Origin of the sequence: Psychrobacter jeotgali (assembly GCF_904846315.1) — a bacterium.
In the GTDB taxonomy this organism is placed as follows: domain Bacteria; phylum Pseudomonadota; class Gammaproteobacteria; order Pseudomonadales; family Moraxellaceae; genus Psychrobacter; species Psychrobacter jeotgali.
The window spans coordinates 692,057-749,727 of the sequence record NZ_CAJHAF010000001.1; the positions used below are offsets into that span (position 1 = coordinate 692,057).

The 57,671-nt window shown below is 42.8% G+C and carries 49 protein-coding genes (2 of these 49 running past the window's edge); 14 read left to right on the plus strand and 35 right to left on the minus strand.

Translation table 11 applies throughout. The features are described from left to right. Positions 1–491, plus strand: partial view of a D-Ala-D-Ala carboxypeptidase family metallohydrolase gene (locus JMX18_RS02825; protein WP_201583676.1) — the 3' portion only. The gene continues 442 nt to the left of window position 1, outside the view; only the last 491 of its 933 coding nucleotides appear in the window; its start codon lies beyond the left edge, outside the window; the stop codon is at positions 489–491. A gap of 203 nt (positions 492–694) precedes the next feature. Then, complete coding sequence (locus JMX18_RS02830) at positions 695–1,255, plus strand: hypothetical protein (protein WP_201583679.1); 561 nt, start codon at positions 695–697, stop codon at positions 1,253–1,255. A 19-nt stretch (positions 1,256–1,274) separates the two neighbouring features. Here the strand turns inward: JMX18_RS02830 and JMX18_RS02835 are convergent, their stop codons facing one another. From JMX18_RS02835 to JMX18_RS02850, 4 genes are all read right to left on the minus strand, one after another. Next, positions 1,275–2,858, minus strand: coding sequence for a M16 family metallopeptidase (locus JMX18_RS02835; protein ID WP_201583682.1), 1,584 nt, complete (start codon positions 2,856–2,858; stop codon positions 1,275–1,277). Positions 2,859–2,968: 110 nt separating this feature from the next. Next, positions 2,969–4,453: a M16 family metallopeptidase gene (locus tag JMX18_RS02840; protein ID WP_201583685.1), complete on the minus strand. Its 1,485-nt coding sequence runs from the start codon at positions 4,451–4,453 to the stop codon at positions 2,969–2,971. 65 nt (positions 4,454–4,518) lie between these two features. Next, positions 4,519–4,704, minus strand: a complete 186-nt coding sequence (locus tag JMX18_RS02845) for a hypothetical protein (RefSeq protein ID WP_201583698.1) — start codon at positions 4,702–4,704, stop codon at positions 4,519–4,521. A 136-nt stretch (positions 4,705–4,840) separates the two neighbouring features. After that, the gene (locus JMX18_RS02850) at positions 4,841–5,092 is read right to left on the minus strand and encodes a hypothetical protein (protein ID WP_201583701.1); all 252 of its coding nucleotides are present in this window, start codon (positions 5,090–5,092) and stop codon (positions 4,841–4,843) included. Positions 5,093–5,417: 325 nt separating this feature from the next. Between JMX18_RS02850 and ftsY the strand changes: the two genes are divergently transcribed. Both ftsY and JMX18_RS02860 read left to right on the plus strand, forming a co-directional pair. Then, positions 5,418–6,743, plus strand: coding sequence for a signal recognition particle-docking protein FtsY (gene ftsY, locus JMX18_RS02855; protein WP_320158318.1), 1,326 nt, complete (start codon positions 5,418–5,420; stop codon positions 6,741–6,743). A gap of 56 nt (positions 6,744–6,799) precedes the next feature. Next, the gene (locus JMX18_RS02860; protein WP_201583704.1) at positions 6,800–7,363 is read left to right on the plus strand and encodes a methylated-DNA--[protein]-cysteine S-methyltransferase; all 564 of its coding nucleotides are present in this window, start codon (positions 6,800–6,802) and stop codon (positions 7,361–7,363) included. 215 nt (positions 7,364–7,578) lie between these two features. Here the strand turns inward: JMX18_RS02860 and feoB are convergent, their stop codons facing one another. The 3 genes from feoB to JMX18_RS02875 all read right to left on the minus strand — a co-directional run bounded on the left by feoB (position 7,579) and on the right by JMX18_RS02875 (position 10,888). Then, positions 7,579–9,450, minus strand: a complete 1,872-nt coding sequence (gene feoB / locus JMX18_RS02865) for a ferrous iron transport protein B (protein WP_201588193.1) — start codon at positions 9,448–9,450, stop codon at positions 7,579–7,581. Between the two features lie 126 nt (positions 9,451–9,576). Then, positions 9,577–9,900 carry a ferrous iron transport protein A gene (locus tag JMX18_RS02870; protein ID WP_201583707.1) on the minus strand — a complete coding sequence of 108 codons (324 nt, stop codon included), beginning with the start codon at positions 9,898–9,900 and terminating at the stop codon, positions 9,577–9,579. Positions 9,901–10,138: 238 nt separating this feature from the next. Continuing rightward, entirely contained in the window at positions 10,139–10,888 is a 750-nt protein-coding gene (locus JMX18_RS02875; RefSeq protein WP_201583710.1) for a YebC/PmpR family DNA-binding transcriptional regulator, read from the minus strand. A 293-nt stretch (positions 10,889–11,181) separates the two neighbouring features. Between JMX18_RS02875 and JMX18_RS02880 the strand changes: the two genes are divergently transcribed. Then, positions 11,182–12,012 carry an ion transporter gene (locus JMX18_RS02880; RefSeq protein ID WP_201583712.1) on the plus strand — a complete coding sequence of 277 codons (831 nt, stop codon included), beginning with the start codon at positions 11,182–11,184 and terminating at the stop codon, positions 12,010–12,012. A 23-nt stretch (positions 12,013–12,035) separates the two neighbouring features. On the opposite strand, the gene JMX18_RS02885 is transcribed toward JMX18_RS02880, so the two are convergent. Together JMX18_RS02885 and aroQ are read right to left on the minus strand one after the other, a co-directional pair. Then, positions 12,036–13,343, minus strand: a complete 1,308-nt coding sequence (locus tag JMX18_RS02885; protein WP_201583714.1) for an ABC1 kinase family protein — start codon at positions 13,341–13,343, stop codon at positions 12,036–12,038. Between the two features lie 210 nt (positions 13,344–13,553). Further along, positions 13,554–14,087, minus strand: a complete 534-nt coding sequence (gene aroQ / locus JMX18_RS02890; RefSeq protein ID WP_201583716.1) for a type II 3-dehydroquinate dehydratase — start codon at positions 14,085–14,087, stop codon at positions 13,554–13,556. Between the two features lie 437 nt (positions 14,088–14,524). Here aroQ and JMX18_RS02895 point away from each other — a divergent pair, with 437 nt between their 5' ends. Both JMX18_RS02895 and JMX18_RS02900 read left to right on the plus strand, forming a co-directional pair. After that, positions 14,525–14,740 (plus strand): cold-shock protein, encoded by a 216-nt coding sequence (locus JMX18_RS02895; RefSeq protein WP_201583718.1) that lies wholly within the window; start codon positions 14,525–14,527, stop codon positions 14,738–14,740. A 200-nt stretch (positions 14,741–14,940) separates the two neighbouring features. Further along, on the plus strand, positions 14,941–16,095 hold the full coding sequence (locus JMX18_RS02900; protein WP_201583730.1) for a DEAD/DEAH box helicase: 1,155 nt from the start codon (positions 14,941–14,943) through the stop codon (positions 16,093–16,095). A gap of 79 nt (positions 16,096–16,174) precedes the next feature. On the opposite strand, the gene JMX18_RS02905 is transcribed toward JMX18_RS02900, so the two are convergent. The 7 genes from JMX18_RS02905 to ilvA all read right to left on the minus strand — a co-directional run bounded on the left by JMX18_RS02905 (position 16,175) and on the right by ilvA (position 22,511). Continuing rightward, positions 16,175–16,948 (minus strand): sulfite exporter TauE/SafE family protein, encoded by a 774-nt coding sequence (locus tag JMX18_RS02905; protein ID WP_201583739.1) that lies wholly within the window; start codon positions 16,946–16,948, stop codon positions 16,175–16,177. A gap of 68 nt (positions 16,949–17,016) precedes the next feature. Beyond that, the gene (ccoS, locus tag JMX18_RS13185) at positions 17,017–17,346 is read right to left on the minus strand and encodes a cbb3-type cytochrome oxidase assembly protein CcoS (RefSeq protein WP_227674539.1); all 330 of its coding nucleotides are present in this window, start codon (positions 17,344–17,346) and stop codon (positions 17,017–17,019) included. Between the two features lie 70 nt (positions 17,347–17,416). After that, the gene (locus JMX18_RS02915) at positions 17,417–18,169 is read right to left on the minus strand and encodes a YdcF family protein (protein ID WP_227674540.1); all 753 of its coding nucleotides are present in this window, start codon (positions 18,167–18,169) and stop codon (positions 17,417–17,419) included. Next, entirely contained in the window at positions 18,159–19,301 is a 1,143-nt protein-coding gene (murB, locus tag JMX18_RS02920; protein WP_201583747.1) for a UDP-N-acetylmuramate dehydrogenase, read from the minus strand. The genes JMX18_RS02915 and murB overlap by 11 nt, the downstream gene beginning before the upstream one ends. A 455-nt stretch (positions 19,302–19,756) precedes the next feature. Further along, positions 19,757–20,260 (minus strand): low molecular weight protein-tyrosine-phosphatase, encoded by a 504-nt coding sequence (locus JMX18_RS02925; RefSeq protein WP_201583748.1) that lies wholly within the window; start codon positions 20,258–20,260, stop codon positions 19,757–19,759. Between the two features lie 185 nt (positions 20,261–20,445). Next, positions 20,446–20,883, minus strand: coding sequence for an RNA-binding S4 domain-containing protein (locus JMX18_RS02930; protein WP_201583749.1), 438 nt, complete (start codon positions 20,881–20,883; stop codon positions 20,446–20,448). A 74-nt stretch (positions 20,884–20,957) separates the two neighbouring features. Continuing rightward, on the minus strand, positions 20,958–22,511 hold the full coding sequence (gene ilvA / locus JMX18_RS02935; protein WP_201583751.1) for a threonine ammonia-lyase, biosynthetic: 1,554 nt from the start codon (positions 22,509–22,511) through the stop codon (positions 20,958–20,960). Between the two features lie 241 nt (positions 22,512–22,752). Between ilvA and rpiA the strand changes: the two genes are divergently transcribed. Continuing rightward, a complete protein-coding gene (gene rpiA, locus JMX18_RS02940; RefSeq protein ID WP_201583753.1) occupies positions 22,753–23,412 on the plus strand; it encodes a ribose-5-phosphate isomerase RpiA in 660 nt (219 codons plus the stop codon). Positions 23,413–23,555: 143 nt separating this feature from the next. Here the strand turns inward: rpiA and argF are convergent, their stop codons facing one another. The 3 genes from argF to dnaB all read right to left on the minus strand — a co-directional run bounded on the left by argF (position 23,556) and on the right by dnaB (position 27,264). After that, on the minus strand, positions 23,556–24,479 hold the full coding sequence (gene argF, locus JMX18_RS02945; protein WP_201583756.1) for an ornithine carbamoyltransferase: 924 nt from the start codon (positions 24,477–24,479) through the stop codon (positions 23,556–23,558). 178 nt (positions 24,480–24,657) lie between these two features. After that, complete coding sequence (gene alr, locus JMX18_RS02950; RefSeq protein ID WP_201583757.1) at positions 24,658–25,770, minus strand: alanine racemase; 1,113 nt, start codon at positions 25,768–25,770, stop codon at positions 24,658–24,660. Positions 25,771–25,863: 93 nt separating this feature from the next. Beyond that, positions 25,864–27,264 (minus strand): replicative DNA helicase, encoded by a 1,401-nt coding sequence (gene dnaB, locus JMX18_RS02955; RefSeq protein WP_201583760.1) that lies wholly within the window; start codon positions 27,262–27,264, stop codon positions 25,864–25,866. Between the two features lie 330 nt (positions 27,265–27,594). Here dnaB and pdxA point away from each other — a divergent pair, with 330 nt between their 5' ends. The 3 genes from pdxA to JMX18_RS02970 all read left to right on the plus strand — a co-directional run bounded on the left by pdxA (position 27,595) and on the right by JMX18_RS02970 (position 30,581). Next, positions 27,595–28,725 carry a 4-hydroxythreonine-4-phosphate dehydrogenase PdxA gene (gene pdxA, locus JMX18_RS02960; protein ID WP_201583763.1) on the plus strand — a complete coding sequence of 377 codons (1,131 nt, stop codon included), beginning with the start codon at positions 27,595–27,597 and terminating at the stop codon, positions 28,723–28,725. A gap of 109 nt (positions 28,726–28,834) precedes the next feature. Next, entirely contained in the window at positions 28,835–29,701 is an 867-nt protein-coding gene (rsmA, locus tag JMX18_RS02965; protein ID WP_201583766.1) for a 16S rRNA (adenine(1518)-N(6)/adenine(1519)-N(6))-dimethyltransferase RsmA, read from the plus strand. 43 nt (positions 29,702–29,744) lie between these two features. Next, the gene (locus JMX18_RS02970) at positions 29,745–30,581 is read left to right on the plus strand and encodes a symmetrical bis(5'-nucleosyl)-tetraphosphatase (protein ID WP_201583769.1); all 837 of its coding nucleotides are present in this window, start codon (positions 29,745–29,747) and stop codon (positions 30,579–30,581) included. Between the two features lie 56 nt (positions 30,582–30,637). On the opposite strand, the gene JMX18_RS02975 is transcribed toward JMX18_RS02970, so the two are convergent. From JMX18_RS02975 to JMX18_RS03020, 10 genes are all read right to left on the minus strand, one after another. Then, positions 30,638–33,121 carry a site-specific recombinase gene (locus JMX18_RS02975; RefSeq protein ID WP_201583770.1) on the minus strand — a complete coding sequence of 828 codons (2,484 nt, stop codon included), beginning with the start codon at positions 33,119–33,121 and terminating at the stop codon, positions 30,638–30,640. A gap of 217 nt (positions 33,122–33,338) precedes the next feature. Further along, positions 33,339–35,123, minus strand: coding sequence for an acyl-CoA dehydrogenase C-terminal domain-containing protein (locus tag JMX18_RS02980; protein ID WP_201583773.1), 1,785 nt, complete (start codon positions 35,121–35,123; stop codon positions 33,339–33,341). Between the two features lie 234 nt (positions 35,124–35,357). After that, positions 35,358–36,638: an extracellular catalytic domain type 1 short-chain-length polyhydroxyalkanoate depolymerase gene (locus tag JMX18_RS02985; RefSeq protein ID WP_201583776.1), complete on the minus strand. Its 1,281-nt coding sequence runs from the start codon at positions 36,636–36,638 to the stop codon at positions 35,358–35,360. Between the two features lie 93 nt (positions 36,639–36,731). Next, positions 36,732–37,154: a CopG family transcriptional regulator gene (locus JMX18_RS02990; RefSeq protein WP_201583779.1), complete on the minus strand. Its 423-nt coding sequence runs from the start codon at positions 37,152–37,154 to the stop codon at positions 36,732–36,734. Positions 37,155–37,429: 275 nt separating this feature from the next. Then, entirely contained in the window at positions 37,430–39,223 is a 1,794-nt protein-coding gene (locus JMX18_RS02995; RefSeq protein ID WP_201583782.1) for an acyl-CoA dehydrogenase C-terminal domain-containing protein, read from the minus strand. A 445-nt stretch (positions 39,224–39,668) separates the two neighbouring features. Beyond that, positions 39,669–41,348 (minus strand): sensor domain-containing protein, encoded by a 1,680-nt coding sequence (locus JMX18_RS03000; protein WP_201583784.1) that lies wholly within the window; start codon positions 41,346–41,348, stop codon positions 39,669–39,671. A 204-nt stretch (positions 41,349–41,552) separates the two neighbouring features. After that, positions 41,553–42,449, minus strand: coding sequence for a 16S rRNA (uracil(1498)-N(3))-methyltransferase (locus JMX18_RS03005; protein WP_201583789.1), 897 nt, complete (start codon positions 42,447–42,449; stop codon positions 41,553–41,555). A gap of 231 nt (positions 42,450–42,680) precedes the next feature. Beyond that, positions 42,681–43,538, minus strand: coding sequence for a methylenetetrahydrofolate reductase [NAD(P)H] (metF, locus tag JMX18_RS03010; protein ID WP_201583792.1), 858 nt, complete (start codon positions 43,536–43,538; stop codon positions 42,681–42,683). Positions 43,539–43,555: 17 nt separating this feature from the next. Beyond that, positions 43,556–44,980, minus strand: a complete 1,425-nt coding sequence (gene ahcY / locus JMX18_RS03015; RefSeq protein ID WP_201583795.1) for an adenosylhomocysteinase — start codon at positions 44,978–44,980, stop codon at positions 43,556–43,558. 377 nt (positions 44,981–45,357) lie between these two features. Next, positions 45,358–47,322: a TonB-dependent receptor plug domain-containing protein gene (locus JMX18_RS03020; RefSeq protein ID WP_201583798.1), complete on the minus strand. Its 1,965-nt coding sequence runs from the start codon at positions 47,320–47,322 to the stop codon at positions 45,358–45,360. A 384-nt stretch (positions 47,323–47,706) separates the two neighbouring features. Between JMX18_RS03020 and JMX18_RS03025 the strand changes: the two genes are divergently transcribed. Beyond that, the gene (locus JMX18_RS03025) at positions 47,707–49,635 is read left to right on the plus strand and encodes a mechanosensitive ion channel family protein (protein WP_201583801.1); all 1,929 of its coding nucleotides are present in this window, start codon (positions 47,707–47,709) and stop codon (positions 49,633–49,635) included. Between the two features lie 39 nt (positions 49,636–49,674). Here JMX18_RS03025 and JMX18_RS03030 read toward each other — a convergent pair whose 3' ends face one another. The 5 genes from JMX18_RS03030 to JMX18_RS03050 form a co-directional block, all read right to left on the minus strand. Beyond that, a complete protein-coding gene (locus JMX18_RS03030; protein ID WP_201583804.1) occupies positions 49,675–50,307 on the minus strand; it encodes a DNA-3-methyladenine glycosylase family protein in 633 nt (210 codons plus the stop codon). A 65-nt stretch (positions 50,308–50,372) separates the two neighbouring features. Next, the gene (locus JMX18_RS03035; RefSeq protein WP_201583821.1) at positions 50,373–51,110 is read right to left on the minus strand and encodes a Smr/MutS family protein; all 738 of its coding nucleotides are present in this window, start codon (positions 51,108–51,110) and stop codon (positions 50,373–50,375) included. Positions 51,111–51,209: 99 nt separating this feature from the next. After that, positions 51,210–52,091 carry an indole-3-glycerol phosphate synthase TrpC gene (gene trpC / locus JMX18_RS03040; protein WP_201583824.1) on the minus strand — a complete coding sequence of 294 codons (882 nt, stop codon included), beginning with the start codon at positions 52,089–52,091 and terminating at the stop codon, positions 51,210–51,212. Between the two features lie 57 nt (positions 52,092–52,148). Then, on the minus strand, positions 52,149–53,273 hold the full coding sequence (trpD, locus tag JMX18_RS03045) for an anthranilate phosphoribosyltransferase (protein WP_201583828.1): 1,125 nt from the start codon (positions 53,271–53,273) through the stop codon (positions 52,149–52,151). Between the two features lie 132 nt (positions 53,274–53,405). Continuing rightward, complete coding sequence (locus JMX18_RS03050) at positions 53,406–54,029, minus strand: anthranilate synthase component II (protein WP_201583831.1); 624 nt, start codon at positions 54,027–54,029, stop codon at positions 53,406–53,408. A gap of 437 nt (positions 54,030–54,466) precedes the next feature. On the opposite strand from JMX18_RS03050, the gene glnA reads away from it, so the two are divergent. Both glnA and JMX18_RS03060 read left to right on the plus strand, forming a co-directional pair. Beyond that, positions 54,467–55,876, plus strand: coding sequence for a type I glutamate--ammonia ligase (gene glnA / locus JMX18_RS03055; RefSeq protein WP_201583848.1), 1,410 nt, complete (start codon positions 54,467–54,469; stop codon positions 55,874–55,876). 308 nt (positions 55,877–56,184) lie between these two features. Next, positions 56,185–56,949, plus strand: a complete 765-nt coding sequence (locus JMX18_RS03060) for a DUF4124 domain-containing protein (protein WP_201583851.1) — start codon at positions 56,185–56,187, stop codon at positions 56,947–56,949. A gap of 81 nt (positions 56,950–57,030) precedes the next feature. Here JMX18_RS03060 and JMX18_RS03065 read toward each other — a convergent pair whose 3' ends face one another. Next, positions 57,031–57,671, minus strand: the 3' portion of a protein-coding gene (locus tag JMX18_RS03065; RefSeq protein ID WP_201588194.1) for an SIMPL domain-containing protein. The gene runs 82 nt beyond the window's last position; 641 of the gene's 723 nt are visible here — the last part of the coding sequence; the start codon falls outside the window, past its right edge; it ends in the stop codon at positions 57,031–57,033.

Below are 57,671 nucleotides of genomic sequence, written 5' to 3' on the forward strand. Positions count from 1 at the left end.
ATTTTCAGCGTTATCTAGGCTCACAGGTAGGGGCTCATAATGTTCCGCCAATGAACCAGTTGTTAACGACTGCTCGCAGTTGGGACAAGTGCGGATATGAACCTTATCAGTTGCCACCGCAGGAGCTATGGTCGAATATTGTGCCTACTATAAAGCTTTATAATGCGCTCAAAGGACAAGGCATCTTACCGTCTACTACAGAGATTCGTTCGGTATACCGTAGTCCAGGACTTAATAGCTGCGCGGGCGGAGCTAATAGTAGTAAACATATGACCGCAGGGGCTTTGGATATTTGGGTGCCTGAATATGAGGGTAACTCGTGGCGTACTAGTGAAATGCAGGATAATTTATGCCGTTTTTGGCAATATCAGGGTAGCCATTATGATTTTGGTTTGGGGATATATTCAACCGGCGCTGTCCATTTAGATACTCAAGGCTACCGCAAATGGGGCGCCCAGCATACCGCTAACTACTCTGCTTGTCGTTATTAGAGAGTTTTAAATTTATAAGTTTTTGGCTTTAATATACGTATCGGTCATCGAAAGGCAAATGCGATATAAAAAACTGTGCTTTAATAGGCACTGCTAATAATCATTGATAACAGTTTATTTTTGATGACAATTATCGAATATTAATGTTTTAGGCTTATTGTTAGCTTCATTGCCAAATTATAGAGATATGTAGAGCGATACTTATGGAAAGCTTGCAATTAGCGTTAGAAAAATTATGGCTGCTATATATAAAAGGATCTAAAGTATTTCGAGCGCCAATGGCTTACATAGGGTTCGCTTTTACCATACTATTATTACTATTGCCCAGCGCTTGCAGTTCAGAGCAGATGAGTAATGAATCAGCTATTAATGAGATTCACTCAGAACACAAAGCTCTAGAAGCGCAAGAGGTCGAAGATAATATTGTCAACTCTTATGCACGTTTAGCGGCAAAACGTGCTGATATCTGCCCTAAATTACTACAAAAACAGGTTGATAACCATATTATTAAGCGTAGCTCTGAGGTGATGGTTAATAATCACTGTGATTACTTTTTATATCCTAGAGTCGGTGAGCGTATCGCTGTTAGTTTAGATAACAACCAACTCGAGGCCCTTCTTATCGTACCTACTATTCATGATTTTGCTAATGGTGATTATGAAGTGGCGGCTTATGACAAACACGTGATTCGCTTGTCGTATAATGGCGCCACTTATAAACCAAAGCGCCTCAGTTACGATGTCTCTATTAAGGTTGTAGACTAAGTCTAAAATATTAGATAGTTTAAGGTTTAGCAGGAGTATTAGTAGGCATTGTGCTCCAAGGATCATCTTGACCTACGGTGACAATCAAAAATTTATCAGGACTGAGCGTCTCACGCATGGTTTTATTAACCTCTGATAGCTTCACGTTATCAATGCGAGTAGTGTAATCGGTCAAATAACTATCAGGTAAGTTATAAAAATTCATCATCCCCAATAAACCATTAATCCCAGCGTTACTGGCAAAACTCATCGGAAAGCTATTCTTTAAGTTGTCAGTAGTTAGGCGCATCTCATTGGCGCTAATGCCATTCTCTAAAGTGTTATCAATGACCGCTAAGCTGGCATCAATAGCAGCGCGAGCTTTATCAGTGCGAGTAGAAAAGCCAATCTGATAAGGACCCCGTGCCAGCATTGGATTCATTGAGCCTGAAATACCATAAGTATAGCCAAGGTTTTGACGTATCTCAGTCATCAGTCTGGCATTAAAATCCCCACCAGCCAAGACCTCATTACCAACCGCAAAGTTGGTTTGCTGCTGCTGGGCAACAGGATTGGTAGCGCGCTTATTACCCAATTGACCCATGAGTACCGTAGTTTGCGTACTAGGAAAAGGAATATGAATATGCTGGGCTTTGGTCAACGGTTTAGGTTCAGGTAAAGTAGCCGCTGCCTTACCAACTGGTAGTTTGGCAGTGATAGCTTCAGCGAGCTCTTTAGCCTGCTCTAAAGTTAGGTTGCCGGTCATAGCAAGAGAAGCATTGGCTGCGACTAAATAACGCTTTTGAAAATCAGTTAGATCATCTCGATCGATAGTTGGCACACTCTCAAGGGTACCGGACGTTGGCTGAGCATAAGGGTGCTCATCATACAAAGCTTTATGAAATGCCAAACTGGCAAGACTACCCGGATCTTGCTTTTGTTGTTGCAGGCCGACCAATAATCGAGCTTTATTACGAGCTAAAATCTGCTGATCAAAGCTAGCTTCAGTCAACATTTGGGTCATCAAGTCAATAGCAGGCAGCAGATGCTCGTCATCAGATAAGCTGCGTAGAGAGACAATAAACATATCTTTATAGGCGCTACTACCCAGATTGATACCCAAGGTTTCAACCGCGCGGGTAAAGTCATCTTCGTTTAGTTTATCAGTGCCTTGCGACAGCATGGTAGCAGTCATATTGGCAATACCAAAGCCATCTGGACGTAAACTGCTATCGCGTGCGCTACCGGCATTGAAGCGTAAATCAATATCAACGATCGGCAAGGTGGTGGCACGTACAAAAGCCACTGGAACGCCAGCCGTGGTTTTGAAATGCTGGATATCTGGCACGCTCATTTGTAGTGGTTTTACGTCATCCAAACTGCGCAGAGTAGCTAGGGCAGCAATCGGCGCATCGGGATTTAGCGTCGCACTGGATTGACTACGATCCTCTATATAATCATCAGCATAGACTGGAGTAATGAGTGCTGAGAGACTTAATAATAAAGCGGATTTTAAGTAAAAACGGCGCTTAGTCTTAGAGATATGAAGTCTTTTGTTTACAGCAGATTGAGCGTTTGGTTTTGCGTCTGAATCTTTAGTAGACACTAGGGTTTTATAAGGCATAATTTTCTTCTTATCAAAGCAGGGTTAATAGCTATTAATAGTTAGCAACTATTTTACTAACTATTAAGGGTTAGCGTATTTTGGATGATTGGCTGCGTTATTCATAACCGTTATTTAGCCGCATTGCCTTCTTTATTAGGCGGTACGATATACATAACGGTTAAGTTATTGTTTACCAAATACTTTTTGCTGGCGGCTTTTATGTCTGCAACCGTAACTTTATCCAGCTTGTTTGGTAGCTCTGCCAGCAACCTATCATCAAGACCAATAGTTTGTAATGAGCCAATCATTCGAGCCTGTCCTGCCATACTGTCTTGAGCATAAATCAGACCTGTCATGGTGTTGGTCTTAGCGCGGCTAATCTCCTCAGCCTTGATAGGGTCAGTAGCCAACTTGTCAATCTCAGCCATGATAGCTTTTTGCGCACGCTCCAAACTCACCCCTTCACGCGGCGTCGCTTGCACTAAGAATAATCCGTCGCCGCGATCAAGCAAGTCATAAGAGGTGCCGACAGTAGTCAGCAAACCCTGTTCACGTATCAATCGACTCTCAAGCCTAGCGGATAGCCCGCCGTCTAACACATCTTGTGCTAAAGATAACGCATAAGCTTGGTTCTCGTTATCCGTAGTCAATAAGCTCGGTACGTTATAACCCATTAATAGTACCGGCACCTCAACGGCTTGCTCGGAGCTGACTTGCTGATAACCACGGAAACCTTGCTGACGGACAGCGGGACGCTTAGGTAAATTACTGGGTGTTAATTCTCCAAAATAGCTTTTAACTTGTGCTAGTGCTTGTTGCGGCTCCACATCGCCCACAATAACTAAGGTAGCATTGTTAGGCGCATACCAGGTCTTATACCACTGTTTCAAGTCTGCAAGGGTGATAGATTCAAGCTCGTTCATAGGACCAATAACTGATTCGCCTTTGGGGCTATCAGGTAGCGCCAACAGACGAAACGACTCATACGCTTTGGCAAGTGGATTGTCATCGGTACGTTGACGGCGCTCTTCCATAACAACCTGATGCTCTTTAGCAAACGCTTGCTCATCAAAGATAACATTGGTCATGCGGTCCGCTTCTAGCTCTAACGCCAAGGGTAAGCGATTAGCTGGGAATAATTCGTAATAACCAGTATAGTCGTAACTGGTAAAAGCGTTATTGCTGCCACCAAATTTGGCAATCAGACGCTCAAAGTCAGCGCTTGAAACGTTGGTAGTACCTTTAAACATCATATGTTCAAGCAAATGAGAGATACCGCCTTTATCAACGGGCTCATCGGCTGAACCCACTCGATACCATATCTGGGTCATCACCACAGGCGCACGGTGATCTTCTTTGATAATAACTTTTAAGCCATTATCTAACTGATATTCATGCCGACCGGACATATCCATAGCCAAGGTTTGCGATTTATCAGCTGCTAATTCACTCTTAGGCGTATTATCAGTTGATGTCGCTGTATCGTTAGCCGTTGTCTGGCAGCCAGTAAGAGTCGTGGCTATAGCAAGGGCGCAAGCAATACCTAGCTTTGACTTTTTAGAATATTTGGATAAAGGGGATGGCAATGATGGAGCGAATAAAGACCAAGGCATAAGGTTTTCTACTTATAAGATTTATGAATAAAGAGAGCGAACAATCAACCGATAAATATGGGATATTATATGGATTTATGTCCCCCAACCATCACACTAGCGGTTGGTTTGAAGCCTTGCGTAGTATTACAGCCTACGGTTGATACTAGTAAAGTAGTCATAATCATAGCGACAATTATTTTGACAACCCTTTTAGAATGAGAAGCGGTGGGCGTTTTATTAGCATTATAAGTGCATATTATTGAGGACATAAATTTTCCTAAGTCTTAAAGTAAGATCAAAAGTAAGATCAGTTATCAAAAATAGATTTTCTTGCAAAGAGATTTTTATTAGCCGAATTTTCCCAACATGTTCATAAATAGCGCCATTCCTATAGCGATAAAATTATCATAAAATATCTTTCATATCGGAGATGAGCACAGCTGTGGGCTCAAGGGCATTCAGAGTGGCGCAGCCTACCGCTGAAAATGATAATCCCGCTATGGCTAGTATTAGAGCCATTGCTTTAGCTTTTTTTAATATGAAACGTCTATCAGTATTCCTCTCTAAGCGCTTCTTAAAAACAGGCTTGCTATCAGCGTCAGTAACGCTTGATAGAGATTTAGGGCTTGATAGCTGCGCTGTGGTTAGGAGTAACATATTTGTTCCTATCGTAAATGAATAACTATTTGGACAGCTCTCTTTTGAACCCATACTTAGAGCGGTTAACTATAAACCGACTGTAGCGGAGTTTGAGAGTACTAAAGTCAGTTTTTTGTGTCTAAACCTTAATCTAACTTTTCTTATCCCTTTTCTATAAGTTTATCATTCATTACTATAGCTCGGGTGTCGCTAAGTGGTTGTTGAATTATGCTAAACTAGCGTAAAACCAATACTCATTTTAATGATTTTTTATGCAAATAGAATTAGAGCTTATTTGATATTCAATTATGACTCTAACTTTGATAATTTTTAGGGCAAACTTATGAATAACCCCAATAATGCTAATCGCGTGGTCATCAACCTTGACGGTAGTCTTGATGATTTGGATGACGATGATATTACCTTACCCAGTCTGCCAGCGCAATCTGTCGATATCATTGATGAACCGATAGCCGATAAGCCTGAAACTGATGCTGCGTCAGAGACTAGCGATGATATTGCTTTAGGGACACCAATTGTGACGCCTGAGCCTCCAGAAGCTACTGAGGTCGCCATTAGTGATCACGATGTAAAAGCTAAGTCTGCTACGGTGCCGACTATGCCATTACAACCACAATTAGGTGAGAGTAGTAGCGCTAGTACGAGTAGTAATGTTAGTACAGAGATGCAGTCAGAGGTCGGTCAACAAGCGCAAGATCAAGATTCGCAAGGCCGCCAAAAAGGCAGTTGGTTCAATCGCATGAAGTCTGGGCTAAGTAAATCGCGTAAAAACTTAGCCGAAGGTATGGTTAATATTCTCATTGGTGGTAAAGAGATTGACGATGAGTTATTAGAAGAGGTTGAAGATCAGTTATTAGTAGCTGATATCGGTGTTGACGCTACCAATCGTATTATCAAGAGTTTGACTGAACAGACTGCCCGTGGCGACCTGATTTATGCGCATTCTTTGTATAAAGCGCTCCAAACAGAATTGGTTGATATTTTGACGCCAAAGGTAGCTCCTTTGGTTATCGATACCAGTAAAAAACCTTTCGTCATTTTAGTAGTTGGGGTGAATGGGGTGGGCAAAACCACCACTATTGGTAAGTTGGCTAAGCGTCTGCAAGGTGAAGGCAAGTCAGTCATGCTAGCCGCTGGCGATACTTTCCGTGCAGCGGCAACTGAACAGCTGCAGATTTGGGGTGAGCGTAATCATATACCGGTAATTGCTCAAGGTCATGGTTCCGATAGCGCATCCGTTATCTTTGATGCCATGCAATCTGCTAAAGCCAAAAACATCGATGTTCTCATTGCTGATACCGCAGGCCGCTTGCAAAATAAGACTCATCTAATGGCAGAGCTCGAAAAAGTGGTGCGGGTTATGCGTAAAGCGGATCCTACGGCACCGCACGAGGGTATGATTGTTCTTGATGCGGGCACCGGTCAAAATGCTATCAATCAAGTGGAGCTGTTTAATAAAGTCGTTCCTTTGACCGGTATTACCATTACCAAACTCGATGGTACCGCTAAGGGCGGAGTAGTCTTTAACATCGCTGAAACTACCGATGTGCCCATTCGCTATATTGGAGTAGGTGAGTCGATTGATGATTTGCGCGCCTTTAGTCCTAAGCAGTTCGTTGCAGCGTTGTTTGAGACTGAGGAAAGCTAAAATCTTGAGAAGCTAGCCTTTGGGTTTACACCTTATTAATGAAAAGAGCAGACGCTATGATAGTAACGACTACCGACTTAGAGCAATATAGCTTGATTTTAATTGCTAGTACGAATGAGCATCCAAGCCCTAAGCTGGTGGAAGTAAATTGGCTGCCAAAGGATGATATTTCATGGCGTGCTTCCAAGTCGTTTGCTCAGCTCAAAAAGCATTACCGGCTAAGCGCTGATGATTTTAGCTTTATAGATAGTAATAGCCTAAGTAGAAAAGACCCTTCCCAAGCTTTATTATTAACAGCGATTGATCAGCTGGACGAATATGCTGCTGGCAAGCGCAAGGTTTTTGATCTGCCACTGGATTTGTCATTGGGTACTGAATTTCAGCAAAAAGTATGGCGAGCACTCCAAGATATCAATTATGGTGAAACTATCAGTTATGCCACCCTTGCCCAAAATGTCAATAATCCTAAGGGTTACCGCGCAGTTGCCAATGCTAACGGTAAAAATCCATTTAGCATTATTGTTCCTTGCCACCGTGTGATTGCTAGCGATGGCAAACTTGGCGGCTATACTGGCGGACTCGATAAAAAGGAGTATCTGCTAGCGCTGGAAGGAGTCTAGTGTAAAATTAGTGAGTATTAAAACTGACTCCTAAGAGCATGTAAAAAGCCAAAAGCTATCTATAGTTTTTGGCTTTTTACTATTTAGAACACTTGCCGCAGCCTGAACAGTCTTTTGACTTTTTGAAGATTACTCTGCTCCAAACATAATAAACAGAGATAGCCACTATTATAAACACAAGAAGATATTCTATTGGTGTACTCATAACTCATTCCTTAAAAACCAAAAATTTGCCCTGTAACTCGATAAACTATCCACGCCATCAGGTAAGCCAATACAAACAAATATCCTGCGATAGCTAGTGTTTGCTTTAACGATTTAGTTTCGCGGCGAATAACGGCAAGGGTAGCAAGACACATAGGCGCATAAACATAAAATGCTAAAAATGAAAAAGCAGTTGCCAGTCCCCATTCAGCATTGATAATGGGGATAAGTGTTTGGCTAATAGCATCGTCACTAACACTGCTTACAGCATATACCGTACCTAAAGCGGCAACTACTACTTCTCTCGCTGCCAGTCCGGGAATCAAGGCTATACACATCTGCCAAGTAAAACCAATGGGTGCAAAAATAGGCTCAAGCAAATGCCCAAGCATACCTGCAAAGCTATAATTAATAGCAGGGCCGGCAGCGTTAGCAGGCGCTGCTGGAAAGCTCACCAATACCCATAATAAGACCGACAGAGCAAAAATAACCGTACCTGCTTTCATTAAAAAGGCACTTACCTTGTCCCAAAGCTCGCTAGCAATATGCTTGATATTAGGTAGGCGATAAGTAGGCAGCTCCATCAGGAGGGGAAAGGCAGACGTTTCTGATTTTGTATGATGAAAACGTTTAAATAGCCACGATACTAAGGCGGCCGAACCAATTCCAGCGATATATAAGATAAATAAAGTCATGCCCTGCAAATTAAATATACCCAGCACCTTATGGTTCGGAATAACTGCCGCGATTATCAGCGCATAAATAGGCAGGCGTGCCGAACAGGTAAGCATGGGCAATACTGCGATTGCGATAAAGCGCTCTCTGTGATTAGGAATGGTACGGGTCGACATGACGGCTGGTATCGCACAAGCAAACCCCGACAGTAAAGGAATAAACGAGCGTCCCGATAGCCCAACTTTAGATAATACATTATCCAATAAGAACGCCGCGCGCGGCAAATACCCTGAATCCTCAAGGATTAATAAGAATAAAAAAAGTAGCGCAATTTGTGGCACAAACACGACTACGCTACCCACACCAGCTATAATGCCATTTACGATTAAGCTCTGTAGCATACCATCTGGTAGCCATGTTGCTAATAATACGCCGAGGCTACCCACTAGCCATTCAAGCCCATCCATGAGCGGTGCTGCCCAAGCATAGACGGCTTGAAATATAACAAAAAGAATCATCAAAAGGATGACCATGCCTATGACGGGATGAAGCACCAACTGATCTATACGCTCATGCCATTTTGGTAAGCTTTGTGGTCTCGTCACCGCCTGATTTAGAATGTTATCTGCCATCTGGTACATAGACTGCGTATCAGTGTCGGTATTATAAAAACGCATGGCTGGCGCTTTATTGCTTAAGTGTTCAATGAACTCATCGGCCAAATCTAATAACTGTTTGCAGCCTTTGCGTTTGATAGCAACGGTTTTGACCACAGGTACGCCAAGCTCTGCTGATAGCACGGATTCATCGACTATCAACCCGCGGCTTGCTGCCACATCACTCAGATTGAGAGCTACTATAATAGGTAAGCCTAAATTCTTGAGCTCTAATAGCATACGCAGCGACATACGTAAGTTAGTAGCATCAGCCACGAAGATTATCCCATCAGGTACAGACTCGCCCGGCATTTGACCCATTAAAACCTTACGAGTGACTTCTTCATCAAGGCTGGTAGTTTTCAAGCTATAAGTACCTGGCAGATCTATAATATTTACCCCAGAATGCCCCAGTAGGGTAGCAGTACGCTTATCGACGGTTACTCCCGAATAGTTGGCGACTTTGGCTTTAGATCCTGTCAGAACATTAAAAGTAGCGGTCTTTCCGCAGTTCGGTGCGCCTACTAAGGCAAGCGTGATGGGGGTAGTTATTGCGACGGATGGTGTGATTGGCATCGAGTAGGACATGGCTTATTCATCGCTTCATGAGTGAATAGTATAGGAAAGCCCTTTTAGTGTGACTTTTGAGTAGTTTTCGAATGGTTATATTTATTACGACTAAGTCGTTAAAGGGTGACACCTGATTTTCATAAGCTCATCAGTACGTAAGCTAAACTGTGCTCCAGTGCCCAGCTGTACTACGTAAGGCGGTTTGCCAAATAAGCTTTTGGCAATCACCCGGATGGTCGTATTGGGCAAAAACCCCAAATCTTTTAGTCTTTGACTGATTGTGCTATCGATATCACCAAATCGATCATTGGCTATGACCTCATCAATGATGGCAATTTGCTGCTTACCTAAATCTAATAATGAAGATAGATGCAATGAGCTAGTTTCCAGATTAGTATTAGTATGATAAGACGAGAATAAAGTAGCCTTCATAAACCAACTCCAGTTATTGTTATCAAAAGATAATGGTATTGCAAATGATAATTATTACTATCTAAGTTGATTATATTCCTCGATTAGAAAAAATACAATACTCATAAAGGGGAATTGAAAGTTTCAATAAAAAAACCAAACAGCTTAATACTGTTTGGTTTCGGAAGTTAACTCTTTAGAAGAGTGAGAGGGTATAAAGTATTAAGCGAACTGGATAGTCCGATAGTATAACGATAGACTACTCTTCAAGCTGCGCCATCACTTCATCGGTGAAGCTGACATTGGTATAGACCTCTTGTACGTCATCCAAGTCCTCAAGCATATCTATCATTTTCATTACCTTTTCTGCATCGTCAAGGTTGTCAATTTCAGCATTGGTTGATGGCGACATAGTGACCTCAGCGTTATCTGAGATTAAGCCTGCGGCATTTAAAGCATCCTTAACTTGACCAAAAGTATCTACTTCAGTGATGACTAACAAGCTGTCACCGTCATTTTCGATATCTACTGCCCCTGCATCTAATGCCGTCAGCATGACATCCTCTTCTAAGCTAACGTCATTAAAGCTGATCTCACCGCGCTTATTAAATAGATAAGCAACCGAGCCTGAGGTTCCTAAATTACCATCATATTTAGTAAAGGCGTGACGTACTTCGCTGACGGTTCTATTGACATTATCCGTCATGGTTTCGACCAGTACCGCCACCCCGCCGACGCCGTAACCTTCATAACTGATTTCATCCATATTGTCATTGTCACCACCCCCTGCACCGCGCTCAACCGCACGATTGATAGTGTCTTTGGTCATATTGACTGACAAACCTTTTTCGATAGCCGCACGCAAGCGTGGGTTTTTATCAGGGTCGGGATCACCTTGTTTGGCTGCTGATACAATCTCGCGGATGACTCTAGTAAATACCTTACCTCTAACCGCATCTTGACGGGCTTTACGATGCTTAATATTTGACCATTTAGAATGACCTGCCATGTTATATCCTTAAATTACGCTATATCGTATTATGAGAAATAGAAAAATTAATAAAGTGAGTTATATTAAATTTTACAGCGGCTTTTATAACTATAAGATTAAGTATTTATTAATTATATGTCGTTAAAAGCTGTTTTTTGTTACACTGTGGCAACTTATAAGTCGTTATGATTGCTATAATTGGTCGATATTATAAACCACTTATAGGTATTTTGACCAACCTGCGACTCTCTTTATCACTATAAATCACTGGGCGTTGCCAAGTCCTTGATTTTACGAAGCTACTGAACTATATGAAGCAACCATCCGTTGAAGCTATTACTCATCTACGTAACCGCATTCATATTATTATCGAAGGCACGGATACCCGCTGGGGTAAGCTTTTTGATATTGTTTTACTGATTGCGATTTTAGCTAGCGTAGCTGTGGTGATGCTAGATAGTGTGCTGTACATGCGCTTGCAGTTTGGCACCTTTTTTTATTATGCAGAATGGTTCTTTACCATTTTATTTACTATTGAATATGCCCTGAGGTTATTTTCTGCACCCAACAGACTACGTTACGCTTTTAGCTTCTTTGGAGTAGTGGATTTATTGTCGGTTTTGCCAAGCTACTTAAGCTTATTCTTTGTCGGGGTACAATACCTGTTAGTGATACGTATTCTGCGTATTTTGCGGGTGTTTAGGGTTCTCAAGCTCAAAGCTTATATGCAACAAGCTGGGTTTTTGGCTTCAGCGCTTAGAACCAGTCAGCAGAAAATTATCGTATTTTTCCTATCTTTAGTGCTGTTAGTAACAATTTTCGGCGCCATTATTTATGTGGTCGAAGGACCAGAGAATGGTTTTACCAGTATTCCTCTGTCCATTTATTGGGCAGTTGTAACGGTAACCACCACTGGCTACGGTGATATGTCACCAAAAACGCCAATTGGACAAGCTATTGCAACCATGGTTATGATCGCCGGTTACGCCATTATTGCGGTACCAACGGGGATCTTTACTGCTGAGCTGGCGCGTAATATGCGTCCACAATTAAACCCAATCTCTTGTCCTAATTGTGGTAAATTTGGTCACGCCGTAAACGCTACCTTTTGCGATCGTTGTGGTCATGCGCTGCATGTGTAGATAGCAAACTCTTTTGACATGCTCTAATCAGGAATAGCAAAGTACTCTTCCACCAAGGGTGACAAATCGATTTTGACTCCTAAATTGACCAAATTCCAGTATTGCCCTGATATAGTACGATCGAGCATCATTGTGGTCGCTGAGGGCTGAAATTGATTGAAGTATTTTAAAGAAGTGCGCATTTTAGCAATAGCTTCATGATGAATTTGACTATTAGCAAAGTCGAACTCGCCTTCATGAAAGGGTGGAATTGATAAGGGCTTGAGTCCAATAGCCAACCATTCTTCATAGAAGGATCCCGGAATGTTGGTATCGTCATCCGAGCGTATGCCAAGCGCAACTAAATCTTGTTCAAGAGCGGTCACATCCCCGCGAATAGCATGCTGTGCAAATCTGCGAAATAGCTGTACTTCACTATCGCTATAACTACGAATTCCGCCAAAATCGTAGGCGACAACACTCCCATCGGGACGAAAAGCAAAATTCCCTGGGTGAGGATCGCAATGCATGCGGTACAAACCAAAGAGCTGTCCGGCGCTAAAATGAAATAATCGGGTAGCGATTTTCTGCTTAATCTCGTTATCCCATGTCGAGGCGGTCGTTAGGGATTCGCCCATCTCTTCGCTCAAAGTCAAAATACGTTTGGATGAATGACTGCCAATAACTTTAGGTATAATTAAACCTTTGTCATCGGCATGAAAAGCACTAAATACTCGTAAGTTATTAGCCTCTTTGACATAGTCCAGCTCATCGTGCAGGCTTTGCCGAATCTCCGCAAACAGCTGCTCTTGAAGCTCACGACTCATGTTGAGCACGCCTGCAATTCTTAGCGCCATCCGTACTTGTTTAAGATCGCTATCACAGTTTTCGTCGACATCAGGATATTGAACTTTCACCACCACCTTTTGTCCAGACGGCAACGTGGCTTTATGAACCTGACCGATAGAAGCGGCTGCAAAAGGGGTTTCTTCAAAAGCGGAAAACACCTCGCCGATAGGGGTTTTCAGTTCACGTTCAACTTGCTTTTTTATTTGCGAGTAGGGCATGGGCGGCGCGTCTTTTTGTAGCTTTTCTAATGCAGTAGCTACCTCAGGAGGAAAGACGTCTTTATATTGTGAGGCGATTTGCCCAACTTTCATTACCGCGCCTTTCATCTCCCCCAAGGTTTCAGCAATTTGAATACCCACATCTTGCATCATATCAGAACGTGCTTGTAGCCGCTTTTCTTCGTCACTAGACAGATGCTTTAATGAATTTTTAGCGGCTTTACCAGCAATACTTGCAGTCATGCCAGCCAGTTTCATAAAGCGTTTTCCGGACGAGTTCGCCATTCATATCACCGTATATTTTGGATTGTTGAGAAAAAGTAGAGAGAGTCAGTTCAATATAAAAGCAATTAGGCAATAACTACTATTTATATTTAAAAGTATTGATTTATTGAGCTATATTTTAATCAACTTCACTTTGTTTAACCAGTAGTCTTAGGTTAACTAAGGCAACTTGGCTATATAAACTAAGCTAGTAATAACTGGTTTTGATTTTTAATGACTATTTAATTGACAGTTATAAATATTTTTCAGCCAATAATCTAATGCCATCTGATAGCCCAAATGTCCTAGACCGCAAATGACCCCGACCGCTACATCACTAAAATAGGAGTGCTGGCGAAAGGGCTCGCGGGCATGAATGTTGGATAAATGAACTTCGATAAATGGTTTTTCGGTTGCTAGTAGAGCGTCACGTAAAGCCACCGAGGTATGGGTAAAAGCTGCTGGATTAATGATAATGGCATCGACTTGAGCTTTGGTGTCAGCTAGTAGGCCGTGATATTGGATATCGTCTATGAGCTTCCCTTCATGATTAGACTGAACGCATATCAGCTCTACACCATACGTTGCTGCATGCTGTTTTAGCTGAGTTTCTATATCAACTAGGGTAGTATGGCCGTAAATATCGGGTTCACGTTTACCTAGTAGATTCAAATTGGCGCCATTTATCAATAATAATTTATAGGTTTTATTTGGCAGAGTATCATTGGAATCTGTTAAAAAGTTTGATGAAGAGGATGCGCTCATAAAGGTCTCTATTACTGAATTTTAAAAAAGAATATATGGGTTTAAAAGCATAAACAAAATGATTAAACTCAAGCCTATTTTGCGGGTTTAGTAAGGGCTGATATCATTTATTAGTAAGTCAATTAAGCTTTATAATAGCAGCTTGTCTGCTTAGATATAAAAAATAATAGTTAAAACCTCCCTAAACACGAAAAAATGTGTTAAAAGACTTTATGTTACTAAAAACCCGTGCTATGATATTTTTTAAGCAATAATTATTGCAAGATTGTTACTTGTTACACCTTTGTCAACATCCAAAAAATTAATAAGTCTTTTTTATTAATTAAGTAATTGATAGGGGTTAAGTAGCCAAATTTTAATTTTGTAATTTTAGTACCCGTTTATATGCAATATCGCAAAGGAATTAGGGGCTAAGCGTATTTTTAGGATGTAATACTATGTCAGATCGTGAGCAAGGTATCGTTAAGTGGTTCAATGACGCAAAAGGCTTTGGTTTCATTCAACGTGATAGTGGTGAAGATATCTTTGTCCATTTCCGTGCCATTCAAGGTGATGGTTATCGCTCTTTAAAAGATGGCGAAAAAGTTGAGTTTAGCGTGGTTGAAGGTGACAAAGGTCTTCAAGCTGAAGAAGTTAGAAAAGTAGAAGAATAAGTCATAACGTCATTATAATAATAACTGTACTATAATGGCGACACAAACTGCTGATATACTACTGAGTCAAGCCGGTCAGATCTTGCCTATATTGTAAGCATTACAGTATAGATGAGAGGCAGACAATGGGCTTGGCTTTTTTGCGTTTAGCGACCAGCGTTAGCCTGATTGGGCCTGCGTTAATATATAAGGATGATTTTTTGAGTAATTTTACTGCATTTACGGATTTGCCATTATCTGCGCCTACCTTACGCGGGATCAATGATTTAGGCTTTACCGAACTAACGGCCATTCAAGCGCAAATACTACCGCATACCTTAGCCCATCAAGACGCTATCGGACAAGCGCAAACAGGTACTGGCAAAACCGCTACGTTTTTGATTACTATTATGGAGGCGCTACTGAAGCGTCCGTTTAGCGCTGATGAAGAGCGTTATTTAGGCGAGCCCCGTGCGGTAGTGATGGCACCAACCCGTGAGCTTGCTCAGCAAATATTTGATGATTGTATTGAACTGACTAAATATACCGCCTTGCATAGCGTTTGTATCATGGGCGGTACTAATTACGAAACTCAGCAGCACGAGCTTGAGCGCCAGTATGTAGATATTTTAATTGCTACGCCAGGACGCTTAATAGATCTGATGCAAAAAGGTATGGTTTATCTTGACCGAGTAGAGGTACTGGTATTAGATGAGGCCGATCGCATGCTCGATATGGGTTTTATTCCTGATATCAAGCGTTTAGTAGGACGGATGCCACCTAATACCGATCGCCAGAGTTTACTATTTTCGGCTACTTTTAACCAAGATGTTATGAATTTAGCTTATCGCTGGTTACATGAACCTGAGTTTGTAGAGATTGAGCCTGAACACAAAACCAGCGAATTGGTTGATCAGCATTTTTACTTATTAACCGAGGATCAAAAGCTAGAAGCGTTGCAGCGTATTATCAGCGATACGGATGTAGATAAGGTCATCGTTTTTGCTAATCGTAAAGACCAAGTTAAACGCCTTTATCATAAGCTGCGCCAAGCCCATAAGATTGTGATGTTGTCGGGTGATGTTATTCAGCAAAAGCGCGAGAAATACCTGCAACGTTTTAAAGATGGTCACGCCTCAGTTCTAGTGGCTACTGATGTAGCGGGGCGTGGTATTCACGTTGATGATATTAGTCACGTAGTCAATTACACCCTGCCAGATCAACCTGATGATTATGTGCACCGTATTGGACGCACAGGACGCGCTGGGCAGACGGGTATAAGTATTAGCTTTGTCAGTGAAGATGACGCTTTTAATCTGCCCGCACTTGAGAAGCACTTAGATACCAAGTTTACTCTTGAGCAGTGGCAACAATAGTTAGAGGCTGAAACTATAAAGCAAAAGCCCTCAATGATAATTATCATTGAGGGCTTTTTAGTTATTGAGTATATTCTATCTATTCTGAGCTATGATTCATGTTTTGATGAGTGCTGTTATCTGTATCAGATATCATAGTAGAAGGACTGCCATGATCCATCTGTCCATGATCACCGCCATGCATGCTTTTCATCATTATCGGAACAAAAATGACGGCCAAGCCTGATAGTACCATTAAAGCACCATTTATCTGACGCAAGCGCAAACGTCCAATCTTATCTCGCAGCCAGCCAACTGTCTCATGGGTAGCCACCAGCATCGGTACAGTGCCTAAGCCAAACACGAACATCAAGGCTGCACCGCCTAGCGGGTTATGAGCCACAACAGCGATAAGTAGAGCACCATATACCAGACCGCAGGGCAAATATCCCCATAATAAACCTGCTGCTAATGCTCGCGGATAAGTATTGAGTGGAAAGACCTTTTGGCGAACCGGGCTAAGAAATTGCCAAAAGCGCATGCCAACACGCTCAAGCTTAGCTAAAAATGGTGCACCAAGCATAGTGATACCAACGAAGGCTAATACCAAACCCAATAGAATACGTGGCGTGCTGTTACCTTTCATCAAAGGCTCTAATACCGTGGTGCCCACTATTCCAGCGATTAAACCTAGCACTGAATAACTGGTTAGCCGTCCAAAATGATAGGTAGCAATTAGGCGACGACGTTTGGCAGGACTGACATCTTTCATCGATAAACTAAAGGCAGCTACCAAGCCTCCACACATTCCTAAGCAATGCGGCGACCCTAAAAAACCCATCATAAATGCCGCAATTAATAATGCTGTGGTCATGGTAAAGCTCTCCTAAGATAAATAATGAGACAAAATCTCATGGTCATTTTTACTGTAGATGTTATTCTTTATTGATTGGTTTTGTTATCACTATCGAAAGTAGCTGCCTCTTGTTCTTGCTTTGTAGTCTCTGCCAACGAGTCATTATCACCGTCATTTAGAGATAATTCATCCGTTTGCAGGATTTGTTTTTGTAAAGTCTCTTTTTGTGAGGCTTCTTTAGCGGACTCATGCGCTTGGATGACTTGCCGGCGCTCTTGACGGTCATCCAAAATAATACGCTGCGAGGCGTTGTCTAAGTCCTCGAATTGATTAGATCTTACCGCATAACGTACCGCCCAAATAGCTACCACGAATAGCATTAAACTCAGTGGAATTAGCAAAAATATACTAAGCATAATAAACCTCTCAAATAGCCGTTTCTCGTAATATTATACGCTTATTGTAAATGTAATAAACCTGCTGGGGTTAAAAGGTCTTAACCGCATCGCCCCGTGGGGTTAGCAACTGCTGAATAGTGACTTCTCCGGCATCACGGCAGTCGGTCTGCGGACGTATGATGTCACGGATATAAGCAGCAACCTCATAGACCGCTCGGCGCGAGTGACTTAGGTTTTGTGCTGGCTGCATCCAATTACGGTTAACAGGTAGAGGAGCAGCAATAGGAGTGGTATAAATGTTATTTAAAGCAAACTGCCGACGTGCACGTGCCATATGATAATCATCAGTGATGAGATAAACATGCTGTAGGGGGGTACGTTTTGCAGTGAAACGTGCATTTTCGCAAGTGTTCATACTGGCGTTTTCACTTAACTTTTCATCGATACCGTGCTCGATAAGCCATTGATCCATCCACGGTGCTTCAGCGCCGCTTAGGATAATAGGTAGCGGCGCATCATGATAGGCTATAGCCGCCGCACGAATACGGTTTAGACTATAACCATTAAGGATGATGTGGTTATTATTGTCATTAGTCAAACCGCCGCCCAGGACCACATAGGCCGTTGGTGATAAATCTGTGGCGGCCTCACTCATAGTGGGGAGGGGTAACTGGTTTAATCCATACACCACAGTACGTGAAAATAGAGGGGTAAATAAACTTATTAAAACAATAATTATAAAAGTTGAGCCCAGTAAAAAAGTAATATTGATAATACGAAATACTTTGACCATACGTTCAGCTGAACGTAAGTAGTGTCGCCAAAAGCGTTTAGACCACATGTTGAGCGTGTCCAATCGTACTATCGGCATTTACCCAAACGGGTTCACGTGACAAAGTGATAGCAAACTTGTCATAAACGCCGCTGGCAATATAATCTTGCGCGCGGGCAACATCATTTTGGGTGGCTTCATAAGGAGCGTGATTGGTCAATACCAGTGCTTGCTGCTGATGAGTGAAAATGGGCTTAATCCCATCGCCTTTCAGACCAGCTTGTTCAATAAGCCAACCTGCTGCTACTTTGACCATGGAATCCGGCATGGGGTAGCCCACAATATCAGGGTAGCTGGACTGTAAGGCGGCAAATTGGCTGGCAGGAATAACTGGATTTTGAAAAAAACTACCGCAATTAGGCAGCTGCTTGGGATCAGGTAGTTTTTGCTGACGAATATCAATAATGGCTTGCATCACATCCATTGGCGTAGGCTGAGTGCGATTGTTTTTTATCGCATAATCCTGCGCAATATTTTGTACGTCGCCATAGCTGGCTAAAACCTTCGTCGCATCAGTATGCAGACGAAAGCCTACTCGCGTAATCAGCCAAGTATTAGGGGAGCGCTTAAAAATACTATCACGATAGCCAAACTGGCAGTCAGCAGCGCTTAGATGGTGCCAAGAGCGTGTAGGCAGATGATAAGCGCGCACATATTGCAGATAGTCTTCAAGCTGGACGCCATAAGCGCCGATATTTTGCACGGGAGCAGCACCAGTCAAGCCTGGGATCAAGGCTAGATTTTCAAGCCCATACCAGCCTTGATTGACCGTATAAGTGACTAAATCGTGCCAGTTCTCGCCTGCCATAACCTCTATATCGACAGTTTCTAGTACAGTAGCTTCAGGATTATCATTATTTAACGGATCGGATGAGGAGCGGTTGGTAACCGTGATACCTTGCATTAGGGGTCGTAAGACCATAGCGTCCAAGCTCGTTGGCAAAAGTACATTACTGCCACCTGATAACACCAGTAATGGCTGACTATCCTGATAACTGCCCATAAAAGCATCTAGCTGGCGCTCATCGGTCAAAGTAATAACGGTATCGGCGGTACACGCTAGTGCCATGGTATTAGCATGCGATAAGTCATACTGGGATTCATATTGAGGACTAGGATAAAGGCGCAAATTTGCGGTCATACAATGGCCTATAGAGTAAATAGATAAAATTGAGGCGTCAGTTATTAGGGCGTGTTGCACATTCACAAGCAGACACTGCTGATAGCTAAAATCGGTCTAGTCATCGTTGCAATCGCAGGTAATGCAGATGCCTTAGCTAGCTGATTTTAATTAAACAGTTACAACAAATAGATTGATTTTAGCATCAGCCCCTCTTTATAAACGGCTGGGGACAGGACTATTTTTTGCCGCTTCGTCATTAAAAATATCCGCTTAGAATGACTAAACTAGATATTTTAATCTAGAATCGCCTAAAAAATAGTCTCTGTCAGTGCCACGGCCGAATGTGCTATACGCCCTATCAAGGATACCTCATATAAAATGGGTATCCTTTAACTGATTATCTTTTGATAATCTAGGTTTTGAGCTTTTTTAAGCTAACAGTGCTTTTAATTTTGGCCAGTAATTAGTCTATATTAGACCTTTTTCCAGCTTTCAATCCATGCTTTTGCGCTAGATTCAATACGTTCAATCACTTCCTCAAAATCATCACCATCGCCTTGATAAGGATCGGGTACATCATCACCGCCATAAGTAGGATCTTCAGCACTAAATAGGGCTAGTTTAGCCAGTGACTCATTATTTTCGGTATCTTCAATACTGTCTTTGAGGGTTTGTAGATCAGCTAGGTTCTGAGCATCCATTGCCAAGATTAAATCAAATTTACGAAAATCATCGGCGTTAACCTGCCGTGCTACCAATTTGCTGATGTTATAGCCATGAGATTTGGCATGGCGCTGTGCCCGTTTGTCAGGGTTATGACCAATATGCCAATCTCCGGTACCAGCAGAATCTACTTTCATCGTGATGCCTGCAATGGCTGCCTGCTGGCGAAATATCTCTTCAGCCGTTGGTGATCGGCAGATATTACCCAAGCAGACCAGCAGTATGGATGATGGTGTAGATGCTTTAAGTTGCATAGTATGACCTTTTATTACATTCAGTTTTTACAGAAAAATGCTATAGAAATTTAGGAGGATGACCTTGGTTTTTTTGTAGGGTCGAATTATCAGCCAGCCTAACGCTTAACAGTCTCAAAGACAAGTGAAAGCTTTTTAGGATTTGACCTACAGTAGTGCTTACAAGTGCGTATACCACGCCCTAATCAATTATGGTCATCTTTAAAACGTTGTAAATCACGGCGCTGTTTTTTATTAGGTTTATTATCAGGGCGAGCTAGGTTAGCAAGTTTACGCTGTTCAGCGTAATAAGCGCGGCGCTCAATACTCTCTTCAGTTTCAGAATATAAGGCTTGCGCCGCTGTCGCATTACCACGCTGAGCGCTTAACGCCTCCACAATGACTGTTTTTTCAGTCATGGCGGTAGCCGAGCCTTGGCGAATTTGTAACTCATCGCCAACCGAAACCTCTTTGCTGGTCTTAACCCGGCTACCAGCATAGTGTACCCGTCCACTTTCGATAGCTTCTTTGGCTAGGGTGCGAGTCCGATAGAACCGTGCGGCCCATAACCATTTATCAATACGCATGCGTTCAGCGTTTTCAGTATTGTTAGGCTGGCTATGGTTTTTATTGTGTTTCTTCATTAAAACCTCGTTTATATCAAAGAGATAAGATATAAATGGTGGTTTAATTGCCAATTAAAAGCCAATGACTCCAATTACTTCAAGAATAGCTGATAACCTATATTGTCATTGACCGTAGTACAGTCATAACCGATATCGAGTAGGGCGTCTTGCAGCAATCTTGAATTGCTCTCAGAAGCTTGTAAACCTACGAGCACTCGGCCCTCAGCTGCGCCATGATTGCGATAGTGGAATAAGGTAATGTTGAAATCATCACCAAGCTTCTCTAAAAAGGTGAGTAGCGCGCCGGGACGTTCAGGAAAAGAAACCTTTAATAATTGCTCATTCTCGACATGGGCATGACCGCCAATCAAATGACGAATATGCGACTTGGCAATATCATCATCGGTTAAGTCATGAGCCGAGTAACCATCTGCTGCTAACTGCTCAGTGATCGTTTGGCGTTCTTTATCCCCTTCTTTTAAACCAATACCTACAAAAATCGCCGCAGGCTCCATAGAATCAGGCGACTGCTGATTGTCAGCTCGATAGTTAAATTCGGTAATATTACGGCCTTGCAAACTGCGGCAGAAGCTTAAGAAGGCGCCTGTTTGCTCAGGAATAGTTACGGCAAAGATGGCCTCTTTTTTCTCACCAATCTCGGTACGCTCAGCGATATAACGCAAGCGATCAAAGTTCATATTGGCACCACAAATAATTGCCGCACAGTTTTTACCTTGCAAATTATGGCTTTCAATATATTTTTTCATGCCAGCAACTGCCAATGCTCCTGCGGGCTCAACGATACTACGGTTTTCTTCAAACACGTCTTTGACGGCGGCGCAGACTTCATCATTGCTACAAGTAATGACTTCAGGCTCTACTACCGGGCCTGAACCATCACTTTTTTGGGTACGGATGACCTCAAACGGGAGCTCGCCTATTTGTGCCACTGCTACGCCATCGACAAACAGTCCGACTTGCTCTAATTTAACGCGCTCACCAGTTGCAAGTGCCGCTTTTAGGCATGCTGAATCTACCGGCTCTACGGCGATCACTTTGATATGCGGTGCCACTTCTCCTAAAAAGGCGGCTACTCCTGAAATGAGACCGCCGCCACCAACGGCTACAAAAACATAATCCATGTTGCGCCACTGCTGAGTCAGCTCAAGAGCAATGGTGCCTTGTCCGGCGATAACCAGCTCGTCATCATAAGGTGGAATAAAGGTTAAGCCTTCACGCTCAGCGCGCTCGATGGCATAGCGATTCGCTTCGTCAAAGCTATCACCATATAAGTCGACATTACCGCCCAGCACTTTGACGGCATTGACTTTGATATCGGGGGTGGTAGTAGGCATGACGATAATGTTGTTTAGTGCCAGCTCACGCGCCGAATAAGCCACACCTTGAGCATGATTACCGGCAGAGGCGCAGATGACGCCGCGTGCCTTTTGTTCAGCGCTCAATTGACTGATACGGTTGTAAGCGCCACGCAGCTTAAAAGAGAATACCGGCTGCAAGTCTTCGCGCTTTAGGCGAATATCATTATTGAAACGCTGGGTTAACTTGGGTGCAGGCTCAAGTGGGGTTTGAATAGCAACATCATAAACAGTGGCTTGCAAAATAGCTCGTACCCAGTGCGACAGCATAATAACTCCTAACAGGCGATAAGATAAAAATGAAATAGATTAGACTATGCTGATTTTTGTCATCTTGCAAGACGCAATTGCAAATTTTGTGTCGTGATAAGCTTAATCAGCCTATTTTAGCCGAGAGAAAAGCACATTTTATCCTAGTTTTTATCCTAAATATCATAACGCTGACATCAGTTGCCGCTATCGTTTATAATGGGCGCGCATTTTTACCATTTTATATTGTCAAGGATTTATCATGAGTGATCAGCAAGCACAAAAGCAAGCCGCTGCCAAAGCTGCCTTAAATTATATCGAAGAAGGTATGATATTGGGTGTCGGGACTGGTAGTACTGTCAATTGTCTCATTGAGCTGTTACCTGAAATTAAAATAGCCGGAGCGGTTGCCAGCTCGCAAGTGACCGAAGAGAAGCTTAGAGCGCTTAATATTGATATTGTTGATCTGAATTTTGCTGGAACTTTAGATATTTATATCGATGGCGCTGACGAAGTCAATGCGCAGTTGCAGCTTATTAAAGGCGGCGGCGGTGCCCTCACTCGTGAAAAAATCGTTGCTGCCGCTTCCAACAAATTTATCTGTATGGTTGACGCTAGCAAAAGTGTCGATATCTTAGGGCGTGAGTTTCCGGTACCGATTGAGGTATTGCCGCAAGCACGTTCTTATGTGGCAAGGCAGTTGGTGCAAATGGGCGCAGAGCCGGTATATCGAGAGGGCTTTGTAACCGATTATGGTAACGTGATTCTTGATACCTATGATTTAGATGTTAGCAATCCTATTGCTGTTGAGCAGGTGCTCAATAACATCGTTGGGGTAGTGTGTAATGGTGTTTTTGCGGCGAATCAAGCCGATGTGCTATTGAAGGCGGGTAATAATGGGGTTGAGACTTTAATGCGCTAAAGTAGGGTCTGTTGAATATTCAGATATTAAAACTATTCGCAGTTTTTTAGTAGGGTGTGCCCAGCGCACCATTCATGAGATTATGCTTCACAACTCACAATAGGTGCGTAGAACGCACCCTACGAAAACTGATTATATAAATTTTATACAGCCAATTTGATCTTATCTTTTAACAAAAACTCCATCAATGCCTTTTGTGCATGCAAGCGGTTTTCGGCTTCATCCCAAACTACCGAGCGTGGATCATCGAGCATATCGTGCGAAATCTCTTCCCCCCGATGCGCCGGCAGACAGTGCATAAACACCACATCAGGATCTGCTTTGTCTAATAGGGAAGGCGTTACTTGGTAAGGCGCAAACCGGCGGGCACGGGTATTTTGTTCAGATTCTTGTCCCATACTAGCCCAAACATCGGTGACAATGAGATTGGAGTCTTTGGCGGCATCTTGAACATTTTCAACCAAGCTAACGCAGTGCGAGAAGCGCTCCATCAGCTTTGGATCAGGTTCAAACCCATAGGGCGCCGCTACGCGCAGCTCAAAGCCAAATTGGTTGGCCGCTTGCATAAAGGAGGCACACATATTATTGCCATCGCCGACCCAAGTGACGATTTTATTCTCAATACTGCCGCGGTGCTCATAATAGGTTTGCATGTCGGCAAGCAGCTGGCAGGGATGAAAGTCATCGGTCAGCGCATTGATAATAGGCACGCTTGAATATTCAGCAAAAGTTTCTACTTTTTCGTGCCCAAAAGTGCGAATCATGATGATATCGACCATGCTGGAGATAACGCGTGCAGAGTCCTCTAGCGGCTCACCGCGACCTAGCTGAGTGTCATTAGGCGATAAAAATATCGCACTGCCGCCAAATTGTCCCATACCAGTCTCAAATGAGATACGGGTACGGGTAGAGGACTTCTCAAAAATCATACCAAGCGTACGGCCTACAAAAGGCTGATAAATCTCGCCGGCATGCTGCATTTTACGCAGTTCACTAGCACGTTTGATAAGGTCTTGTAGCTCTTGTCGGGTTAAATCAGATAGGGTCAAAAAGTGGCGCAAACTCATAGCAGTCCTAGCAGTCGATCACAGTCAATGGAACGTTATCAGCCATTATCTTATTGCATAAACTGGTATGCGGCGGTGACAACAAACTTTTAGTATAGCGGAATTACTTTCAATGTAAACGGACAATTTTATGGCAATTTATTAATAAAAGGTATTGATAACCTCAACATAATGACCGTTACGCTTGTAGACGCTCGGGGCGAGCACTTAGGCGGCATAATAGCTCATAGCCAATGGTGCCGGCATGACTAGCCACTTCATCAACATGCGGGGTAGCGCCCCATAATATGACTTGGCTATCAAGGGCGATATCAACGGGTGCACTGCTCAAATCAATGACGAGCATATCCATGGCTACACGGCCAATAATAGGGCATTTATAATTATTCTGACGGTTATGATCGATAACGCAGACATAAGCCTTGTCATTAATGACCCGAGGATAACCATCACCATAACCGATACTGACTAGCGCCGTTCTGGTAGGCTCACCAGCTATCCAGCGACTACCGTAACCTATAGCCTCTCCTGTATTAACAGTTTGTAGCGCCATAATATGAGCGCTAAACTCCATGGCAGGCTGCAAATTTAATTCATAAGCTTGTTTATCACTAACAGGTGAGCTGCCATAAAGCATAATCCCTGGGCGTACCCAATCATAGGCATATTCAGGAAAGTTAATCACTGCCGCTGAATTACATAAAGAGCCTTTAATATCGGGATCGATATGCTCACGCAAATGACTGAGCATGTTAGAAAAACGCTGAATTTGAATGTCGTTTAGTGGATGGTCGCGCTGATCAGCGTTAGCAAAATGAGTGGTCAAAACCAGCTGGTAACCGGCATCATGTAAAAGCTGAGCCGCTTTAATAACACCCTCGGCATCAAAACCCAAACGATTCATGCCTGTATTGTATTTCAGCCATACCATTCGGGTTGGACTATCGCTTGGTGGCAGCATTGCTAACGCCCAATCCAGCTGCGGGCGATGATGAATCACGCAGCTGCAATGGTTGTCGATAGCCTGTTGCCACTCGCCGGCGCTAAAAACCCCTTCTACTAGACCAATAGTTTTATCCCAGCCTAATTGCCGCGCCTCCAAAGCTTCGGTAAAACTGGCGACCCCAATACCATCGGCATCTTGTAGGGCAGGCAGGACAGCTGCTACGCCATGACCATAAGCATTGGCTTTTACCATAGCTAAAACTTTGGCACTTTTTACACGGTGTTTGACTTGCAGGAGGTTATGGCTAATGGCAGCTGGATGAATGGTAATAGTGGCTTTGCGCATAAGAAGCTTCTTAACTATAACTGGGAGCTGTCAGCAATTATTTTCATACTTAAATTGCTGACACCATCTCATTGAAAATAAAAATAGATACATTTATTCATCATCAAAACTAGCGCCTTGATAATATTCGGGCGTTAGATTGATAAAGCGGGTAAATTGACCTTCAAAACCTAGACGTATGGTACCGATAGGGCCGTTACGCTGTTTACCGATGATGATCTCAGCCACGCCTTTATGATCGGAATTTTCATTATAAACTTCATCGCGATAGATAAACATAATCAAATCGGCGTCCTGCTCAATAGCGCCGGACTCGCGTAGATCCGACATAATAGGGCGTTTGTTCGGGCGATTCTCAAGGCTACGGTTCAGCTGGGATAGGGCAATTACCGGACATTCAAGTTCACGTGCCAAAGCTTTCAGACTACGTGAAATCTCTGAGATCTCCCCAACCCGGTTACCATCGAGATTGGGTACTTTCATCAATTGCAGATAATCGACAATGATAGCGCCTAAGCGTCCATCGTGGTTTTTGGCGATGCGTCGGCAACGTGAACGCAGCTCGGAGGGCGGTAGAGCGGTACTATCATCGATATATAGATGCTTGGATTGTAGATGCTGAATGGCGTTCATCATTTTCGCCCATTCATCTTCATTCATCTGCCCTGAGCGTAAATGCGTTTGATTAATGGCTCCCCATGAGGACAGCAAACGCATGACGATAGACTCAGCGGGCATCTCCATCGAAAACACCACTACTGGGAGGTCTTCATTAAATAAAACCCCTTCTGCCAAGTTCATGGCAAAGGTGGTCTTACCCATTGAGGGGCGGGCAGCCACAATAATTAAATCGCCAGCTTGCAGACCTTGCGTTTTATTATTGAGCTCAACAAAGGGGGTTTGCAGACCAATCATGCCGTCAGGATTGGATTTAAGTTCTTGGATTTTATCAATTACGTTGGTTAATACTGAGGTGATACCGACAGGACCCCGCTGCTCGGCACGCTTATTATGTTGCTCATTAATACTAAATATTTTAGCTTCAACATTATCTAAGATATCGCTGACGGTTTGATCTTTAGGGTTATAAGCCAGCGTCAACATCTCATTGCCCGTGGTAATCAATTGGCGCAAAGTTGATAACTCGCGGACGCGCTGCGCATAGGCCGTTAAGTTAAATAAAGTTGCCGGACTTTGACTCAAAATATCGGCTAAATAACTATCGCCACCCGCAGCTTTTAGTAGTTTTTGAGCTTCCAGCCAATCGTGTACCATGACGGTATCATAAGGCTCACCCACAGCTGCCAAATGAGCAATAGCGGCAAAAATATGTTGATGACGTCCCGCATAAAAGTCGTCTTTGGTGACAATATCTGCAATCTTGTCGTAAGCTTCTTCGATACTCATCAAAGAAGCCAACAACGCCTTTTCAATATCAATATTGTGTGGCGGCGTTTGATTGAGTAAGTCGTCGGTTTTGTCAGTATCTGCCATGAGTGCCTAGTTGGTTATTTAACCGCTAAAATGTCAAAGGTAATGCTTTTTGAAGCAATATTATATATAAAAGGTAGTATCTATAATAAGAAAGGCTAAAAGGTAGTAAGAGTAGTAAGTCGTCCCTTAATCGCTAGCCAATTGATGCTACAATTAAAAGCGAAAGTTTAACACATTATGACCTTTTTTCGGCTGTTATCGTTAACTATCTCTGCATCCCTTAGTATTTCTCTAAAAACCAGCGTTAAGTTGAATAAGGTCCTAAAAATAACAATATAAATAATAAGTTTAATGTAATCAGATACTTAAAATAATAAGGATGAATTCAAAATGCAAAACAAACCCCTGCTCATAACTACCGGCGAACCAGTAGGTATTGGAATGGACGTGGTATTGCTGTTAGCAGAAGCCGGTAAGCTCCAAGACTTTGAGCGTCCTATTTGGATAACCGCTGATGCAAAAGCGATGCAAGCACGGGCAGATGATTTGATAGCGGCTGGTATACTCACTAGCTGTCCAAGCTGGCAAACTATTGATTTGCAACAAGACGCTGTACAAGAAAACCCTGAACAAAAAAACCCTGAGCAACAAGGTATGGAGCAACAAGGTATGGAGATGCTAGAAACGCTATCTTCTTTAGCGCCTATGGAAGATCAAGCTTTTATGGTGCTCAATACAAGCTGCGGCGCTCCAGTAGTAGCGGGTCAAATCGATATTAATAATGCACCAATGGTAGCTGAACAATTACAGATTGCTCATAACTTAGCGGCAAATAACACCGTGGCTGCTATCGTCACCGGACCCCTACAAAAATCGGCCCTGATTGATGCTGATATCAAATTGTTAGATGGCACCATGTTTAGCGGGCATACGGAGTTTTTTATGCAGCAAAGTGGCTGCGATAAAGTGGTCATGATGCTTGCCAATCAAAAAATGAAAGTTGCTTTGGTGACCACCCATTTAGCCCTTAAAGACGTACCCGCTGCTATTACCCGTGAAAATGTACGTCAAACCGTACAAATTGTCCTTGATGATATGCGCGCCAAGTTTGGTCTAGAACAGCCGCGCATTTTGGTTTGTGGACTCAATCCGCATGCCGGCGAGGGTGGACATTTAGGCTTAGAGGAGCGAGAGATTATCAACCCGGTATTACAAGAGTTTATCGCCAAAGGGGTCGATATATCGGAGGCCATGCCTGCTGATACGCTATTTACTACTCGGCATCTGAGTACTTGTGATGCGGTGATTGCCATGTATCACGATCAAGGGTTGCCGGTTCTAAAATCGCACGGCTTTGGTGATACGGTGAACTTAACTTTAGGTTTGCCTTATATTCGAACCTCTGTCGATCACGGCACGGCGCTGGACTTAGCAGGCCGCGGCGGCGCTAGCACTACAAGCTTATACCAAGCATTACTAATGGCTAATGAGATGGCAAACAAGGTAACTGCTCCATCTTGAAGCGCATATTATCTGCTCTGTAAGCTATGATATAATTGTTCCATCAAAAATATACTGCTGCCGCTGAACGAGCGGCATTTATTTTTATTATCCTATTGAAGAATCATTTATGTCTAAAAACTCGTTTGATACTCAGACGCTTAGTGCCAATCTGCGACGTACTAAACACCAACCTCGTAAACGCTTTGGTCAAAACTTTTTGCATGACGAGAGTGTTATTCGTCAAATTGTCGATAGTATTCATCTTGATCGCGATGATAATTTGATTGAGATTGGTCCTGGTATGGGGGCGCTAACCGAGCCGCTACTGGCAGAAGTGGATGCTATGACCGTGGTGGAGCTCGATCGTGATTTGGCAGATAGCTTACGCATCCGTATTGGCGCTAATAGCCATCCTAACTTCACTATCATTAAAGCCAGTGCGATGGATGTCGATTATCGAGAGCTATACAGCCCCGAGCGCGGTAAACTGCGTGTAGTTGGTAATTTGCCTTATAACATCTCGACGCCGATATTGTTTCATTTGCTCAATTACGCTGATGTTATTAAAGATATGCACTTTATGCTACAAAAAGAGGTGGTCGAGCGTATTACTGCTGAAGTGGGTAGCAAGACTTATGGGCGTCTATCGGTCATCATGCAGTATCATTGTGATACCGACTATTTATTGACCGTACCTAAAGAAGCTTTCAATCCAGCACCTAAAGTTACCAGTGCGGTATTTAGACTGTCGCCGCATAAAACCAAGCCGGTAGTTGCAGAAGATGAGCCGTATTTTGCCATTGTGGTGCGCGAAACTTTTAATCATCGCCGCAAAACTCTGCGTGCAATCTTCAAAAAATCTACGCTACTGCCAACCTTGAGTGAAGATGACTTTGCAGCTTGTGGCATTGATCCACAAGCCCGCCCAGAAACCTTAAGCGTCAGCGACTTTGTAGCGCTTAGTAATCAAGCTAAAGCTAGGCTGGACAGCTAGTAATAAGAACTAATCTTTTATTGATACTAATTATTGAGGATTTATGAGTTTTCGTCACCAATATGTTATCGGCGACCTGCAAGGTTGCTATGCTGCCTTTCAGCAATTGCTTAAAACCCTAGATTTTGATCCTGCTCAAGATAAGCTCTGGTTTGCTGGGGACTTAGTCGCACGTGGTGAGGATTCGCTAAACACTTTACGAGAGGTAAAGGCGCTGTGTGAACAAGGGGCGGCCGCCACCGTACTTGGTAATCATGATTTGAACTTGTTAGCAGTCTGGCGCGGGGCTACTGAGATTAAGAAAAAGGATCAGACTGCGCCGATCTTTGCCGCCGATGATTGCGATGAGCTGCTGCAATGGCTACGTCATCAGCCGTTATTAACTTATCCTGATCAACATACGGTACTGGTACATGCCGGCATTCCGCCGCATTGGCGTATTGCAGAAGCTGAGCAGTATGCTAGGCAATTAGAGGCGCAGCTGAAGGGCAGCTTAAAGCAGCTGGATCGATTGCTGCCGCATTTATATAGCAAAACCGCTGACGAGTGGCATACTGGTATTAACGGTTTCACCAAGATGCGGGCGATAACCAATTACTTTACTCGGATGCGGTTATGCAAGCAAGATGGTACATTAGAATTTAGCTTTACTGCCAGTCTAGATAGCAAAATGCCCGCTGACTTCTTGCCTTGGTTTGAATGGCAAATGCCACGTGAGCGCAAGATACTATTTGGCCATTGGGCGGCACTGAAGGGTAAGGTTGATTTGCCGCATGCTCGTGCGCTCGATGGCGGCTGTGTTTGGGGCAATTATTTATTAGCCTATCGATTAGGCGATGGCAAAGTCATCACTTCAAGCGCACATTGTCCTAAGCCGTAAGCGTGCGCAAGTTAAGTTATCATAAAGCCCTTTGTTTCTATCATAATCAGACAGCCTTAATTAGGAAGCTTAGGCGGCTTCTTAGGTTTGGGTAAAGGGTTTTTTGCCTCTCCAGTAGTTTTACTGTCAGCTTCTTTGTTGCCAGCTGTACTATCAGAGATATTGTCGCTGCTAGTAGCTGGCGTTTTACTGGTTTTATCGTACTGAATATTATCGCTATAAGGCTGGCTATTAAGCTCCTCATCGTTTAAACCATCATCTAGATCTATAACTCTTTTGGGGACGCTTGTATGGGTGGCTCGTCCTTCATAGTTAACGCCACTAGCATCGAAGCTGGTTTCACTACTTTTGGGCTGATTGTCATAATGGATGTCAAGATTGGCCTTTTCACTCTTAGCATGAGCTTGGATGGACTCAGGTGATATTTTGACATCGGACAACCGCCGTACTACATAGTTATTCGGTAGCGGTGCCGCTCCTTGATGAATCGAGCTATCGTCAAAAATCATATGCCCTCGACTGTCAATACGAGCATACTTCATAGGTTTTTGCCGTGGCCAAAAAAAGTCAGAAGGGTGGCTGATAGCATGGCCAAAGATCAGCCTAGTCAGGCGTCCCCATTCAAAGAAGCGTACCTCTTTTGAGCGTAGTGCGACAAACAGTGCGAGCGAGAAGCTTACCATCAAGTTGACTATACCAATGAGTGCCACACCAAGTATCGATACTAAAATAAGACTCCAGCTCAGCTCTGATGTTGATAAATTGAATAATCCATGTGCTAAGTTGGCTGAAGCAAAGGCAATATGGCGAATATCAATTGGCAAGCCAAATAAGTAGCCGATAGTAGCGGTACTACCCAAGAATACCCCGAATAAAAAATTACCCATTATTGCCCCAAGGTTAGCCTCTACAAAGACACCTAAACGTTGTAGCCATGATTTTGGTAATAAGCGCTGGAGTAGCCAATGACGATGAATGCGTGCGCCAATACGATTATAGACTGCCAAATTATCATAATAACCCGCAATCAAACCCGCCAAAAACAAATAGACGCCAGCGATAGCAGCGTGGGGTAGAGCAAGTGAGCGAAAAGGGTCAAGATCATGTAGTAAGCTTGCAGCCTTAGTATCATCAACCATAGGTACGCCGTTATACTGCAGCCATGCGAACGAGATCATAAGGGCTACTGGGATAGCGACCATAACGTTACCCATAATCGCAATAAATTGGGTACGCAAAATATCAACGACCAATTCTGAAAGCTTAGTCAGTTGATGGGACTTTTTGCCTGAGCCATCCGATATTGTTGAGGCAATAGCGGCGGCAGTCATAGCAGGCTGCTTGGTTGCGACAGTACCATGAATGATATGAATAAAGACAAAGCCTAATCCGTAGATCATACTGTTTATAAAGGCTTTACCCATCGGTGCTAGCGCTAAGTGATAAGCCAGTATTTTAATAGTGGCCATAAAAGCAATAACCAAGCCGCCGATAGAGGCTTTTTTGAACATTTTGCGATAACCGGCTTCATCAGTACTGATATAGTGCTCGCCAACCCGGCTGGCGTTATCGGTAACCTTACGTGATAATAGTTTGGTATTGTTATCAATGAGATAACCAATACTATAGCGGCGCTGGGCTGTCGTTATGAGGGTCTGCACCAGCTCAATAATAGCGCAGTCACGCTTATGATCATCATCTGTCACCAGCTCAGTCAAAATGCGCATACGTTGTAGACTTTGATCCAGGCGCAGCATCATGTTAGTCAGACGAATAGAGATACCAGTTTTGTAAATGCGTTTGCGTACCGTAGCTACAATATCTTCACATTGCTCAAGCATAACCAGTAGCGGTGCTGCATCAACCTCATGATCAGGCGTGACATCTGTTAAGGTGTCAAGCTCGTGCGCTTGCCGGTATTGATTAACGAACAAGACCGCTTCTTGGTTTTGCGCCACAAAGGAGGCTGAATAGTTGAGTATTTGCGGATAGGACTCCATCAGATCAGGGTGTAGTCCGATGCCGCTAATACGATAAGATAAGATGATGATGGCATTTAAAATACTGTTCTTGGCAGTAGCTACTAGATGTAAGTGATTGTCCTCAACTTTGAGCAGTTCGACAAGTTTATTCCACTTGTCTTTTTCAATATTGGCAAGCCAACGTTCATCGGAAGCATGGTCAAATAAATAGCCAACCAAGTCAACTACGGAATCATCTTGTGGCAGCAATGGTAAGAAGCGATGACCAATCAAACGGCGTAAGCTACTAAAAAAGCTCTCGTCTGACATGATGCCGGTATCAGTATATAGCGCAATCTGACGATATTGAATAATAAGTTTGAGCACAAAGCTGGTTAAGCCGTCGGCATACTCAGGATGTTGATGTAAGGTATCAATGAGCGCTTGTACTTTCTCATTAGCCAGTACAGGTGCCTTTTCAGTTACCCGTAATTCATCGATCAAGCGCTTGAGTACCGAAGGATCTGGTATGTCGCTGAGCGCAGTAATCTGCTGTAAAATATGTTTTATATCTGGCACAGTGTAGCCTTCATCTGAGTGATAGCGCTGATCTAGTTATTATTGTTTATGACTGCTCAAAAACAATACTTGAGTTATTTTAGTCGGAACTTGGGGATGATAGTTGATTATTTTGTTAGCAGTTATTTTTAATAGGCTCTTTGAGACAAAAAAAGGACAGATATTATCTGTCCTTTTTATTACTTTTTAAAGATTTTGCCAATCAGCAACTATATAGTTAGCTGGCTGGTACATCAAAGTAATCAAGATCAAAGTCCATCATTGGGCCACTACCTGCCTGTACCATCTGCACATGAGCGTCGATACGTGGTAGTACTCGGCCTACGAAGTAATCTGCAAGCTTGGCTTTATTGGTATAAAACTCGCCTTGCTTACCATTAGCTGCTTCGACCATCAATGCAAACATATAGGAGTAGCATAAATAACCAAAGGCATGCATATAATCGACAGCACAGCCATTAATTTCGCTCTTACGCACACCGATGTTAGTTAGTACCGTTTCAGTGAGCGCTTCGATTTTATCAGCAGCGTCTAAAGTCGCCTGTTTGATACTATGATCTGCTTGCATAGCGCCGACAAAGTCACGAATTTCAGCTAAGAAATGGGTGATATATTTACCATTATTACGAGCAACTTTACGGCCTAATAAGTCAAGCGCTTGAATACCGTTAGTACCTTCATAAATTTGCGCAATGCGCGTATCACGAACGATTTGCTCCATACCCCATTCGCGTACATAACCGTGACCACCAAAGACTTGTTGACAATCAATAGTGGCTTCAAGCGCTTTATCAGTCAAAAATGCTTTGGCAACAGGAGTTAGTAGAGCTACACGAGCTGCGGCCGCTTTTGCCGCTTCAGGGTCGGTACTAAACTTTTCTTCATCAAGGTTTTTGGCCACATACATTGCAAAGCAGCGTGAAGCCTCGCTATTGGTTTTAGCGTTCAATAGCATACGGCGTACATCAGCGTGATGAATAATAGCATCCGCAGGCTTCTCAGGGCTTTGCAGCTGAGTATCACTACGGCCTTGAGCACGATCATTGGCATAAAGCGCTGCATTTTGATAAGCCAGCTCAGTACCGCCTAGGCCTTGCAGACCCATGGTGACACGCTCATAGTTCATCATAATGAACATGGAGGCAAGACCGGTGTTCTCTGCACCAACCATCCAGCCTTTAGCGTCATCAAAGTTCATCACACAAGTGGCTGAAGCTTTGATACCCATTTTATGTTCAATAGAACCAACGGCTAAGGTGTTGCGCTCACCCAAACTACCGTCTTCATTGACTAAGAATTTAGGTACTACGAATAAAGAAATACCCTTTGAGCCCTCAGGAGCATTAGGTGTTTTTGCCAATACTAAATGAATGATATTTTCAGTTAAGTCGTGCTCGCCGCCAGTGATAAAAATCTTGGTACCGGAGATCTGATAGCTTCCATCATCATTAGGGACGGCTTTGGTTTTGATAATACCTAGATCCGTACCTGCATGCGGTTCAGTTAGACACATAGTGCCCGACCATTCCCCATTATACATTTTTTCTAAATAAGTCTGTTTTTGCTCTTCACTGGCGGCAGCATTTAGACAAAGGGTAGCGCCAACAGTAAGGTTAGGGTAGAGGGCAAATGATTGGTTCGCGGTAAAGACCATCTCCTCAGTCAGCATGGTAACCATTTTAGGGAAGCCTTGACCGCCATACTCAGAATTACCGCTCAAGCCCACCCAGCCTGACTCTGCATACTGCTGGTAAGCTTCTTTGAAGCCGGTAGGGGTCGTTACTACGCCGTCGCCTTCAAAGGTGGCGCCTTCTTCATCGCCACTGCGATTAATAGGCAATAGAACATTTTTGGATAGCTTGGCCATCTCTTCTAGAATCATATCGACAGTTTCCATGTCAACATGGGATAAATTATCGTTATTTTGCCAGAATTCATGGGCTTTAAAGACATCCGTTAAAATAAAACGCATATCATTAAGGGGAGCATTGTAGACAGCCATAGTTGGTCCTTTGATTGGAATAAAAAAAAGTTTAGAAAAATAAAAATCTTTGTTTTTCTTGTTGATGTATGAGCATCTAGTAGCTAAAGTTTAGCAAATTAGGGTTCAAGCTTGTGTATCTCTTCGTGAATAGTGCGTGCAATAAAAGTTGGTGATTGCTCTTGTATTGCTTAAAATAGTTTAGGTATAGCACAACTTTAACGTAATTTGGTGTTATAAACCTGATATTATAAATTAATGACTTAAGAAAAACCGCAGCATCTCCTTCGAAGCATCGGGGCCGTTTGGATCAGTATAAGATCCGGCGCTACTGCCACCTGACCAACTATGTCCAGCACCATGAATCTTCCAATACTTCAACTGACTATTGCCTTTATTATCACGAATTTCTAGCTGCGTACTACGACGATTTTGTTTGGAACCGCACTGATGCTGCTGAGTGTTCAAATCAGACTTTTGCGCTTGTAGACGCTGTTTTGCTTGCTCAAAGATTTGCTCACCATTGCGGATACTGACGGTATGATCTTGATCACCATGAAGTATAATCGTCGGTACAAACTTACCATTTTTCGTAGGACTTGAACTAGCAGAGCTGCCTTTACGCATTGCCATCATTGCCGACGGCAGGTCAGTAGCACTACGATAAGCCAAGCCTGAATGCACGCCAACCGCCGCATAAAGATCAGGATAAGCCTCTGCCATGATAATCGCCATAGCAGCGCCCGCCGATAGCCCGGCAACATATACCCGTGATGAGTCCACTGCGTAGTCTTTAATAATAGATCTGGTCAAGGCTGCCAGCCATGCAGGCTCGCCTTGGCCTTGATGTTGGTCGCTAGGTTGAAACCAATTCCAACAGCGATTCGGATTGGCAGAAGTGGGCTGAGAAGGATAAACGATCAGGCATTGGTTTTCTTCTGCCAGCTCGTTCATGCGTGTACCTGTAGCAAAATCTTCTGGCGACTGCGTACAACCATGTAGCATAACTATTAAAGGTAATGATAAATCTTTTTGTAGCGCTTGCTCATAACTTGCTGGAATATATAGTCGATAGCTATGATTGCCTTGCGCAGATTTAAGCGTGCCTTTAAGGAACTGTGCATTAGCAGGAATATCAGGTTCGCTATGTGTAGTAGCGCCGCTACCCAGAGCGCTGAGATCCATTGCTGCGGGCAAATCCAGCTTAAAATCCTTCATTTTATCGGCAATATCTTGCAACGTATCAGATAGCTTATTAAATGGTTCGCTAGAGGGTTTATCTGTGCTTACTGGCTTCTCTTTATTGGTAGATTTAGCTGTTTTGGCCGCACTGTCTTCTAGCTTTGGCTTATCAGGCGTGACGTCTTTCATCGTGTTTGTATTAGCATCAGTATTGGTATCGGTATTATTGTCTGCTGCGACTCCATTCAAGTTGCTTTGAATCAAGGTAGTAGCTTCTTTTAGTCGGCCTGCCTTCATCAGCTCCATCGCTTCTTTGAGATGCGGCGGGGTTTTGCTAAATTTTGAAAAATCCATGGGTCGTTTTCCATTGTTTAATTGTTTGTTTAGCTATTTATTTATAAATAATCGCTTGGTATGAGGTTTAAATAGAGTAGTAAGTGCAAATGTTTAACCCATTTTGTCAATCAATACCGCTTTAATCTCAGGACTTGCTTGCAGCACGCCTAACACCGTAATGCTGGCAATAGTAGCCTCTACCAGCTCTGGAGTGACGTCGGCGGCGATGGTCGCTAGACCTAATACTTGAATATGCAGTTTTTCATTGCGCTCTTGCACCGCTTCAAGATCAGCGCGGCTATAATGACGTAGTCCTAATTCTAAGGTTTTACGAGCGACGGTTTGACTTACTACATCTGCATGAGTGGAGAGCTGATTGCGTATGGCCGTGCGAATAAAGTCAGTACGATTAGAATAAAAACCTTCTTGCACCATCAAATCAACTTGTCCAAGATCGACATAGCCTAAATTAATAGTGACCTTTTCGGTGTCGCCTGCTCTGGTGCGAATAGGCGTTATATTGTTGTTAGCCATTATGGGCTCCTTACTTAAAACAGCTTAATTGATTAATTATACTCCAATTAGAATCCATGTGGAGTATATTTTGAGTTATTAATAATAAATTATTTAAATTCCACACTGAAATTTTTAAATTATCCTATTGGAAACTCTATAAATCTGCACCTTAATGTCAAATATTAACTAGCCGTAGCATCGAAAATCGGTCAGACCATACCAAAAAAATCGGCGACACACCTAAGTATGTCGCCGATAATAAAATCAGGGTAACGCTTGATTTATGCTAGTAATTAAAAAGCAAATTGATCTACATCCATACTCATGTACGGCTCAACACCGGTGCTGATGCGCTGTACGTGAGTAGTGGTACGTGGCAGTAATTTGGCAAAGTAGAACTGAGCGGTCTTGATTTTGGCATCATAGAATGCTTGCTCGCTAGTGCTTTCGGAGATTGCTGTTTGGGCAACCAGTGCCATACGTGCCCATAAGTAGGCTAGAGTGACATAACCACTGAAGTACATATAATCGACTGCAGCGCCGCCGACAGCTTCTGGATTCTCGGTCGCTTGCATGCCGATGCGTGAGGTCAAATCACCCCATTCTTTTACATGCTTCGCTAATGGACGAATAAATTGTCCCATCTCGTCGTTGTCTTTGTGCTCTGCGCAGAACGTTTGAATGATTTTTACAAAGTTAGCGAGCAGTTTACCTTGAGAGCCTAGTACTTTACGGCCTAATAAATCAAGGGCTTGAATCTCAGTAGTGCCTTCATATAGGCAAGCGATGCGAGTATCACGAACATTTTGCTCCATACCCCATTCGCTGATAAAGCCATGACCACCGTAAACTTGCACACCGTGGTTGGCCGCTTCAAGACCGGTTTCGGTTAAGAATGCTTTGGCAATTGGCGTTAATAATGACAGCATTTGATCGGCGAATTTTAACTCATCACCTTCACCTTTGGCGACAGTATCAGCAAAGTGTGAAAGGTAGTACACCAGTGCACGACCACCTTCTGCAAAAGCCTTTTCGGTCAATAGCATGTTACGGACTGCAGGATGAACGATAATAGGATCCGCTACTTTATCTGGAGCTTTGGCGCCTGACAATGAACGCATAGCTAAACGATCTTTAGCATAAGTTAAAGAACCTTGGAACGCATACTCTGCCGCAGTCAGGCCTTGAACTGCTGTACCAATACGAGCGACGTTCATAAAGGTAAACATGCACTGTAGGCCACGGTTTTCAGGGCCAATCAGATAGCCAGTGGCACCATCAAAGTTCATCACACAAGTGGCTGACGCTTTAATACCCATTTTGTGTTCAATAGAACCACAAACAACGTTATTATTCTCGCCTAAGCTATTGTCTTCATTGACCATTACTTTAGGGACGATAAATAATGAAATGCCTTTAGTTCCAGCAGGCGCGCCCGGTAGGCGAGCTAAAACGATATGAATAATGTTATCGGCTAAATCATGCTCGCCTGCTGAGATAAAGATTTTTTGACCAGTGATACTGTAGGTGCCATCATCATTAGGCTCAGCCTTGGTACGGATAATACCCAAATCGGAACCGGCATGTGCTTCAGTTAGACACATAGTACCAGACCATTCGCCAGTGACCATTTTCTCTAAATAAGTTTGCTTTTGCTCGTCAGTACCATGATGTTCGATGGTTTGAATAGCACCATGTGACAATCCTGGATACATAGAAAATGACCAGTTTGCCGTACCGACCATCTCATTAATAACGGTAGATAATGAAAAAGGCATATTTTGACCGCCAAACTCTTCTTCAGCAGACAAAGCAGGGAAGCCAAGCTCGCAGTATTCTTTATAAGCTTCTTTGAAGCCTTTAGGCGTAGTGACTTTACCATTGTCAAAATGACAACCTTCAGCATCCCCACTTTGATTGAGTGGCGACAGCTCGTTTTCTGCAAAGCTCGCTGCCATCTCGAATAAACTGTCCATTAGTTCACGATCTGCTTCTTGAAACGCGGGAAGACTTTTATAATGATTTTCACTATCGAGCAGTTCATGCATAACAAATTTGATATCGCGTAAGGGTGCTTTGTATTGCATAGATTCTTGTCCTTTTTTGGTAGGTGACCAACAGCCCTTCGATGACCATAGTCATAACTAAGGCAGTGCTAGCGCTGTATAGGTAGTAACTATGTCCATATCAGTTTTATCTATAATAATAGACACTACTACAGGTCAGATAAAATAATAAGGTTAAAAAATTGAAGGAGTAATAATAGTCTTTATAAACTCGCCTTAGAAAGATAGGCGTTCATTGGAGATTATACAAGTTTGGTCATAATACTGATAAGTCATGAACCTGCCTTGCATCAATAGTAGCAGCAACATTAATGAGTAAAATATTATGAAATAAATATAGAGATGCAGAGCTTAAGGTAAGCTTGCTGTTTTTGTGATTAAAACTTAGAGCAGAGATTAAAGAGGATACAAAGCAGGTATAAACGTTTGGAGGTAGAAGAGGTAATTATTAATGGATAAAAAAGAATTAAGCCAACATAGCAGTAGCGACATCAGCGGCAACAGGTCGACTAAACCAATAGCCTTGACCGTATTTACAGCCCATTTTTAGTAGTAAGTCACGTTGTGACTCAGTTTCTATCCCTTCGACAATAATAGTCATATTAAGCGCCGCTGCCATATCTATAATAGCTTTGACAATAGTCTGCTGGGTAGGGTTGCTTGTGATATCTGTGATAAAGCTTTTATCAATTTTGAGACAATCAAAAGGAAATTCTTGCAAGTAACTGAGGGAGGCATATCCGGTGCCAAAGTCATCAAGTGCCAAAGTCGCTCCTAGCTGTTTAAGCGCTATTAATTGCTGTTGAACACTGTCATGGCGTAACATTAGTGAAGTCTCGGTCACTTCGATGTGCAGCCGATCGGGAGCAATATGGTAGCGCTCGAACAGCCTAGTAACGAAGCCTAAAAAATCAGGATGACTAAATTCAGCAGCATCAATATTGATACTGATGGATTGATCAAAACCTCGGGCTCGCCAATGTGAGAGTTGCTGGGTGACCTCAGTAGCCATTTGACAAAATAGTTCAAAGGATAACTTATACTTTACAATAGCGTCGATAAAAGATTTAGAGGTCAATAAGCCGCGAGTAGGGTGGCGCCAGCGCACCAATGCTTCAAAACCAACGATTTTACCACTTTCTAATGAAAATTTAGGCTGATAATAAGGTTCAAACTGATTGGCTGCTATCGCTTGGCGCAGCTCAGATTCTAACTGGATATTGTCTAACGTGATATTGTTTAGCTCATCACTATACCAGCAAATATCATCACCGCCTTGCTGTTTAACATAGTGCAATGCTTTTTCAGCTTTATTCAATAGGCTATTTAGTTGAGTACCGTTTTTGGGATAGTAGCTTACCCCAACGGATATATGCAAAAAGACACTATTGCTGTCTATAATAAAAGGGCGTTCACACATTTGCATCAAGCTATCAAGCTGATGACGAACCAAGTTGGCATCTTTAGACTCAAATAATAAGCCAAAATCATCCCCACCAAAATGTGAAAAACATAACAGATTCTCAAGCTCAAGACTGTCAAGACGGTTGACAAACTTAGTGATTAGAATATCGACCTTATCTTGCCCAAAATTATTGATAAGGGTGCGATAGCGATCGATATTTAGGCGAATAATGATCACTTCTTGGTAGCTGTCCAGAAGTACATCATTACTTTGACTCAAAAATACTTTACGATTAGGTAAGCCTGTCAGCTGATTGTAGTTCAGTAAATGAAGGACTTGTTGCTTGTCTTTAGCAGCTGAGGATATATCGCGCATAGTACCAATATAAAAAATGTTATTTTCGATATTAGTTTTTTTCAAAGTAACCTGACAATTAAGGGTATTGCTAAAATGATTGGTCATAGTAAAGCTGTTTTTATAAATCCCCTTATCGTTTAGATTGTTAGAGACATCCTCTAGCAGCATACGTTCGTGCTCTGATAAAAACTCTGCAGCATAAACACTAAGGGGGCGACCAACTAGGAAGTCGTTTTCATACCCAACCATCTTTTCATAAGCAGGATTGACTGCGATATATTTTAGCTGAGCATCTAAGATAAATACTGCTTCTTCAAGCTGCTCATAGAGCTCAATGAATAACTGGTGTTGAATGCAATCTGAAAGTGGCGAGAAAATAGTCATAGTACGCACTCACAAGCTCATAAATAATTTATAAAAGTATCAAAGAGAGAAACAAGCTAGTACTTGCAATAAAGTGAATATAATTTAAATTTATATGTTAAAAATATTTAAATAAAAATAATATATATTGTTTCTACTAATAGCAAGTAATGCTTCTATATTATTAATAAGCCCTTTTTTATTCTGCTAACGTTTTAAATAAGTTCAGCTAAGGGCGTGTAAGGTTGCTAGAGCGACAACAGGGGCCGTCTCTGTTCGTAGAACCCGAGACCCAATTTGCCACGCTGCAAAACCAGCGGCGTCAGCTTGTTGGCGCTCCTCATCACTAAGCCCTCCTTCAGGTCCGATTAACAACTCGATATAAGGCTGCCTTTGAGATAGAACAGCTGATAGGCTCTCAGGTATAGTAGGTTGGCCGCTGGCAGGAACGCTCAGCTGTAGACGCAAGTTTGCCTGAGTATTTAAGATATGATAGTAGGGATCAGCGCTGAGCGATTGAATGGTAGGACTAACTGGCAAAGCCTTATTTATAGCATCGTTTATAGTTTCAGAGCACAACTGCTGTAACCAAATACTGATAGGCAAAGGAGATAGAATGAGCGGCGGTCTATTTAGGCCGCACTGCTCACAAGCGGCAATGGCGACTTGCTGCCAATGAGTGAGCTTTTTGTCTACTTGCGTAGGTTTTAGATTAACTTCGCCATGATGACTGCTTAACAGCTGAATCGCGGTTACCCCAAGCTCAGTGGCCTTTTGAATAGCATAGTCCATTCGATCGCCACGACTCATAACCAGCCCAATTTTGCTTATGATAGGTGCGGTACGATCATCATCATGGTGCGCTAATAAAGTAACGGTGGCTTGTTTTTTACTAATGGCATTCAGCTGCACTTGATATTCACCGCCAAAACCATCAAACAAAATCCCTTGCTCACCAATATTGGCACGCAGGACGCGGCACCAGTGATGCACAATGCTTTCTGTAAGCTCAAAGCTGCTACCGATAGCCAAACTACTCAGCTTTGGGCGTTCAATCGCCTTATTGTTTAGGTTATCCTTGCCGTTACCTTGGCTATCTACCGCATAAAAAAAACGTCGCACTTTTTATTATTCCTATTTTATACTCAATAATTCTGGTTAATATCATAACAGAATATGAGCTTATGTTTACTAGTCTCATCCTTACTGCGCTACCTTTATTAAAACAAAGTCATTAAAGCAAAATCATTTTTAAGTGAAAAGTCTAAATAAAACCCATAAAAAATGGCGCTCCTAGGAACGCCAACAGATTAGAACAAAAGGATGTTTTTATATAAGCGATGCATTAAATTACTAAGACAACTCAGTAACCAAACCTAAAGCTTCTACTAGGCTCTTATTAGGCTCAACCTTATTCATGCTATAAAAATGCATGGCTGGCACACCCTCGCTGATTAAGCGATCACATAAGCGATAAACCACGTCAAAGCCGAACTCGCGAATAGCTTTACGATCATCGCCAAAGTCCGTCAGTTGTTTGCGTACATAACGAGGAATATCAGCGCCGCAACTATCGGCAAAACGCAGCAGATTGCTAGAGTTGGTAATCGGCATAATACCAGCGACTAAGGGCTGAGCCCCTGTATCGATACCTCGGGACTCCAGTGTGTCACGCAGATAAAGGTAGCTATCGGCGTTATAAAAAAACTGAGTAATCGCTGAATCTGCCCCAGCTTGGAACTTATTAACCAAGTTGTCGATATCAAACTCAAAGCTACGCGCTTGCGGATGCATTTCAGGATAAGCGGCGACTTCGATACGGAAATGATCACCTGAGTGCTCACGAATGAACTTCACCAAATCAAGCGCAAAGGGCAGCTCGCCCATTCCCACTTGACCTGAGGGTAGATCACCCCGTAGCGCGACCAAACGCTTGATGCCTAAGCTTTTATAAAGCTCAAGCAATTCAGCAATCTCATCTTTATCATCGCCAATACAGGACATATGAGGCGCCACTTCAGTATCGCTGCGCTCGATCAATGCTTTTACGATACCTAAGGTACGCTCACGAGTTGAGCCACCGGCACCATAAGTGACCGAAAAATACGCTGGCGACAATTTATTAAGCTCATCAAAGGTATTGAGTAGCTTCTCACCGCCTTGTTCAGTTTTGGCAGGGAAGAACTCAAAGGAGAAAGCCGGCTTACTCATAGTCGCAGTCCTTGGTATTAGTATTTGTATTCATCAGGCTTGAATGGTCCTTCGACAGGCACGCCTAAATAGTTGGCTTGCTCTTCGGTAAGCTTGGTGAGCGTACCGTTGAAGCCTGCAACCATAGCCGCAGCCACTTCTTCATCCAGCTTTTTCGGTAATACTTTGACGTATAAGTTATCAAAGCGATCATCAATAGGCAATTCAGCGAACTTCTCTTCAAACAAATACATTTGGGCCAGTACTTGGTTGGCAAATGAGCCGTCCATTACCCGTGATGGGTGACCAGTAGCATTGCCCAAGTTTACTAGGCGACCTTCAGCGAGTAGAATCAGGTAATCGTTCTCATCGTCTGAGCGGAAGATTTGATGCACTTGCGGTTTAATCTCAACCCAGCGCCAGTTGTCACGCATAAACTGAGTGTCAATCTCGGTATCGAAGTGACCGATGTTACAAACGACAGCGCCCGGTTTTAATGCCGCTAGCATGTGTTTGTCACAGACGTGATAGTTACCGGTAGTGGTGACTATCATGTCAGTATCTTGGAGCAAACGGGTATTGATGCTGTCTGCACCGCCAGTATTGTCACCATCGATATAAGGGGAAAGCACTTCATAGCCGTCCATACACGCCTGCATCGCACAGATGGGATCAACTTCTGATACCCGCACAATCATACCTTCTTGACGTAAGCTTTGCGCTGAGCCTTTACCCACATCACCATAGCCGATGACTAGCGCACGGCGACCAGCGAGGAACATATCGGTAGCACGTTTGATAGCGTCATTTAAGCTATGACGGCAACCGTATTTATTGTCATTTTTAGATTTGGTGACCGCATCATTAACGTTGATAGCTGGTACTTTTAGGGTACCTTGTTTGAGCATATCGACTAAGCGATGCACGCCAGTGGTGGTCTCTTCAGAGATACCATGGATGTTATCGAGCATTTGCGGATAGTCATCATGAATGAGCGCGGTTAAGTCGCCGCCATCATCTAGGATTAGGTTGGCATCCCACAGCTGGCCAGATTCTTCGCCGCCGACATGCACTTGTTGACGTAGGCACCACTCGTACTCTTCTTCGGTCTCGCCTTTCCAAGCATAGACAGAAATGCCAGCCGCAGCAATAGCCGCCGCAGCATGATCTTGAGTTGAAAAGATATTACATGAGGTCCAGCGCACTTCAGCACCGAGCGCAATTAAGGTCTCGATAAGGACAGCGGTTTGAATGGTCATGTGGATACAGCCAGCGATCTTAGCGCCTTTAAGGGGCTGCTGGTCCTGGTAACGACGACGCAAGCCCATCAAGGCAGGCATTTCGGCTTCAGCAAGGGTGATTTCACGGCGACCGTAATCAGCAAGGCTAATATCGGCGACTTTGTAGTCAGTGAAAGAGGGGTCGATCGTATGGGCAGATTGGCTAGTAGACACTGCGTCCATAATATGCTCCTATCAGTTAATAGATAAAAAGAATAAAAACGCAGGTGCCGTTATTTGCACTGTCGCTGTTCACTAATGTGAGTATTTGACAGTTAACCGAGCCTAACATAAGAAGGTATTAGCGTGATAATAGCGCTTAAATACAAAAATAACTTCTGATGGTGCAACACCTCTCGGAGGGTCATTATTGTAATATATAGAGCTGCATTTGTCACCTGCGTATTGTCATTTAACGGTATGATAAAATTGCGCTAGTGTGAATATTCAATACCTACTGGTGAAAGCAAGACCCTATTAAAATACCACCATATAAAAAAGGTCATTGATAATCAATGACCTTTTTGGCTGAGTAGGTAAGTTTGATATTCAGATTAAATCTAATACCAGTTATAAGTTAAAGACGTGAAAAAGTTAGTGCCGTCGGTGTTATAACCGGGGGCTGTTACGTATTTCTCATTAAACACGTTATTTAAACGCGCTGACATAGATAAATTTGGGGTTAATTGGTAGTTGCCACTGATATTCACCAAATTATAGCTATCGACTTTTGTAGTATTAGTAGTGTTGTAGTAATAATCATCGACATACTGATATTCAGCACGGATATCTATATCTGATAGCTTATAACCCATATAAATTAAACCTTTATGCTCGGGACGAATGGGTAAATAGTTGCCATCAGTCGCTTTGCCGCTATCATCTTTCGCTTTTTGATAGTCATAACTTAAACCAAATAGATAGTTATCGATATTCCAATCAGAGGTTAGCGTAACTCCTTCAATCTTGGATTTATCAATATTGATGTTTTTACCATAAGGGTATTCGGGGGTATTAATACCATCGCTAGCAATAAGGTCTTCAACTTTATTGTTGTATCCCGTCAAGCGCGTAGATTGCAGTAAAGTGTCATATTCAATGAAGGCTTCGTAGTTATCACTGGTTTCAGGTTTTAGATTTGGATTACCTCCCCAACTGGTAGGGCCAAATAGTTGAGTAAAAGAAGGGGCGCGGTACCCTTTAGCATAGTTTGCCCCGACGCGTAACTCAGGAGTGAGGCGATAAGTGGCGCCTAAGTTATAAGTGGTTTCATTGTCAAAATCAGAATAATCATCATATCTAACATTGGCTTGAGCATCTATATTGTCTTTAGATAAGATATACCCGAGATAACCACCCGTAACTTTACGGTCATCGGCTGCATAAACACTTGAGTCTAACTCTTGCTTTAGGTGCTCAATGCCATAAATAGCAGTACCAACCGGTAACTTATAATCACCCGTTAAGTTGATCTGCTGTTGCGTGGTATCATATTTATCTGGATTGCCTATCTTAGATTCATATTCATAGGTAGAAGAGTCGGCAACACTATATCCATAAGCTAGCTTAGCTGTTTTTTCAGCATCTTGGTACTGGATATATGCGCTAGCAACCCCGTTTTTTTGATCAACATAAGCGTCAGGTAAGGCTGTTTCTAGCTTTTCATAGGGCGGCTCCCAGTTATACTGATCCGCTGAATCAATATCGGTGGTAGAGTCAGCATATAAGCCACTAACACCTACCGTGACCGCTTCATTCACCTTTTGGTTGAGATTCAAACTATAGTTATTGCTCTTAAAGCCATCATCGTCTTTATTATAACCATAGCCATCGGGAGCAACGGCGCTAAAACCCTTGGTTTCGTTACGGCTTGCCGATAGACTCAAGCTTGTACCTTGATCGTTTCTGAACTGTGCAGTGGCGCCATATACATAATGGTCGTGAGAGCCAGCTCCTACGGTTACAGAAAATTTATTTTGTTCAATGTTAGCACCTTTAGTAAATATCTGAATAACGCCGCCCATAGCATCTGCCCCATAAATACTTGAGCCTGATGCGCCATATAACACTTCAATACGTTCCACTTGATCAGCAGGTAATAAACTTAATGCTGCACCGCCATCATCGATAGAGCTATAACGTATGCCGTCAACTAACACCAAAACTTGTCTTTTGTCGTAACCACGAACATAGAAATTACTAGTAGTTCCCATACCGCCGTTAGAAAAATGGCTAAATCCTGGTTGACGAGAAATCACATCGACCACCGTTTGACCTTGATAACGCTGTAACTCTTCACTATCAATAACGCGAGTTTGAGCAATAACGTTGCTGGTTTTAGTCGGTGTACGGGTAGCGGTTACTACTATCTCATCAAGCTGAACTTGTGGTAGCCTATTTGCTTCAAAGCTATCAATATTATTGACAGGGGTTGCTGCTATCGCAGTATGAACGGCGCATAACCCAAGGATACTGACAACAGATGATCTAAGATAAAAGCTTGCGGACGAGCGTGATGACACCATAATTGATTCCAAATTTACCAAGTTAAAAAACACAAAACAGCAGGTTATTATTACAAAAAACAATAGATCATTTAAACTGCGCTTATTATCTACAAAACTGCATCTTTTATAAACCACTTTGAGCTAATGTTTATTCAGCTTATGTTGAATGGTTTTCATCAAAGCTCAATGAGGATTCGTTTTTTCACTAATGAGGCTTATCAACATCAAGCTTGTCAATGAAAGGTAGTTAAGAAGCAAAAACATAATTCGCTATAAATAAGTGCAATCAAAAGCAATACAGTCATAAATAATTGTTATCATAGTGACAGCTTTTATAAGTTCACTATTATGGTTGAATGCCGTTTTAAATGCTAATACCTAAATCATATTAAGAGGTTTGTTTTGTCTACTGAGCGTTATATAAAATATGCTACGCCGTCATCTTTATTTGTCAAAAAAATATCCGTTATAGTGGCGTTATTATTAGCGTTACTGATCAGCCTGGTAATGCCTGTCCAAGTTATGGCAGCAGAAGTTGGGGCGCTCGACTTAAATGGTAATGACAATAAGGAAGAAAGCAGCCGCACTGCGATTCCTGACTCTTTTGGGCGAGATACGCCACGGCAAACGGTGCAAGGCTTTATTAGTGCTCTTAGTGAGAACGACTATTTATTGGCTAGTAACTATCTTAATCTATCCAAATCAGACAACCCGACTACGATTGTCCGTCAGTTTAAGCAAGCGCTAGATGCTGGTGGGCGTTTTCAACCTGACTTGCAGATTAATAACACCCCTGAAGGTAATTTGACCGATCAGTTGGCCGCTAACCAAGAAAAAGTGGGCAACATCAGCATCAATGATAAAAATGTGCCGCTAATACTAGAACGGGTAGTGTCTGAGAAAGGTGAGCAGTACTGGCAGTTTTCCACTGAAACCCTAAGCTTAGTACCTGAGGTTATAGAGAACACCAGGCCCACCTTGATATCGCAGTATACTTTAGAGTCTTTGGAAGACGAGCAGTTATTTGGTTACCAGCTGGCAGATTTGCTGGCTGCAATTATATTGACCATAAGCTGCTTTATCCTGACTTATATCGTGGTTTGGATATCTTATCATCTGTTAAGAATCGTTTATCCACGAGTACGCGGGATACCATTACCTTTTCCCAATAAAGTTATACTACCGTTATCAGTGGTAGTAATGGCGCTGATATTATCTGAGGTTATGGTCTATGCTGGGGTATCAGTGACCTTGCGTGAACCTATCAACCGCTTTACTGAAATAGCTTCTTGGCTGGCAGTAACTTGGTTGCTGCTACGAATAATTGACGCTATATTTACTAGAGCGATTAATTTAAGTTATAGAAAAAACTTTACAGAACGAGTCTCTATTCTGGGACTGTTAAGTAAAGTAGTTAAAGCTTTATTATTGATATTTGCCGTTATTGTCATTTTTGGTAATTTGGGCTTTGATCTAACCACCGGTATTGCCGCACTAGGGGTTGGTGGTTTAGCTTTGGCACTTGGTGCACAAAAGACCATCGAGAACTTGGTCGGTAGTGTGGTGGTAGTAGCAGATTCGCCGGTACGGATCGGCGATTATTGTAAATTTGGCGATCAAGAAGGAACAGTTATTGATATCGGTATTCGCTCATCACGAGTACGCACCTTGAACCGTACCGTGGTTACCGTTCCCAACGGCGACTTTTCATCTATGCAGATTGAGAATTTTACTTCACGTGATATGTTCCACTTTTTGCACAACTTATATATAAAACGCAGCGCTGATATCGATGAAGTATTCAGAATGGTCAGTGATTTGGATAAGCTGTTGAATGAACATGAGTTGACCAACCAAGAATGGAATCAAGCCAATATTTTAGAGCTACGTCAAGACTGCTATATTATTCAACTGAGGGCTTATATCAATTCTTTTGATATTATAGAGTTCTATGGCAAACAAGACATATTGTTGGTCGACATATTGACGAGAGTGAAAAAATATAAGGTCGAGCATGCGCTACCAACACAGCAATTAATTGTTAACCAAGGAGATCTTGAGCAGGAAAATCACAGTGAGGACGAAGAGGCGCAAGCGGCTGATGAATCTTCAAATGATAATGAGACTGATGCGGTAGGTAGCGATGGTGTAGACGAGATACAGAACGAAGCAAAGGCGGCAGATGATAGAGTAGACAATAAAGTAGATAGCAAAGCGGATAATAAGACCAGCTTAAAAAAGGCTCGTAAACATAGTGGGCGCGCGCTAGCAAGACGCAAGTTTAAACGGGCCAAAAAAGGCTTTAGTCTATCAATCTGGAATCAGCCTTAGTTCTATTTTGAATAGAGAAGCTGTCACGTAAATAGTGATTTATACAGGTATCGCTGTTTTATTACGTACCAGACCATAATGCGACCACAGTAACAAACTGGCTGCGCTACGGTGCGGTGACCATTGCTGCGTCCTAGTTTGGAGCTGCTTTGGGGTTGGGCGTTCTTCAAGGTCTAATAGGTTCATAGCGGCAACTTTTATCGCTAGGTCGTCAACAGCCAATATATCTGCTCGGCCTAACGAGAATAGCAGATACATCTCAGCCGTCCAGCGCCCAACGCCAACCACGGCGGTAAGGGTTGTAAGCACCTGATTATCTGATAGCTGCTCTAAAGCAGAAAAATCTATGTCATGCTCAACCAGTGAGCGCGTATAACGGATTTTTTGTCGAGATAAACCTTGGGCTCGCAGCATATCGTCGTTTGCTTGAGTAATAGCGTGGGGGGTAGTCAATCGAGCATCGACTAAGCGTTGCCAGATGCTAGCTGCTGCAGCAACGGATAGTTGTTGTCCTACTATGGCTCGTAGCAATTGCTCAAAGCCTCCAGCATTACGCCTTAAACTTGGTAAGCCGACTTGCTTGTAAACAGGGGCGAACCTTGGCTCAAGATCAATAAGTGACTTAATATGTTTTTCTAAATCCGCTTGATCTTTAATGATTCTAATAGTCATGGCAACCTTTGGGTTAGCGATAAAAAAAGACTGCGCTCAGCAGTCTTTTGTATTTAATGAAAAGCTTACTCGTCGTCCATTTTTGGTCTCTTTAATAAAACTAGTACGGCACCATTACCACCATCTTTTGGCGGGGCTGAACAAAACCCCAATACCTCTGGTAGTTGACGAAGCCAGCCATTGACACAAGTTTTCAAGATAGCTTCACTGCCTTTACCATGTACAATTTTGACCACGGTCTCATTATTTTGTTTGGCTTGGCTCAAGAGTTGAGTAACCGCTTCGCGAGCTTCTTCAATAGTACTGCCATGAATATCGACCGCATCATACCAGCGTAGTTTGCCTTGTTTTAACTGATTAAAGATTTTGTTTTGCAGGGTGGGCTGCTTATGAGATAAGTAAGCCTCGCTAGCGACAGGATTCAGCAAGGCTTTCATATCTGACAATCCAGCACCCAAATCTACACTGTCACCGCCTTGAGCCGCCGCACGTTTGGAGAGGGTAGCTGCATCAGGTTTGGTCGCTTTTGAGCTTTGATTCTCGACAGGCGAGCGTACGTTTTTATCTTCTAATGGGTCAACGCCGCGCATTGCTTGCATAAATAGCACTTTGTCATCGTCGATATATTCGCTATCTAGCTGTTTAACGGTTTTTTTGACTTGTTTTTGAGAGAGCAGGGATACCGGTTCGGTAGGTTTTTGATCTTCGCCATCAGTAGCACTAGTATCGCGGCCTTTACTCAGCTGACCTTTGAGCTCTTTGAGCTGATCTTGCATTTCTTTTGAAAATAGAGAATTTGACATAAGTAAGTAATAAATCTGTTTGGTTAATAAAGAATGGATTAGTAAATAATGTAGCCTTTTAAGCTTCAATAAAGGGCTATTAGCCTTATGAGCTATACTTTACGCTTGTGTGTCGATGCTCGCAAGTAAGGATTGTAACGCCTGACCGGGATGATCGGTTTTCATAAACTGCTCACCTATTAAAAAGTGCTGGATATCATTATCCAGCATCAAGCGAATATCGTCGCTGCTATGGATGCCGCTTTCGGTAACGATGAGAGGCTTGTCATTATTATCAGTGCTGTCAGAAGTTAGAGCTTTTACTAAAGTATCTTTTAGGTTGAGAGTATTCTGCAAATCTACCTTAAAAGTATTAAGATCACGGTTATTGATGCCATAAATATTATGCTTTGAGTGCGGTAGTTGCAGGGCGCGTTCAAGCTCGTCTTTGGTATGAATCTCAATCAATACATCCATGCCAAGCTCGAGACTAAGGGCATGTAGCTCTTGTACTTGGTTGTCATTGAGACACGCCATAATTAATAAGATACAGTCTGCTCCCAGCAGATAAGACTGATAGATCTGATAGACATCGACCATAAAGTCTTTACGTAATACTGGCAGGCTAGAGACATTGTAGGCTTGTAACAGGTACTCATCATCGCCTTGAAAATAATTACGATCGGTCAAGACTGATAAGCAGCTGGCGCCGGCTTGCTCATATTGTTGAGCAAATAACGCGGGCGAGAAGTTATGATTGATGATGCCTTTGGAAGGCGATGCTTTTTTAATCTCAGCGATGATGCCGATATCAGCATTTCGCAGAGCATTGGCAAAGCCACGGCGCGGCTGTTTATCGACAGCTACTTGTGCTTGCAGACTCTCAAGCGACTGCTGTTTTTGGGCCGCCGCTACTTCCTGATATTTGGTCTCGACGATACGCTGCAATACTGAAGGAATATCAGCATTGTTTTTATTATCTGTATTTAAGCTTGTAGTCATAAGGGGGTCCGGATTGCAGTTCATTCAAATAGGTTATTGGTTTGATATCTGTAAGTCTTAAGCATTCGCCGCCAGCCTTTGAGTATAAGCTGCTAATGATTCAAGCTTTTTCAAAGCATCGCCATTTTGGATAGCTTTTTGAGCACGGCTAACTCCATTAGGGTAATTACTAGCCAGTCCGGCGGTATATATGGCGGCGCCCGCATTGAGGGCGATCATATCGCGGGCTTTTAGAACTGCGCGGTCATAGGTGTCTTCACCAGATAAGGCTGCTCGAATAAGCGCTAAGCTTTGCTCTGGCGAATCTACATCAAGGCCAATTAGGGTTTGTGATTCAATACCCGCATCTTCTGGCATCAGCTCATAAACTGAGATCTCACCATTCTTTAATTCAGCTATAGTGGTTGAAGTGGCAAGACTGATCTCATCTAAACCATCTTTAGCACCAACCACCATGACGTGATTGGCGCCTAAGTTTTTCATAACCTTTGCTAATGGCTCACAGAGCTGGGCGGTAAATACCCCAATAACTAGGTTAGGTACGCTGGCAGGGTTAGTTAACGGGCCTAAAATATTAAAAATGGTGCGAGATTTTAATTCACGGCGTACCGGATTGGCATAACGCATAGCGCTGTGATGATTTGGCGCAAATAAAAAGCCCACACCTTCATTTTCAATACATTGTTTTGCTTGCTCCGGTGTCAGCGCCAAGCTAATACCGGCCTGCTCAAGTAAATCTGAGCTGCCAGATTTGGTAGAGACGCCGCGGTTACCATGTTTGGCAACTTGGGCACCAACTGCCGCCGCTACCAAAGCAGAGGCGGTAGAAACGTTGAATAAATTGGCACCATCACCGCCGGTACCGACAATATCAACCAAATAATCACAGCCCTTGGGCTCGATATTAGCGGCCAAGGCGCGCATAGCACTAGCAGAAGCGGTAATCTCGTCTATGGATTCACCTTTCATGCGCAGACCCGTTAATATAGCACCCATCATAGCGTCGCTACACTTGCCTTGCATAATGATAAGCATGACTTGGTACATCTCATCAAAGGTTAGATCAATATGCTGAAAGATTCTACCTAAAGAGGTGGTCAGTATTTGATGAATATTCTCGTCTGATAGCTGAGCGATATCTTGCGGGTTTTTTATACTTTTTATTTTATTATCTACATCCATAATAATCTCACTGGTTATTGTCTTTTTTATAAGTCGCTTCTTACAAGTTGCCTTTTATAAGTTGCTTTTGTAAATTACATTGCAGGCTGTTCTGCTAGATATTCTTAGAAGCTATTCCTTTAAGTATCGTCACTAGCCTACTTTTGGTAGTTCATCCGAGCTCAGTACTGCCAGATTATGAATCTGCAAAAAGTTATTAAGCAGCTGATATCCAGCTTCACTTAAAATAGATTCAGGGTGGAACTGTACGCCTTCAATAGCGAAGTCCTTATGCCGAAAGCCCATAATCTCTTCCATACTACCGTCTGCGTTCTGTGTCCAAGCAGTCACCTCAAGGCAGTCAGGTAAGCGCTCTTTATCGACGACTAATGAGTGATAACGCGTAAACTGTGAGGGATTAGCAAGCTCAGCAAATACCCCTTTATTATTGTGATAAACCGCCGATAAACGACCATGCATAACTGCGCCTGCTTTGATAACGTGACCACCAAAGGCTTGCCCAATAGCTTGATGTCCAAGGCAAATACCTAGGATCGGAATGACTCCTTTAAAAGTATCAATGACTTCCAAGGAGATACCAGCACGATCTGGGTCACAAGGCCCAGGGCCAATAACTATCACCTCGGGCGCCAAAGTTTTAATTTGTTCAATAGTGACCTGATCATTACGCCAGACGGTGATGTCCTGCTGTAGTTCACCGAAGTACTGTACAATATTGTACGTAAAGCTGTCGTAATTATCGATCATTAGAATCATCGTGGTTTCAATCCAGTTAGGTAATTATATTTTGTTAATATCATTTATTAAGCCAGTATTCAGTCAGCTTGTTCGGCACCAAATAAAATAGACTTTAATACTAGCAGCACTGTGTCAGTTTTGAAGTCAAGCAACTATAGCATTTTATCGGCGCTTGATATCTTAACACTATTTTGCTTTCTATAAAATGCAGCCCTAGCAGTCTCATAATCTCGACAGGTAGTGGTGTAGCCTATGAAACTAATAAGTGATACCTGAGTGGATAAAGAGGTGAGTCGAGAAAGATATGAGCTAATAAAGAATAACAGTTCAGCATTATGAGTCAGATATTGCTAAAATAGCATCAAATTTTTTATCATTCGCAAAATTTCACTCAATCTTAATAATAAATTGCAGTACCTTTCTAACCACAACTCTAACCACAACGGAGACTATTCATGTCGAATAAATTACTAGATCTTATCGAATCCTCTAACGCTAAATGGGTGGATTTTCGCTTTACAGATACCCGCGGTAAAGAGCAGCATATCAGCTTTCCGGCTTCCAGCGTCGACGAAGAGGTTATGGAAGATGGCAAAATGTTCGATGGCTCATCTATCGCAGGCTGGAAAGGTATTGAAGCCTCAGATATGATTTTGCGCCCAGATCCAGAAACCGCTTTTATTGATCCCTTCTTTGATGCTGTTACCGTAGTTGTGACTTGCGACGTCATTGAGCCCTCAACCCTACAAGGCTATGATCGTGACCCACGTTCTATTGCGCGCCGTGCAGAAGAGTACTTAAAATCAACGGGTATCGGTGATACCGCTTATTTTGGCCCTGAGCCAGAGTTTTTTGTCTTCGATGAGGTCAAATGGTCGGTTGAGATGTCAGGGGTTAGCCATAAAATCGTTGCTGAAGAAGCGGCATGGTCAACCAACGAAGATTATGAATGGGGTAACATGGGTCACCGCCCACGGGTCAAAGGCGCCTATTTCCCAGTTCCCCCAATCGATAGCTCACAAGATATGCGTGCGGTTATGTGTGAGCGTTTAGAAGAAATCATCGGCGAAGGCTGTATTGAAGTACATCATCACGAAGTAGCGCCTTGTCAGTCGGAGATTGGCGTCGCATTTAACACCCTAGTACGTAAAGCTGATGAAGTGCAGCAATTGAAATATGTGGTGCACAACGTTGCGCATCAATTCGGCAAAACCGCTACCTTTATGCCAAAGCCCGTCGTTGGCGACAACGGTTCAGGTATGCACGTGCATATCTCAATCTCAAAAGATGGGGTAAATACTTTCTCAGGTGATGAGTATGCTGGTTTATCTGAAAATGCCTTGTATTTCATCGGCGGTATTATCAAACATGCGCGTGCGCTAAATGCGATTACCAATCCGTCAACCAATAGCTACAGACGTTTGGTGCCGCATTATGAAGCGCCGATTAAGCTGGCCTATTCAGCTTCTAACCGTTCAGCTTCTATCCGTATCCCGCATGTGAGTAGCCCTAAGGCAGTGCGTGTTGAAGCACGTTTCCCTGACCCTGCGGCTAACCCATATTTAACTTTTGCCGCTCTACTGATGGCAGGTCTTGATGGTATTCAGAATAAAATGCATCCAGGCGAGGCCGCTGACAAGAACCTATATGATTTGCCACCAGAAGAAGAAGCGCAAATCCCAACGGTTGCTGAAAACTTAGAGATTGCTCTGCAAGCGTTAAAAGACGATCATGAGTTCTTATTAAAAGGTGATGTGTTCTCAGAAGAGATGCTAGAAGCTTATATCGCCTTAAAAGAAGAGGAAGTACAGCGCGTTAACGTTACTGTGCATCCGGTAGAGTTTGATTTGTACTATAGCTGCTAATCCTTTTAGTAGAAGTGATTGATGCTAATAAATAATTAGCGTTAATAAGTGTTTAGCGTTGATATAGAAGTTTAAGTGCTATAAATATTACTTTTAAATCAAAGCCAGCTAAGTGAGTCTTAGCTGGCTTTTTTATTATTAATAACTGCAATTTTTATAGCGCATTTACTGTTATTGCTTTAAAAATAACGCATAATAGAAAGGTACAGTTGCTACACTTCAAGGCTGTTACAGTGCTATTGGTATAAATCTTATTTAGTACTGACTATATAATAACTATCATTGCAAAATTACTAGGCTGACTGACTATGACTGCATTATCAAAGCTTAATTGTTTAAAAAATAACAGAACGACAATGCTGACAGGTCTGATTATCGGAGTCATCAGCTTTTATATACCCTTTCATACACCTATGGCAAATGCGGCGCCGATTTATAAAGTAATTGATAAAAACACCGGTCAAGTTACCTTTACTGATAAACCGCAAACTTATGAGCAGCAGGCTAATAAAAGTGTCAGTCAGATCGGAGTGACCACTGGTAATGCTACTAACAGCAGCTCAAATAGCCGCTCAAATCCAGTTAATAATAAGAATAATGACAATATCCCGTCCACTGATAGCACTCAAGCTACCGAACTCCAATCAACTTATCAGCAAGCAGTGAACTATCAACTGGCTATTACTGAGCCTAGTGCAGAGCGCGCTTATCAGCGCCCTGCTCAAAGTATTGTAGTCAATGTGCAACTGTCACCTGCCTTGCAAAGCGGAGATAGTGTTCATATTTATTTGGATGGGGAAGAGGTTGCTAGAGGACTGAATGCTTCTATTGCAACTATAGATATGTTGCCGGGGCAGCATAGTATTCAAGCGTTAGTCAAAAATAAGCTAGGAGAAGTAATAAACACTGTAGAACGTACGGTCTATGTGATTCAAAATACGACCATGCTACAGAATAAGAAAAAACTAGCGCAGCAGTTGCAAGCTTATCAGCTGCTCCCTTGGCATCAAAAAATGCTTTTAAAGTTGCGTCAAAAAGATAGTGCTAAACCTCAGCCCGCTCTAACCCAATAAAGACTTCGAAACATATCGTTAAAACCAAAGGCGAGCATGATTTAACGTGCTCGCTTTTAATGTTTTAATTCAATCAGCAAATTATTTTGCCAGCTCAATAGTGCCATTAGCCGTCACTGAGATAGTGCTATTGCCTGATTCAAAGCTTTGACTCGGTACAGAGGCATCAGCCATCTCAGCTCTTGCATTCATAGTACTGTACATTGGGCGTGGATAATTACTACCGGTATTTAAACTGACATTAACCACCCGATAACCTTTAGCATTCCAAGCACGGGTCAGGTTCTTGGCTTGTTGCTGAAAGGCACGCGAAGCGTCGGTCATGAGCTTTTGCTCCAGCGCATCCTTTTTACTGTCAGAAACCCCAAAGTTTAGATTTTCCATAACTAAGGTTTCTTGCAAGTCAGCAATGAGCTGGCTGGTCGCTACAAAATCAGTGCTCTTTAAGTCAATATTGACCTGTCCGGTCCAGCCGATTATTTTGTCATTTTTATCATAACGTGGATAAGTACGTTGTTGTCCGGTACTGACAGTCACGCTAGGGTAGCGTTTGGCTATGCTTAATGCATTATTGATAGAGGTATTTAAAGTTGTGGCTAAGGCTTTCGCGTCTGTTGCTTGCGCTTTTTTATACATACTAGCGGTGACTTCATCATTGGCGACTTCTTCTTTAACCTCAGTTTGAAAGCTAAGTTGATCGTAGCCAGTGGGCTCAGCATGGG

Bases quoted from the DNA above. Each gene is read 5' to 3' on its own strand.
- JMX18_RS02830 (WP_201583679.1), top strand. From the start codon at position 695: ATGGAAAGCTTGCAATTAGCGTTAGAAAAATTATGGCTGCTATATATA.
- JMX18_RS02835 (WP_201583682.1), bottom strand. From the start codon at position 2,858: ATGCCTTATAAAACCCTAGTGTCTACTAAAGATTCAGACGCAAAACCA.
- JMX18_RS02840 (WP_201583685.1), bottom strand. From the start codon at position 4,453: ATGCCTTGGTCTTTATTCGCTCCATCATTGCCATCCCCTTTATCCAAA.
- JMX18_RS02845 (WP_201583698.1), bottom strand. From the start codon at position 4,704: ATGTCCTCAATAATATGCACTTATAATGCTAATAAAACGCCCACCGCT.
- JMX18_RS02850 (WP_201583701.1), bottom strand. From the start codon at position 5,092: ATGTTACTCCTAACCACAGCGCAGCTATCAAGCCCTAAATCTCTATCA.
- ftsY (WP_320158318.1), top strand. From the start codon at position 5,418: ATGAATAACCCCAATAATGCTAATCGCGTGGTCATCAACCTTGACGGT.
- JMX18_RS02860 (WP_201583704.1), top strand. From the start codon at position 6,800: ATGATAGTAACGACTACCGACTTAGAGCAATATAGCTTGATTTTAATT.
- JMX18_RS02870 (WP_201583707.1), bottom strand. From the start codon at position 9,900: ATGAAGGCTACTTTATTCTCGTCTTATCATACTAATACTAATCTGGAA.
- JMX18_RS02875 (WP_201583710.1), bottom strand. From the start codon at position 10,888: ATGGCAGGTCATTCTAAATGGTCAAATATTAAGCATCGTAAAGCCCGT.
- JMX18_RS02880 (WP_201583712.1), top strand. From the start codon at position 11,182: ATGAAGCAACCATCCGTTGAAGCTATTACTCATCTACGTAACCGCATT.
- JMX18_RS02885 (WP_201583714.1), bottom strand. From the start codon at position 13,343: ATGGCGAACTCGTCCGGAAAACGCTTTATGAAACTGGCTGGCATGACT.
- aroQ (WP_201583716.1), bottom strand. From the start codon at position 14,087: ATGAGCGCATCCTCTTCATCAAACTTTTTAACAGATTCCAATGATACT.
- JMX18_RS02895 (WP_201583718.1), top strand. From the start codon at position 14,525: ATGTCAGATCGTGAGCAAGGTATCGTTAAGTGGTTCAATGACGCAAAA.
- JMX18_RS02905 (WP_201583739.1), bottom strand. From the start codon at position 16,948: ATGACCACAGCATTATTAATTGCGGCATTTATGATGGGTTTTTTAGGG.
- ccoS (WP_227674539.1), bottom strand. From the start codon at position 17,346: ATGCTTAGTATATTTTTGCTAATTCCACTGAGTTTAATGCTATTCGTG.
- JMX18_RS02915 (WP_227674540.1), bottom strand. From the start codon at position 18,169: ATGTGGTCTAAACGCTTTTGGCGACACTACTTACGTTCAGCTGAACGT.
- murB (WP_201583747.1), bottom strand. From the start codon at position 19,301: ATGACCGCAAATTTGCGCCTTTATCCTAGTCCTCAATATGAATCCCAG.
- JMX18_RS02925 (WP_201583748.1), bottom strand. From the start codon at position 20,260: ATGCAACTTAAAGCATCTACACCATCATCCATACTGCTGGTCTGCTTG.
- JMX18_RS02930 (WP_201583749.1), bottom strand. From the start codon at position 20,883: ATGAAGAAACACAATAAAAACCATAGCCAGCCTAACAATACTGAAAAC.
- ilvA (WP_201583751.1), bottom strand. From the start codon at position 22,511: ATGCTGTCGCACTGGGTACGAGCTATTTTGCAAGCCACTGTTTATGAT.
- rpiA (WP_201583753.1), top strand. From the start codon at position 22,753: ATGAGTGATCAGCAAGCACAAAAGCAAGCCGCTGCCAAAGCTGCCTTA.
- argF (WP_201583756.1), bottom strand. From the start codon at position 24,479: ATGAGTTTGCGCCACTTTTTGACCCTATCTGATTTAACCCGACAAGAG.
- alr (WP_201583757.1), bottom strand. From the start codon at position 25,770: ATGCGCAAAGCCACTATTACCATTCATCCAGCTGCCATTAGCCATAAC.
- dnaB (WP_201583760.1), bottom strand. From the start codon at position 27,264: ATGGCAGATACTGACAAAACCGACGACTTACTCAATCAAACGCCGCCA.
- pdxA (WP_201583763.1), top strand. From the start codon at position 27,595: ATGCAAAACAAACCCCTGCTCATAACTACCGGCGAACCAGTAGGTATT.
- rsmA (WP_201583766.1), top strand. From the start codon at position 28,835: ATGTCTAAAAACTCGTTTGATACTCAGACGCTTAGTGCCAATCTGCGA.
- JMX18_RS02970 (WP_201583769.1), top strand. From the start codon at position 29,745: ATGAGTTTTCGTCACCAATATGTTATCGGCGACCTGCAAGGTTGCTAT.
- JMX18_RS02980 (WP_201583773.1), bottom strand. From the start codon at position 35,123: ATGGCTGTCTACAATGCTCCCCTTAATGATATGCGTTTTATTTTAACG.
- JMX18_RS02985 (WP_201583776.1), bottom strand. From the start codon at position 36,638: ATGGATTTTTCAAAATTTAGCAAAACCCCGCCGCATCTCAAAGAAGCG.
- JMX18_RS02990 (WP_201583779.1), bottom strand. From the start codon at position 37,154: ATGGCTAACAACAATATAACGCCTATTCGCACCAGAGCAGGCGACACC.
- JMX18_RS02995 (WP_201583782.1), bottom strand. From the start codon at position 39,223: ATGCAATACAAAGCACCCTTACGCGATATCAAATTTGTTATGCATGAA.
- JMX18_RS03000 (WP_201583784.1), bottom strand. From the start codon at position 41,348: ATGACTATTTTCTCGCCACTTTCAGATTGCATTCAACACCAGTTATTC.
- metF (WP_201583792.1), bottom strand. From the start codon at position 43,538: ATGAGTAAGCCGGCTTTCTCCTTTGAGTTCTTCCCTGCCAAAACTGAA.
- ahcY (WP_201583795.1), bottom strand. From the start codon at position 44,980: ATGGACGCAGTGTCTACTAGCCAATCTGCCCATACGATCGACCCCTCT.
- JMX18_RS03020 (WP_201583798.1), bottom strand. From the start codon at position 47,322: ATGGTGTCATCACGCTCGTCCGCAAGCTTTTATCTTAGATCATCTGTT.
- JMX18_RS03030 (WP_201583804.1), bottom strand. From the start codon at position 50,307: ATGACTATTAGAATCATTAAAGATCAAGCGGATTTAGAAAAACATATT.
- JMX18_RS03035 (WP_201583821.1), bottom strand. From the start codon at position 51,110: ATGTCAAATTCTCTATTTTCAAAAGAAATGCAAGATCAGCTCAAAGAG.
- trpC (WP_201583824.1), bottom strand. From the start codon at position 52,091: ATGACTACAAGCTTAAATACAGATAATAAAAACAATGCTGATATTCCT.
- trpD (WP_201583828.1), bottom strand. From the start codon at position 53,273: ATGGATGTAGATAATAAAATAAAAAGTATAAAAAACCCGCAAGATATC.
- JMX18_RS03050 (WP_201583831.1), bottom strand. From the start codon at position 54,029: ATGATTCTAATGATCGATAATTACGACAGCTTTACGTACAATATTGTA.
- glnA (WP_201583848.1), top strand. From the start codon at position 54,467: ATGTCGAATAAATTACTAGATCTTATCGAATCCTCTAACGCTAAATGG.
- JMX18_RS03060 (WP_201583851.1), top strand. From the start codon at position 56,185: ATGACTGCATTATCAAAGCTTAATTGTTTAAAAAATAACAGAACGACA.